This window comes from Polyangiaceae bacterium, from assembly GCA_016715885.1.
Lineage (GTDB): Bacteria > Myxococcota_A > Polyangia > Polyangiales > Polyangiaceae > Polyangium.
The window spans coordinates 473123-523993 of the sequence record JADJXL010000016.1 but is presented as its reverse complement, the minus strand read 5'-3'; the positions used below and the strand labels follow the sequence as shown (position 1 = coordinate 523993).

Here is a 50871-nt window from a genome sequence, read left to right as displayed (position 1 = left end):
CCGATCGCCTGGCTGCAGACCACGGTATCCTGCGCCTACCGCATCAATCTGATGGGCTGTATCCCTTGCTGCATCCGCAATTGCCTCCGCTCGTCGCAGCGTTCCCAGTGCCGGGACAAATGGAAGTATTGCTCCCGCTGCATCAAGCCCCACGTCTTCTGCCGCTGACCACGAGGGCTTTGCACCGAAGATAAAGGCACTTGCGCCTAGCGAGACGTAGTCGCCACCATAAGGAATCGGTGCACCTGCAGCACCCACACCAGTAGCCACAAGTTCAGCCCGATCGGCTGTATCACCCTGTTTCCACGCCGATTTAACAGCCTCAACGATCCCGACGTCCGAACTCGGCCGAAAGTCTCGTGCATCCCATATTTGCCCCTCAACCATGAAGAGAGGACTCTTCGGTCTTGGAGCACCGTCTGGGGTTTCATGACCCCTGATGCCCCTTATGTGCTCGACAGTCGTAACTCCGATGCGAATGGGTTCACTTCCCATACGAATGGGCACAATTCTATTGCCTTCTGTTTGTACATACCAACCAGCACCGTTCGAGCCGCTTTCCGCCCAATATTGATTTCCACCCCAAGTCTTCTCCAACCGCGAGACATACTTCTCTTCTTTGCTTGACCCTAGATACGTCGTTTTGACCTCGGTACCACTTGGGTCCATGAAGTAGACAGGATTGTCCCGCCCATACCGATAAAGATTCACCCCATCCACCATCCCGGCCGGATCCGCGCTCGTCCATCTCCCGAGCCAGCACGCGTAATACCGCGCCCCGTGGTAGTACAGCCCTGTTTCCTCGTCGCGCTCTTTCCCGGTGTATCGATATCGCTTCGCGGATACCTCGATGCTCCCATTTACCGCGCGGTATGCGCTCGTCCCGTACGGATGGTATTCCTCGTACGAAATAACGAGCCCATTCTCGTCCACTTCCAGCGTCGCCGATCCCAGGTGGTTGCTGCATTGGAACCGAGTCCGTGAAACCACCGTCAAGTTTGGCACGTCCGCATCGATTGTCTTCGTCTCGACCATCGCAATGCGGCGCGTGTCGTCCATGATGTGCAGCGTTTCGCGCTCCAAGACGAGGCCGTTTTCGTGACGCCGATACAGCTCGAATCCGCCGAGGTAAATCCGTTCCTCGGTAATTCCGTTATGCACCCACACCTTGCGCACGCGTTGCCCCGACGCGTCGTACGTGAAATACACATCGCCCGCGCCACTCTTGACGACGTGCGCCAATTGATCCTTGAAATCCCATTCCATCGTCGGCAGGTGCGACATGTGCCGCATGTTCCCATGGTCGTCCGGGTCGTACGTGTCGCTGTACGGATCCGCTCCCGCGCCCGACAAACTCATCGCTTGCAAGCGATTGCTCGAAGTCGCCGTCGTATACTGCCGCGTCCAATTCGCCGCTGAATTCAGCGTGGCATGGACCATTTCTACAAAATTACCCACGGCATCGTACGAATACGTTTCCGTATAATTGCGCATCGCTTGCGGATCGTTTGGATTCGGCGCATTCACCAGCGAAAAACCATACACATCATGGTCGACGCTTGCATTTTGCCCCGCATGCTCACGCCCGGTCGCGCTAATCAAGCGGTATATCGCATCATATTCGTACTTCCAAATCGGCTCGATGAGCTCACCGTTGTGGTAAAACGAATTCTGCGCCAGGTCCGCCATTTCGACAATGTTGCCCACCGCATCGTAGAAGTAGCGCAGGTCCTGCAAGATGACCGAATCCGAGGTTCGCGTCGTTTTGATGCGTTTTACCCGGAACGTGAGCTCATCGTATTCGTATTCGGTGACGACGCCGGCCCCTTGGGTCACGTCCCCATACGCTATGCGCTCGCGCTGGCCTTTTGCGTCATAATCGATATCGTCAACAAAAACGGTCGCATTCTGCGCACCGCGAATCTTTGCTTCGACCCTTTCGAGCAGCCCTGCTTCATTGTACGTGGGCGTAACGATGCTTTGATCCGGCGTTTTCATGCTCGTCGGCCGATTCAGCGCATCGTAGGTCGTTTCCTGGACAAACGTTTCCGCCTCGAGCGGCACCGCTTGCGACCAATCGAGCTGCCCGCTGAAAGCCGCTGCGAGCTGCCGGTGTGCCTCCAGCAAATTCCCCTTGAAGTCGTATTCGACGTTCGTTACGGCGCCCGCGCCGTCCTTGATTCGGTACACCTTGCCGCGCAGGTTCGCGACTTCAGGATTCGGCTGGCTCTCGCCGTAGATCGTTTGTTCTGCAAGCTTTTCGGGAGGTGGCTCGGGTGGCGGAGGCTCTTGCGGATCCGGCTCTTCGAGCACCCACAATTCGGTTCGCCGATGCAGCACGTCATACACCGACGTCACGATATGCCGGCGACTGTCCCACCCTCGAATGGGATTGCCCACGGCATTCATCAGCGTCCACCGCTCGCCCGCATCGCAGGACTTCGTGTACAACGTTCTTCCGAGCAGGTCAAACTTGTTTTGAGCCGCAACGTTCCCTCGCGCATCGACGGTTTGTACGGGGTTCCCCTCGATGTCCAGCTCCGCGGTCGTCGCGTACTCGGCACCGGGACCGTTGTTTTCGATGCCGATGGCAGGCCGGCCCAGCGTATCGAAATGCACGATCCCCGGCGTTCCCGCGTGCGCTTGCGTCAATGTCGCGGCGCGTTGATCCTGCGCCGAAGGCGTCGGCGTCGCCGTCGATTGCCGTGCCGCATGCCACGCATTGCCCGCGTCGAGCACCGTGTCGTTGCCGTCCCACGTTGATTGTTTCCACGACGTGAGTTCCACGCGCGAAACCGATCCATCCGGCATTTCCGTGCGAATGAGTCGCCCGAGCGGGTCGTACCGCAGAATGGGCGTCACGCCCCACTGCACCAAATCGTCCTCATCCTCATATTCATGCGTGGACGAGAAAAACGGCTCGTATTGCTTGATTGGATTACCCTTGTTGTCCAATACGACGCGCCCCGTACCCACCCACCGCGGCGACGCGTTTTCCAATACGAGGTTCCCCTCGAGGTCTTTTTCCAGCTCGCCCGTTATTTCGTCCCGCACCGGTGCAAGCCCCGGTTCGGCCTGCACCTTTTTCATCAATTCGCCGCCCAGGCCATCCAAATACGTATAGCTATGCTGCCAAGGCGATCCCTCGTCACCGTGCTCTTCGCGCACCGCGCTATGCACCATGTTCGGTTTGCCATCGTTTTGCCAGCGGTCCAAATCGTATTCGAATGTCGTCGTCGGGTCTTCCAGCGTATCTCCATCGGAGCCACCCACCTTGCCCATGACCGCCGTCGCAATGACCATCCCCAATTCGTCGACCTTCACGGCGCTGCGATTGCCATTCGGATCCGTCACCAGGACCGGCCCGAGCACCCGGTAGTCGTTTTCAACGGTCACGATGTTGCCCAACGCATCTTCGACCGCATTCACCAGCAAGCAATGCGTGTCGTACGTGATCGTCGTCGGCGTACCGAAAACATCCCGTACCTCGACGGCGAGGTAAAACTTCGCCGGATCAAAAATCTCCCGCCCTGTGGGTAGCCAATACAAACCGTTTTCTTCGATGTATCCCGCTTCGTTCGACGTCACGAGCGCAGTGATCGTTGCCAGGGGTATTGGAGGCGTTCGACCCGCAAACGCATCTGCCAACAGGCCCGGCGTAAAAACAAGCGCATACGTTTCGTAGGGCAATGACAACGCATCAATCTCACCAAACGGGAGCGCGGTCGGGTTGGGCCCGCCAACCGTCAAGCTATCGTAATATCGTTGCTTCACGTGCTCGACGAGCCGTTTTTGCAACGTGTTTGCCGTCGGCGCTACCTCATACGAAATCACCGTAGCCGCATTCACGGCCGCTTCCACCGCGGCAAACGATAACAGCGTGCTCTGCGTCGTGGGTAGCCCCGTCAATTCGTACGTTCGCGTTTCAATGGGCATACCAATGCGATACCAATCCGCTTGCGCGGGCTCATTCTTGATCACCGTTTCCGTGACCGTCGCGAGCAAACCTTGCGGCAGATCCGCGGGCGATACCGGAATATTGCGTCGCGCATACGCAATCGACGCCGATTTCGTTACCTGCCCATACGGGTCCACCGCGAGCGCCAGCGTATGCACGACGCGCGGGTCGCTCGCATTGCGCTCGTAATGCACGTCCACGCTCTCGTGCACGTACGCGAAGAACGAGCCGTACCGATTCGGCTTCGACGGCTGCACCGGCAGAATGGCTGGACAAACTTCCGTCACCTTGTACGGATGCGCTTCCAAGGCCGACCCATCCAGCGCATACACCTCTTGCCGAAGCATCTGCCCCTTCAGCGCTCGACAAGCTTCTCGAATGTCTTTGACCGACAAACCTGACGGGACGAACCCATCAGGCAACTCCGACGCTGCCGCATCACCCGCGTAATACTCCTTCGCAAACTGCTTTGTTATGCGCGCCTTGTCCAGAAATGCGCCCGTATGAAACCATGTTTTCGTCAGCACCGGCGGAATGTGAAACTCTTCATCGGCAGGCGGAGCATCCGCGAATAAACCCTTGCCACGGTCAGCGGAAAACGACTCCGCATCGAATTGCTCGACCAGGCCAAACCCGCGGAACTCCCGCTCTGGCGCATCGTAATAGCCGTGGTGATATTTGTACGTGCTGACGAATCGCACTTTGCGCACGGCGTCGTACGTTTCGGTCCGAGCGAGCACGTGCACCGGGAAGGACAAACGGGTCACCCATTTCTTGCCCGCTTTCAGATCGTCCAGGTAAAACCTCGTCGGTGCCTAGGAAAATTAGCCTCGAAATTCCGGCATTGACGCGTCGACAGCGCCCTGCGTCATCTGCGGGGATTTGTGTTCTCGCATGCATCCAGACACGGGGCTTCTTCGCGGGGTGCTTTTCCGTGTTCGTTCGCGTTGATTTTTCTTGACCCGCAGACACTCGTGTGCATCGGCGCTGGCAAATACGAGCGCAATCTCACGCAAGATGCGTCCGCGGTATCACGCGTGACGCGCCTTCGGAAACGGTAACGAGAGCTGCCCGAGCGGTGCTCTGCTGCGCCTCGGTGGCCCTCGCGCAGACAAACCCGCCCGGGCCAAACCTTCACGAATGGCGTCGGCGGTCAGCGCAACTTCGCGCCATTTCATTCGACCTGCGCACTTTGGGCAAACGTTGACGTCGATAGCGAAAACGTGCCTGAGCAACCATGCCCAAGGCTTGCGGCGAGCATGCTTCACGTCGACTTCGGGCTCGTCGAAGAGCTTGCCAAAGAGCGGAAGCTGCACCGAGTTTGGCACGGTATTCTCCTGCAGCGAGACATACGGCTTCGCCGATGCAACAACTTGCTCGCGTAATGCCGAATTCGGCGCCAAGACTCCATGGAACCGGATCATATGAAATCGCGGCGGTGGGACCATGGCACATATCCGCGCCATCAATCCGTACGGATCGAGCGTCACGTAACGCGTGCCATCCTTCCACGCCTTCTTCAATTCATAACGCAATTCATCCCCATCACCTGTTTCAGTCAATCGCTCCGTCGCTATCGGCGGCCTCGCCAAGTATCGGCATATTCGCTCCACACGCTTGCGATCCCGACCATCGATTGCGTCACCCGCATACACATTGAAGCCATCCACGATGACCGCACATGCACCTTTGCCAACGCGCGGACCATCCACGACCTGCTTCTTTGGAGCTCGCGCTGCTACGTCATAACATGCCCCAAGCGCCGGTTCGATTTCGCTCCCCTCCTCGCCACTCGATTCACTATCCGAAGTTCGTCCTCTTTTCTCCAAAATCGCCTTCACCTTTTTCGCCGTCCGCGCGGCAACCTCGTACACCTCGTCTTCGGTCGGACGAGGCAAACGGAAAAAATCGCAACCCTTCGCCGTTGTCGCCTTTCACATACACACCATCGAGCACCAACGTGAAAATGGACATTCAGCCGCAATGCCGAGTCGAATCGCTGAATCACGGTCACCGTGCCCGTATACGCTTGCTCCACACTCGACAAATCCAATACACGTTTCGCTCGCCAGCGATAACTGCGCTGCAATTCCCGAATAAACATGTCCAGGACCAATGCACATATTTCCCGGTCGTACCCCGCTCGAACGCGTAATTCCCACGGAAGCGTCAGCACCCATTGCCGTATTTGCACTCTGGGAATCACGCGCTCCGTCAACCAGACCGCCGTGTCACTCATTCGCCGTCCCAAACACGACGGGCAAAACCCGCGATACTTACACGAAAATGCCACGAGCCTATCGAATCCACATGACTCACAAATCGCCCGAATGAATCCGTATTCCAGAATGCCACAACGCAAATACCCTTCGACCTCATTCACGACAAACTTCGGCAAACTCCCGAATTCCTCCACACGCTCGCGAAATGGCGACCAATACTCCTTCACCACTCGATAGAGGACTGTTTCCTCGGGCCGGTGTCGCTCGTACCGGTATTTCTCTGCGTGTTCGGCATGTGCAAACTCGAGCATGCCCGCGCGTTGTGCGCGAAACATGCCAATTTTTTCCTCACGTTTTCCCGATGGTTTTACATAGCGCTACCTGGCGGCCGCCATGGCGGGACCTGGCGGCCGCCACCCCGCCGCCAACTGAAGCCTTGCGTCGACCCGCGACCGTCAACCGCTCAACTCAAAAACTCCAAAATGATGCCCCTCGAATACTTCGGCACGACCAGCTTGAACTGCCGTGCCGTCACGCGTATCCTGCCCCGACGCACATGCACACAGTACTCGTTCGCGTTTAGATACATAGCCAATTTGCAGTCGCGCAGGTCCTTCTTACGCATGACGTGGTGCACCCGCGCTGCCTTTGGGTCATAGACCTTGGGGTCTATGGGTGGCTCATTGAGAAACTCGGGCTCGGTGCAAATCTCTGGACAGCCCTTCTTGCAAGGATACCTGAAGCCCGCAAGATCGGAGCGAAGCTCGACATCGATGAGCGGCGTCTCCAGCAGCGCGTCCCCGAGTTTGATGTAGATCCTGTTCGCCCCATCATGTCGAGGCCTGTGCTTCGCACGCCACCCTTTCCTCCAGATCCCACGCTCAATGCTCGTTATGGGACCGCGTGATTGAATGGCACATGGCCGCCTGCGCCCTCGCAGTGGCCCTCGCGCCGCCCGCGCTGGCCTCCTGCGCCCCCGCAGCAGCCCTCGAGCATCGCCCGAACCGCACCTGCGAGCGCGCAGGGCAAGCCCCCGCACGCACGATCAGCGACTGCGCACGCGCAATTGCCCTGTCGCGTGACCCGAACGACACCCGCGAGCGCACAGTTGCCGATTTCTTCGAAGGGATCGCATACTGGGCACGGTTCTTGCTGTGCCCAGACGCCAGCTACGCCACCTGCTCCGCCGCTTCGGCGCCAGGTTCTTCGGTGATCGGCACATTGGCCTTGCGCCGAGCGGCATACGCCGGGTCGCGCGCCAATACGTATTGGCTCAAGTCGTTTTCTTTGCCTTCGTCGACGAGCACTCCTTCGATGATGCGCGCATAAGCACGCGCCGCCTTGTCGAATGCCACGCGCGCTGCGCGGAGTGCATTCGTCGCCGCTGCGTCTTCGTCGACTTCGCGATTGAGCGCCTGCGCTGCATTCACCGCAGCCGCATGCGCCTTGCTCATGTCGTCGGCGAATTGAAGCGGCTGGAGGTCCGGCTCTTTTGCCAGCGCTTCGGCCAATGATGACGCTTCGCGGCTCAACCGGTCGCTGCTGACGTCTCCGGCCCGTCGATTCTATTCACCCACACCTGTTTTCCATCGAATACCATGGCGTATTCATGCACGGGTGACGCCCCTGCGGCGATCAATTCGGCCGCATATTTGCGCTCACGCAATTGTTTCGTGGCCTTTTCGAGCGCCACTTCGGGGGTTTCCCTGCCGAGCGGCACTTTGAATTCCATGACGACGCCCGGTTGTCCGACTGTTTTCGGCCGCATGTACACATCCGCTCGACCTCGCCCGGATTCTCGATTGGACCGGACTTCGTATCGCGCCTCCATGTGCACGAGCATCCCCAGCATGAATCCGTGATACAACTTTTCCGGTGCCCGACCTGCTCCATCCTGATACGACATGGCCGTCAAAAGTATTTGTTCGAGGAGCTCTTGGACCTGGGCCGCGTCACCGGCGAGCAGCGCTTGCACGACGTCATTGGTCATGTACCAATCCGGGTCGACTCTGGTGAGCCAATTTTCGAACATCGTGCGATAGACCGAGCGTATTTCGATATTTGGAATGGCGAGTTTGCCGGTGGTCGTGCCCATGTGCATGGTGAACTCGACGACCTTCAGGTAGCCCGAAAAGAGCAAAAAATTCCAGAGCGCTTCGGATCGTTTGTCGATGTCGCGCAAGACGATGTTGTCATCGATGCGGATTTCGATGGTTTCGCCATTCAAGAGCGCGTACGACTTTTCGGACAACCCCAAACCTTGCTTGGCAGCGAGGTGTTCGATGAGGTCGCTGGAACCGGTGTTGACCCAATAGGGCTGAAGCGTACCTTGCTCGATGTAGCTTAGAATCGACCACGGGTTGTAGATGACGTGGCCGCCAAAGATGTATCCATTGTACCACGCGCGTACTTCTGCGACATGTGCAGGTTCGACGATGGCAGCCACTTCGTCTTCCGTGAATCCGAACGACGTGGCGTATTGCGAGCTCATAATGGAATGTACGCGGATGTTGTTGAGCCCGGAGAACATATTATCCCTCAATACATACAGAATGCCCGTGAGCACGCCTTTGAAGAGCGCCACGTTATCCTTGAGCGCCGCCGACAAGAGATTGCGTATGAAGGGCACGATCTCGTCAAAGTAACCGTGCGTGTAGCCCGCTTGAATAGGCGTGTCGTATTCGTCGATGAGAATAAGGACGTATGTTTTGTATTGTTGATATAGAATATGCGACAACCACTCGAGCGAAAAAAGCAATTCGGAGTTACTCACTTCGCCGCTAAGCACGTGCTGGAATTGACGTGCACGGTAAGGATCGAGCTTGTTCTGATCGAGCAGATGACGATGCGCTCGAAATGCTTCGATAATCTGATCACGAATCCCTACGATCGCCCCTTCAAACGTTGCGGCATAGACATCCTTGAACGTCACGGATATCGTCGGATACTTTTGGAAATGCGCCATGGCCTTGGGGTCGCGTGTGACTGCCAGGCCCTCGAACAAATGCGACAAGTCCTCGTCCGTCTTTCGTAGGAAATAGCCGAGCATCGACAGGTTGATGGTCTTGCCGAACCGCCTAGGGCGAGAAAAGAGCAGCCCCGAGCTCATGTCGTCGAGTATTTCACTGATGAAGCTGCTCTTGTCGACGTAGCCAGCCCCGCTTTCGCGCACCTTGCGAAAGTCGCTCTCTCCAATGGCAGGACGAAACTTCACGGTGATGCCTCCGAACCGTACGCACTCTTGACCAGTGAGGACGCGAAGTCAAGCAAGCGGACCAGACGCGTCCAATGCATTCTCGATCGCCGAACCGCCGGCAATGCACCGAGGACCAATGCGGCAAACCCGAGGCCCGCAAAAAGCCACACTCCGCGCGGCTGACCGAAGAACACCTTGTCGTTCGAGCTCGACATGGCGCACATCCTTTGCGCTCGGAAAGAAAAACGCCAGAAGAATTGCGTTCGTCCGGGTTGCGACAGGAATTATTTGCCAGCGTATTTCTCGTTCCGATTACGCACGCCGGCCGCAAGCATCGTAATGGTTTGCTCGACACGCCGCGCGCGCGTCTCCGGCCGCTTCGCGTCCTCAATCCAAAGCACATACTCTTTGATGTGCGACGACGCGAGCGTCTTCCACGTGGCCGTCGCAGCGTCGTTCGTGCCGAGCGCCACCACCAAATCGGCCGGCGGAATGACCCGTTTTTGGGGCGCCGCCTTTTTCGCTGCTCCCGGAGCGATAGCCGATCCTTGTTTTCGTTCGACGGTGGATTCCTGCTTGAATCGAAGAGCCGACCACGTTTCATCGATGGCCGCTTGAGAGACCGGGCCAAACCCAGCGTCTTGGACGACATTCCAACCGACGTCACGCGTCATGTCGGTCTTGATGCCCGAAGTCTTCTTGGGGTAACAAATCCATAAGACGGATTCGTCGCCGAGCGCCGCAGTGGCACGCGGCAAACCTTTTTCGAGCGCTTTGGAATCGGCGACGAAGAGCATCACGACGTCGAATGTTCCGGTCGCGCGCGTCGACAAAATTGCCTTGTCCGGCAGCGGATCGAGCAGCGATGGGAACGAATCGGGGGCGCCGAGGGTCAATACGCGCGCTCCCGGCAGGATGCGAAGCTTCTTGGAGATATCGGTCATGCCAAACTTTACCAAATCGGCACGACAAACACACTACACTTGCGGCTTCTTCAGCATTTTGAGCGATACGCGGCGAATTTGTTCGTCGAGCACGGGGTTGGTGGGCTGAAGCTCACGCGCACGCTCGAAAAGATGCCGCGCACGCCCAGGCTTCTCGGCCTCGTCCTCCCAACGCGCCGCAAATTCGATCATGCGCTCGAATCGGACGGTGGTGCTGTCGATGGTGGCAAGAAGACGCTCTTCGGCGCTCATGACGCCGCGCCAATCCTTCTCCTTCGAGCAAAGGACGATGAGCGCTTCGAGCGCAGGGACATGACCGGGTCGCAATGCAAGGGCCTTTTCGTAATCGCTGATGGCATCCTCGGGCGTGCCGCTCTGCGCCCGCAATTCGCCAATGCGCGTGTACATCTCGGCGCGTAGGTTTGGCTCGCCAGACGGGCCAAGCAATGCAAGGGCTTTGCGAAATAGCGCAATCGCACCGGACATGTCGCCTTGGGACGCGAGCAGCTCGCCTTCGACGGTGTAGCGCGCAAGCGGCGAGATTTCGCGCGTGAGGCGCGAGCTTGGCGCCATGCTCGATGGCGCGACGCTCGATGGCACGCCGCTCATGGGCACGCCACTCACCGGGCCACTCGGAGGCACGCTGTTGCCCGACGAGAAAGCCACGGGCGTGCGCGTAGGCGGCGGAAACGACGAAGAGCTTGGCGGATACATGGATGCGCTCGGCGGCGGAAGTGACGCACCTGGCGGCGCATCGAGCGGGCGACCGAGGAGCAGCACCGGATCGACGGTGGCCCATTCGTCATCGGAATCCGGGCCATCGTCGCCGGGCAAATGCGCCATGCTGATGGATGGAACCGAAGGCGCTGGAAGGGGAATGAACGCGCGGCGCTTCGACGATTCGGGATGCGGGCCGGGCATATCTTCCGAGCTCGAAAGAAGTGCAACCGCCGGGTGCACCGACGAACGGGCATCCGAAGCGAACGGAGGAGGTATCGCGGATGGGTCGCGTCTTCCCTTCGCGAGCGGAAGGAGCTCGAACGTCACGCGAGCACGCGAGTGATGCAAATACGCGACGTCGCCATGAAGCCGCCGGTGCACTCGGTCGAATACCGAGCGCATGGTCAACCCTTGATTTCGATCGACCGCATCCATCTCGCCGATGAGCGCATCGACGAACGGCGAGCTCTCCGCGCCACTGACTTCTTCGGACCTGAGTGACACCACGAGCTCGATATCGCTCGCGGCAAAGTCGATCGCGGCTTCGGCGGCGCGCACGAGCGTCTGAATGCGCGTCGGATCGACATCGAGTCGAGCATCGACGAGGTCGAGGACGATGAGCTTCCAACCAGGAGCCGCATCGCGCAGTGACGCCGCGACGTCGGCGAGCGCATCACCAACGTTGGCTTCTTCCGGATCGAGGCACAAGTAGAGCTCGCCTTCACGGGAGAGCAGCGTTCGAGCCGCGATGTAGAGCATGACGGCATCGCGAGGGCCACACGAACGCCTGGTGAGCACATCGATGACTTGCTCGGCCAAGTCTTCATCAGGGTCGGCGAACACGACGTCGAACCCGGCATCCTCGCGCGCAAAACGGTTGCGCAGATCGAGTCCACCAACCGCGAGAGGCGGAACGCTCCCGGTGGCAGAAAGCCCTGGCGTCGCGGTGATCAAGATTCGCATCAAGCCCGTGTCCTCGAAGTTCGTTTGTCGGTCGGCACCAATTTTACCAGGGATCGGTTCGCATCATTGCCTATAAAGGACGGCTCGTCCGAGCGCGACATCAAAATGCGCACATCGAAGGGCGCAGCATCGAGAGAGAGCATTTTTGGAGCGAAGCTCTGTATGATGCACGAGGTGAGCCAAGCCGCCGAGATATTCGTTTGCAGCGAGCCGTCGGATCGGGCGCTGCGTGACGATCTCTGCGCTCGCATCGCGCCGCTCGTCGAAGCAGGGCTCGTGCGCGAGTTTCCGTCCGAGCCCGCAGATGGTTTACCTACTGCACGAGTGACTTCCGCAGACGTCGTCGTCGCGCTCGTGAGCCCCGAAGCGCTCGCGCCAGGATCGACGGTGAACACCGTGATCACCGAAGCGCTCGCGATGGAACGTCAGCAACGGACGGTGCTCATTCCGGTGCGCGCAAGGGCATGCTCGCTGGATGCCGGACCTCTCGAGGATCGAGTGGTGTACCCACGTGACGCGAGCGCGCTCGATTCGGAGTCTCAGCGTGAATATGCGTTCCGCGACGCGATCGCCGGTGTCCTCACGGGCATTACGCTCTGTCATGTGACGGTGGGCGATCTGCTTTTGCAGAACGAACGGGAAACCGCCGCGGCGAGCGCATTTCGTCATGCGCTGTCGATCGCCGAGAGGCTTTCGTCGGACTTCCCGGACGACGTCGATCATCTGACGCTGCTTTCACTCGTGCGTGATCGGCTTGGCGAAGCGCTGCTTGCCATGGGGGATGGACCAGGCGCGCTGGCGGCATTCCAATCGGCAAAAGCCGCGCATGAGCGGCTCGTGACGGCAGCGGTGGATCGCGCTTCGCGGCGCCGGCTTTTGGCTCGATGTGTGGAGAGCATCGGGGACGTGCTGCGCGCGATGGGCGACAAACCTTTGGCGCTCAAAACATTTCAAGACTGTTTGTCTTTACGAAAAGAGCTTGCGAACGAGACGGGAGACGTGACTTCTCGGCGCGAGGTTGCATCGACGTACGTTCGTATCGGCCATGTATTGCGGGCGCTTGGAGATTCGACGGGAGCGCTCGCGGCGTTCCGCGATGGGATGGCGCTCGCGGACGCGCTCGCTCGAGAGGCGGGTGCGGCGAGTTCCTCGGCGCTCGTGACGCAGGCGGAAGTGGCGGTGTTTCAGGCGGAGCGTGCGCTGTTTTGTTTTCGTACGGCGAGTGTTTTGGCGGAGGGTGGCCAAGACGAACGAGACGAAGCGCGCGGGCTTTTGCTGCAAGCGATCGGCATGTATCACGACCTCGAAACACGCGGCGTGCTGCCGGAATCACACAAGATTTGGCCACCCGCGGCGGAAGCGATGCTCAATACGCTCGACGTGTCTTGACAGCACTCGAGCATGGCGCTCTCTTGGGTCGATGAAACGCGGGCGATTCGAGAACAAAGTCGTTCTCGTGACGGGCGCTGGAAGTGGCATTGGTCGCGCGACGGCGCTGGCGTTTGCTCGTGAAGGTGCAGACGCGGTTCTTTCGGACATCAACGAAGCTGGTCTCGAAGAGACGTCGAGCAGAGTTCGTGAGCTTGGGCGGCGGGCGTTTTCGCGCAAGGTGGACGTCGCGAATGCCGAAGCGATGGAAGGGTTCGCGGAGGAAGTGCATCGCGAACATGGCGCTGTCGACGTTCTGGTGAACAACGCCGGTGTTGCCGTGTCGGGTGGTTTGACCGAGACGACGCTCGACGACTGGAAGTGGATCATGGGAATCAACGTGATGGGAGTCGTTCACGGCTGTCATTACTTTGTGCCCAAAATGGTTGAACGTGGTCGAGGAGGGCACGTGGTGAACATCGCGTCGCTCGCGGGGCTCATGGGGACGCGGATGCTCGTGGCGTACTGCACGACGAAGTTTGCCGTCGTGGGTTTTTCCGAGGCGTTACGGGACGATCTTCACGAGCATGGCATTGGCGTGACGGCGATCTGTCCGTCGTTCATCAAGACGAACATCAACAACGCTGGGCGTCACCGGGGCCGCATGGCGGAAGCGTCGACGCGTAACATGGGCGAGAAATTGATGGATCGTGCTCCGTCGCCGGATCTCGTGGCCGATCGCATCATGCATGCGGTGGAGAAAAACATCGGCACGTTGCCCGTGACGCGCGAGGCGTGGGTGGTGCATACGCTGAAGCGGATTTCTCCGAGCGCGGTCGAACTGATGAAGCAGGCGGCCGAGAAGTACCGACGCTCCCAGCAGTAACTTGGCACGCCGCGTGTAACGGCAGCCTGGGTGCGGACGGACGATCGCTCGATGCGCAGCCGACCGCACCGAGGTTCGTCCGTCATGCGAATTGCCATGATTTCGACGCCCTTCATCCGCATGCCCCCCAGGGGCTACGGCGGAACGGAGCTTTTTTGTTACGAGCTTTCCGAAGAGCTCACGGCACGCGGTCACGACGTCACCGTGTACACGACGGGTGATGCCGTCGTGAGCGGCAAGCAACGTGCGCTGTATCATCGACCCGTCTGGCCTCCGACGGCTGCGGACGAGTTGAATCATGCGGCGTGGGCCATGGCCGACGTCGCTCGCAATGATTTCGACGTCGTCCACCTGAACAGCGCGCTCGGCCTGCCGCTCGGTCAATTCGTGCACGTACCGATTGTGTACACGATTCATCACAAGCGCGAAGAGAGCACTTCGCGCATCTTTGCCACGCATCCCAAACCGTTTTACGTGGCCATCAGCAAGCGCCAGCTCGAATTGGAGACGCCCTTGGCGCGCTCGACGGTCATTTACCACGGTTTGTCCCCGAAACGATACCCTCCAAGTTTTGAAGACGCCGGATATTTGCTGCATTTGGGCCGGTACGCGAGAGAGAAGGGAACGCACACGGCCATCGACATCGCATGTCGAGCTGGTTTGCCGATTCGCCTCGCCGGACGAGTTCATCCGGAAGACCGTATGTATTTCGATGAGCTCGTCGCTCCGCGCATCGCGCTGCCGAACGTGCGCGAGCTCGGGGAAGCGGATCTCGAGCAAAAGATCGCGCTGCTACGTGGTGCACGTGCCGTGGTTTGCCCCATCGACTGGGAGGAACCTTTTGGGCTCGTGGCGGTGGAAGCCATGCTGTGTGGCACGCCGGTGCTCGCATTTGCACGCGGCTCGTTCCCCGAAATCATTGAAGAAAATGTCACTGGGTTCCTTGCTGAGCCCGGCGATGCGGACGCGCTCGTGCGGGCAGCTCAAGCGACCGTGTCGTTCGATCGCGCACGCTGCGCCAAACGTGCCCGTGAGCGGTTCGGGACGGCGACCATGACGAACGCGTACGAGGCCGTCTACGAACGCGCCATCGCGGCCGGTCCGTTTGCCCGCGCGCGCGTCGCCTGATCGACGCGACGTTTTCCCCATGGACGCAGCGGCAAAATTGGCGTCGACTCGCCCCATGCATCTCTCGGGTTTCGCCATGGTTTGTCTTTCCGTAACGTCCTTGTGCATTGGCTGTGGCCCAGAACCAGTCGCCAAACAGCCATCACCCGACGCGAGCGCGAACGGCACGGGGGCCATCGCATCGACCGCACCAGCCTCTTCGAATGAGTCGGCCGCACCGCCATCGATGGCGAGCGCATCACCGTCGGCGAGCGCGGGAACGACGGTTTCCGACACGCAGCCGCTGGTGGGTAGTTTGTCGAGTGCGGAGATTCAAAAAGCCATCAACGACAACATCCAAGCCTTCGATGCGTGTTACACGCTCGGTGCGGACAAGCAGGGCAAGCTCGAAGGAACGGTCACCATCAAAGCGACCGTCGGGCCTCTGGGAACCGTCAAAGATGCTTCGGTTTTGAAGTCGACCATGAAAAACTCGAAGGTCGACGCTTGCGTTGCGACTGCATTCAAAAAGGTCACGTTTCCCCATCCGAAAGGGGGCGTGGCGATCATCACGTACCCCATGACGTTCGGCGGCGAAGTCGTGGTCAAGAAGCCGTAGTGCACAGCGTCTGAATTGCGCGCGTAATCTCTGACGAATACTTTTTACGCGCGCTGGTTCTTGCGGCGTCCGAGCGCGAGGCCGAACGCAGCGATTGCACTGAGAATGCCGACGGCATTGCCGGAGCTCCCCGCGCCAACGCCTTGCGAACAAGAGCAGCCCGCACTTGCCTCGGCGGTGCATCGGCCACCGCTGCATTGCGCGTTGCCTTCGGCATAACCCGTGACTTCGATGTCGAATAGGCTCTTCAAATCCGCCACGCATTTGTCGAGCTGGTCGCCGACGTCGACATATTGGCCATCACAGAAAAGCGCGCCCTCGGGTTTGCTGCACGCGGCTTCGCAACCCCCTTGAAGATCGGTCTGACAGTCGACGTATCCCGTGGATTGACATTGCACCTGACAGGACATGTTGGCATCGGCCTCACACGACCCGTTGCAGCTCGCTTCGCATTTGGAATTGCAATCGGCGCTCGGAGGTGTCGCGTCGCACCGTCCATCGCATCGGGCCGCACATGTCGACTTGCACGATGCCCGGCATTCTGCAGTATCTTCGGCGCCGACACATGTCGCATCGCAACTTCCGTCGCAATCGGCGCGGCAGGAGGCGGCACAATCGAACTTTGCCGGATCCACCGTGCATTCTGCTTCGCAAGTCGCCTGGCAGCTCGTTGTGCATTGGACAGTGGCCGTAGCGGTGCACATGCCCGAACATCCAACATAGAGCTCTGCGGAGCATTGCGCCGTGAAATTCACGGGCTCGCACGATGCCGTGCACCCACCTTCGACGCGCACTTCGCACTCGGAGCTCGCACTCAGTTCGATGCTGCCGCACGACGCGACGATGTCGGCGCTGGCCGGAGTTGCAAAGCCCAAAAGCGCAGTAGAGAGCGCAACGGCAAAGAGGGGAGCAAAAGACGTTCGCATGGTTCGGTTCTCCTGGTACGGACGATAAGCTGTCGAGCTTCGTCGACGTTGAAGGCATATGCGGTTTCTGCCCGATGTGCAAGGACGAAGCCCGACTGGGACGGGACGCAGCGGATCCGCGAAGCCAAATCGACTGGGTTGCTACGACCAGGACGACGCATTTCGACCAGACCTGGTAGGCACATTGACCACGTCTCGTCGTCGACCGGCGCGCCTGCGAGAACATTCGGAATCGCATCCATTGCGGCGTGAATCGGGACAATTTTGGTTCCGGCAACGACGGCGAGAATCGCGGCGCATTCCGTCACGGCATGTGCATGACGCCCTGAACGTGGCGTTGGATGCTCCTGACAAACCATGACGCCCTTCACAAACGCGGCGGTGAACGCCATTTCGACGCAATTTCGATCGGCGTCGCGGTGGGGGGGTCGACGTCTGAACCCTGCCGCCGAAAGTAATGGGCACGGTCGGACATGCTCAGCCGCGAGCGGCCGATCGAGTTGGAAATACCAACAAGTAACAGGGAGAGAATACATCATGTTGCAGAACAATAAGCTCTCGACGCTGCTGGCCGTTGGATTGGTTGCTGTTTTTGCGAGCACCGGATGTGCAACGAGCGTCGAAGACCCCATGGTGATGGGGGAAGATGAAATGACGGATGAAATGACGGCTGAAAGCGCCGACGCGCTCTCCGCTGGTGGCGGCTGGGCAGGATACGGTCGTGGTGCTTACCGGTACGGTGCCGGGAAATACCTCCGCGGTGGTTACCTCGGCTACCCCGGCTACTACGGCGCGTACGGGTACCCCGGATTCGCTGGCGATTGCTTGGGCGGCGGGTGGGGCCTTGCCGGATTCGACTGCTTCGACGGTGGTTGGTGGAATGAGCCCAGCGTCGTCGTCAACGTCATCGACAACAACGTCATCGCTCCGCCCATCGTACCGGGCTTCGCCGATCCGTACCTCTACGACGATTGCGGCATCGGCGGCTTCCCGGGCGCCTGGTGGTGATCCCACGTCGCTAGCCGTTGCCAGCCGCGCGAGCGCTGATCATGCCGTCGTTCATGGCGCCGCCCCCCCCGCGGCTGGCCCCTCCTGCCTCCATTGCAATCAAAGCTCAAACATTCGGCACGCCGAGCAGCTCGGGGAGCACTTCCTCGGCTCGCCCCAGCACCACTTCGTCGAAATACGGATTCGATGGCGTGGGTGCCTCGACGTTCACGAAATACGTCCGTGCCCCGGCATAATCCGCCTCGCGCACATACGATGCTACCGGAAACACCACGCCGCTCGTCCCCACCGCAATGAATACGTCACAATTCCGCAGCGCTTCTTTTGCATGACGTTCGTCACGCGGATCGAGATATTCGTCGAAAAGCACGATATCGTAACGCAAATGCCGTGCGCACTTCGGACAAACGGGAGGTTCGTCACTTGCCGCCTCGGGATTGTCGAACGAAACTCGAATTTCGCAACTTTCATTCGGGCAGCGCAAACGAAAAAGCGAGCCATGGATTTCCACGACGTTCTCGCTTCCGGCGCGATGATGTAGTCCATCGACATTTTGCGTAATCACGACGACGCGCCCTCGCGTGTGCGTTCGGGCAAACGCAGCCATTGCCAGATGTGCCGCATTCGGCTTGGCCTGAGCAACGATTCGCGCGAATTTCCGATGCGCCTCGAAACATGCGCGCGCATCGCGTTCCATCGCCGCCGCCGTCGCCCATGATTCGACGTCCACTTCGTTCCATAATCCTCCCGGACCGCGATAAGGCCGAATGCCCGATGCAACGGACACCCCAGCTCCAGTCAAAAATGTCACGCGCGCATCCGGTGCAATGTCGAGCTTTCGAGTCACGCGGGCATCGTACTCCGAAAATGTGCGAATGTGGAATGGAACGTGGTCGCAAAAGACCGTGCTCATCCATGTAATCACGGGAACGTAGGCCGCACGAAGAAATACGTAGACGCCGGATTGTGTCCACGATATGTTGTTTTTCCTTGGGCCGTGCGCGAGCGTACGTGCGCCAAGGTAGCTTGGAAAGGAAGATTCTTCATGAAATACCCGATCATCATCAGCTTAGTCGCCGCACTTGCCGTCGTCGCAGGATGCGAGGAGGATACGCCCACGACGACCACCTCGAGCAGTTCTTCGGGCAGCGGCGGCTCCGCGGGCGAAGGCGGTTCGGCTGGCAATGGCGGCTCCGCTGGCAATGGCGGCTCCGCTGGCGGCGGCATGGGCGGCGGCGGCATGGGCGGCTCCGGCGGCGGCGGCATGGGTGGCTCCGGCGGCGGTATGGGTGGCGCCGGCGGCGGCAGCAGCGCGGTTTGCGATGACCCGACAGTCGTCGACAAGACGGATGCGGCCATGCGTTGCCAAAACCTGACGGAAGTCGTCAAAGTCGTGATGGCGCCCGCAAACACTGTGTGGGCCGACAAAGTCGACGGCGTATCGACCGAATACGGCCCGGAGAATTATGGCGCCAAACAAGCGCTCGGCGCTCCCAACGTCTACCCCGCCTCGGGCGACGAGCCCAATGCGTGGGCGACGAGCATGGAGGACGCGACGGGCGAATTCATCACAGTGGGCTTTTCGACGCCCGTCGTCGCCCAAGCGGTTTGGGTCTTCGAGACGTACAACCCCGGCGCCATCTCGAAAATCACCGTGACCGCAGCGGACGGCGACCATGTCGTCTACGAAGCATCACCGATGGCGGGAGGCTTTGGCGCATGTGGTCACGTTCTTTCCGCATCGACGAAGACGTGCTCGCCCATTTCCGCCGTCCGCGTCGACCTCGCTTCGGACAAGGTCTTGGGCTTCAACGAAATCGACGCCATCGGCCTGATTCCTGCTGCAATGAAGTGATCGAGCCGCATCTTACCTAGCGCCACGACGCTCGTGCGTGAGTATGTCTTCGACCGTGCTACGAAGCTCGCGCACGTTACCCGGCCATCCTGCGAGTTTTAGTTCTTCCAGAACCGAATCGGAAAGCGACGCACGCTTGCCCGTGCGAAGACGCCAGGCTTTCTCGAAGTAGCGCGCGAGAATCGGTATGTCCTCTGCGCGATCGCGCAACGGAGGAAGCCGAAGACTTCGCATGGCCAAACGCTGATGGAGATCTTCTCGAAACCGATTCTTGTTCATTTCATTCGCAAGGTCACGCGTCGTGGTCGCGATGATTCGCACGTCGAGTCGCCACGCCTTTGCCGTGCCAAGCGGTCGAATGATTTGCCAATCGAGCGCGCCGAGCAGTTTTGATTGCAATTCGATGGGTAATGCATCGACATGCTGGAGAACGAGCGTACCGCCATCCGCTTCATCGAGCCGCCCTCGACGAAGCGCAGATGCGGGTGGAGTCCCGCTCGAGATTCCCCCGAAAAGATCGATTTCTAGCGCATCCTTTGGCATGGTCGAGCAATCGAACATCACGAACGGCTCGTCGCACCGCGCACTGGCAGCATGAATGGCTGCAGCAATGGTCGTTTTACCCGTGCCGGGCGCACCTTCGATGAGAAGCGTTTCCTGTGTCCTCGCAAAGCCATCGATGACTGCGAATATATTGCGCATTGCTATACTGCGGCCGATTACGTTGCCAAAGTGTTCAAAATTGGAGGGCGGAAGCTCGACCACCTCTGCGAGGAGCCGAATGCGAGCCGTCGACGTTCCCATCGTCAATGCGGATCCGGGTTCGATGTATGCATCCCTGATACGTACATTGTCGATATGCGTGCCGTTTTTGCTGTTTGCATCGATGACGCGTAGTGCATCGCCCTCGATTCGCAAAATGGCATGCACATGGCTCACTGTTCGATCGGGGATGATGATATCGCAACTTTCGCCACTTCCCATTCGAACCTCGGGACCCGCCAGCTCGAGCACCTCTCCCGCGCACGGCCCACGAATGAATTGAATATGGATGTGACGATATACAAAGCAGAATCCAAATTGGGATTCCGCAAGCCACATCGACTTCTTGGGCTCGTATTGCATGCACGAAGTTCTATCGATTCGATCGACCACGCGCCATGCAACTTGCGTGGTACGCATGCCGGCCCTCGGAAGAACCCGACGCTCGATTGAATGCAACTCGAGTGGTATTGACGCGTCAATCGCGGCCGTTGACACGTCACCGCATGCGCACTCTACGGTTGCAGCGTTGTGGCCTTTTCGGTACTTTGTGGCGGGCCGCCGATGATGAACGACGAATCCTGGGTTGATCGCACGCTGGATGGCAGGTACAAGGTGCAGCGAATCCTCGGCCGCGGCGGAATGGGACTCGTGCTCGCCGTGAGGGATGTCGAAACCGACGAACGATTCGCGCTCAAGATCATTGCCGAAGACAGGGCGGGACGAACGACGCCCGAACGACGTTTTTTGCGCGAGGCCGAGGTCGCTCGACGAATGCGCTCGCCGCACGTCATGGAAGTGTACCGCGTGGGGCAACTGATTACGGGAGAGCGTTATATTCTCATGGAATATCTCGAGGGTAAGGACCTCGGTGACATGGTCACACGCCGTGGAGCACTGCCATTTTTGGAAGCGGTGCAGTACATCATCGAAGCATGCGCCGGGCTCGGATTGGCGCATAGCTTCGGAATCGTCCATCGCGACATCAAACCCTCGAACCTTTTTCTGGCCCAGCGTCCCAATCAACCTGCCGTCATCAAGCTCATCGATTTTGGAATTTCAAAATACCTGGAGGACGAACAGGACCTCACCAAGACAAACGTTTTTCTGGGATCGCCGCTTTACATGTCTCCAGAGCAGATATCGGCGGCCAAGCGAGTGGATGCCCGAAGCGATTTGTTCTCGCTTGGTGTGGTGCTTTACCAATTGATCACGGGGGTGACGCCCTTTGCTGCGGACAACGTCAATGAAGTCGGGCAACGAATTTTGCACGCGACGCCCGTACCACCGACCGAGATACGACCGGATTTGCCCTGGCAGATCGATGGTATCATAACAAAATGCTTGACCAAACCGCCCGAGGAACGTTTTCAGAATGCGGCCGAATTTTCGCACGCTCTGGAGGCTCTCCGTCCGCCGGCCGCAGCGATTCTCGAACGATATTTGGATTCAGTCGACGACAATGAACACGATCCGGTGCGACCGGAGACGCTGTCGTGTTCGTTCACGTCGAGCACGGAGGCGCTTTCGAAGGAATCGGCGACGTCCATCTTCAATCGAGCGCGCGCCATTGCGGCGCGTGGATATGCTGGACGACCGCTCGTGGCTTCCCCGCGACCTGCCGACCGAATCCAGCCGAGGCAGCCCACGTTCGAGCCGGCCACGGCGATACCTTTTGGTGTCCCCATCCCGGAAAATCCGTACTTCATCGGTCGGGACGCGGCTCTTACGGCATTGCGTGAAGACCTGTGCAAACGAGAAGCCGAGCAAGATAGCGACGAGGGGCACCATTGCAGGGAGCCTGCCGTTGAAGCAGATGTCATGGGGCCTGCGGGTATCGGCAAAACGGAATTCATGGCGGCGTATGCACGACGTTATCGCGACGCCTACCCGGGCGGTATCTTGTGGCTGGATGAATCGGAAGATCTCCAGGAACAAATCACGAAACAACTCGGAGGATGGAAGCCGCCGAGACACGCCGCGGGTGGCTCGACATCGCCCCTTGCTTTGGCGCTTCTGGAGCGCCCGCGTACCTTGGTCGTGATCGAAACCGCTGTAAAGGCTTCGCACCCCTCAGCAAGACGGAGCCGCGGCCACTCTTTCCGATTCGAGTTTGCGACGTCAACGATGAGCGGCGGGCGGGTACTGGCAACGCACCACATCGTTTACATTTCCCGCACGGAACCGCGATCCTGGCACGCTAGGCACGCCCTTGGACCGCTCGACGACGTCAATGCCATGGCCAGTGTGCTGTTATCCATTGGGAATCAGACGCCGCGGAGCTGTGAGCCCACGTTATGGCAATCAGCGAGATCCATTACACGCGCCATGCATGGAAACCCCACGCTGCTGCAAACTTCGGCGACGACGCTTACATTGCAAACGAGTGTATCATTTGAACACACACTGAATGGAATGGCTCGCAGATTGTCGTCCTTCCGCGACAAGATTGCATCGGGCGAGCGAATCCTCATCGCGCTGCTAGGGCTCGTATCGGAGAATCTATCGGCACCTGCGAAAGCATTGCTTTGCCCGCTTGCAGCATTCCCCGAAGCTCGTCTTTCAAGCAGCACACTTGGTTTCCTTGCGGGAATGCCCCTCGCCGACGTTGAAGAGGCAATGATCGAGCTCGGCAAGAACAAGCTCGCAGAACTTCAGGCGACGACCCAGGCAAGCCTTGCTACGGGAATTGCCGAAAGTGCCCCGCGTGCGCTCGGCATCCGTGCGACGTTCCAGCGGGAATGTCTTGGTCGGCTCGCGGACGCGTTATCCAACATGGACGTCCTTTACCGAAGCATTGAATTGCATGGCTGCAAGACGGTGCTCGCGGAATTGGCACACTTGGTTCGGACAGTGCCGACATCCGCGCCAGCATTGCTTACTGATATCAAAAATACGCTCGAAATGGCAGCACCTTGCCTCATGAGTAAGCCTGAAAGGACGTACGACCGCACGCGCCAAGCAATCATCGAAATACCTGCGAAGCTGGCTGCATATTCGCTCTTCCTCGCACAAATGCGCGATGCCGCCTGGGAGCTCGGATGCAAAACGATGCTCGAGCGCACCGAGGCAGCCTTGTTGGAACGAGGCGAAACATGGTTGGCGCGACGAACCTACCATCAGCAGGCTGCTCCGCGGGTGCTCGGCATTCACGACAGCGTCGTGAATGCGGTGGCGATATCGGCGGATGGAAAGCGCGCTGTTTCGGGAGCCGAGGATGGCTCGTTGTTTCTTTATGACGTCGAAACACGAAGCATCCTCGCGGAACATCGAACGTGCACGAAGCCGATTCGGAGTGTTGCCATTTCCGCGGATGGAACCGTGGTCATTTCCGCGGCGGAGGGCAGTGCCCCCGAGGTTTGGAACCTCGAACGGCGCAGTCGCATGGCCATTTTGGAGGGGCACCACGGAAATGTGTACGCAGTGGCTGTCTCCGCCAATGGCCGACGCGCTTTGACCGCGGCCGAAGACGGATTGGTTTGCGCCTGGGATGTCGATCGATGTCGTCCTTTGCGCAGCTTGTGCCCCTATCCGGAATACGCAATCTGGACGATGTTCGTCGCCGCCATTTCGTTCGATTGCGATGGTCTCGCGATCGTCGCATCTCCGCGAGGAACGATATGGTATTTCGATGTCGACACCGGTGTTGTCGTGCGCACAGTTGAACTACCCAAGCCGCCGCTCGGTTTCGACCACACACCGTCACGTATGCTCGTTTACACACAGAAATCGCAAGATACCATACGATTCATGGATGCTCGTACCGGCGAGCTCGTTGGCGATGTTGAATTTGGGGCTCCGGATTATATTGCCATGGCAATGCTCCGTATGGGACAACTCTCCAGTGGTAGCCCTCAATTGAAATCGGTCCCGAAGCATGTGCACGTCGCTACAGGTGGCAACTCGTGTTTCGTTGCGTCGAACGATCGCGTTGGGCGTGCCTACAGCCTAGAAACGGGCGAATTGCTTCATGAATTCGTCCGTCCGTGGTACAGTGCTGGAATCCCTCCGCATAATATGTACGGATTGACGGGGCACACGGGTCGCGTAACGACCGTGGCGTCGGGTTTGGATGGACAAACAGTCGTAACCGGAGGCGCGGACAACATGGTCCTTGCGTGGGACGTCGCGCATGGCCCGTCGCCGCGGTATGACGAGGACGTGTCCGCCATTGCGGTGAGTCCAGACGGCAAACTGGCTATTTCCGTGGGCGGAACGGACCACAAGCTCGTCGTATGGGACGTGGAGACCGCAACGCCGCTGCGATCGCTACCATTGAAAGCCACCTACTTTTCACACATCGTCGTTGCAGGTAGTCTTGTATACATATTTGTGGACAATGGAATCCGCGTGTTGGATTTCATTCACGGTACCACCGTAAAGTCGCTGGAAATGCCGAGCGGTGACGGCACCGCGAGCGTGGAATGCATATCGAGCGATGGGCGACGAGCCGTGCTTCGGCAAGGCAAACGTTTTCCCTCGACGCGCCTTTTTTGGGATATCGCGCGTTCGACCGTCGCTCCTTTCGATGCGGAGCTCGTTCATTGGGCGGTATTTCTCGACAATGACCGCGTGCTGCTACGGCATGGAGATGGGAAATACATCATTGCCGATTTCAATACAGCCTCGATTATTGAGTATATCGACGGCGCGCTCGAAGGCAATGGCCCTGTGGTTGCCACATGTAGCAATGGGCGCATTTGGTGGAGGACGGAGAACGGAATTTCGCTCGTGGATGTCGACCGTAGATCCGTTTTGAAAACCTTACCAATTCCCACAGATTCCGGTCGAGACGGCAGGATTGCCGTCACCCCCGATGGTCGCTTCGTGGCCACGCTCCGTGACACGATTCAGGTTTGGAGTGTCGAATCGAAGCGATTGATCGCAGAGCTAAAACCGCCATTTTCGTGCGGTCGTTCCGTTGCAATGACGCCCGATGGAAGAGCGATCATTTTTGCAGGGGTTCCCAGACAAACAGCGCATCGCCGGAAAGGGCAACCAATACACGCCGACCGTCGTTCGATATAGCCATCCGCGGCGCATCTTCGCGCCGACTCGAGTCGAATTCATACATCCAATGGGATGCGGCATCTCGACCGATGACCGTTAGCGGCGGAGGTGTTACTTGCGCGAAATCATACCGCACGAGCTCGATACTTCCACGATCACCTCGATTCATGCATGCGAGGTACCGACCATTCGGCGCGATGGCTACTTCCGCCTGCTTGTTGACGACCCCAAGGGACGCGCCATCCATCAAGTCGCATAATTCAACGCCATGGTTTGTCGCACCCGCGACAACGAGCCCCACCGGGGCGATCGCTGGTGCATGATGGAAGCGCGTGCCGAGGGATCGCTCTTCGACAACCTCGGCACGGGCAACGTCCCAAATGGCCACGCGACCATCATTGGCGACCGTGATTGCATGACAGTCATCGCCGCAAAATGCTGCGCGGCTCCATGAAACCCGCCGCTCTTCTGGATCGCCCGCTTTTGAACCGAACTTCCATTCAAAATGGGGAGCTCCCTGCTGTTCGAGTTTTCGCTTTGCTAGCGCGACGAGCTCATTGAATTCGTCGCCGCCGTGGCTGATGCGAACATTGCCGGCCGCCAGTTGTTGCAGAAACAGCGTACGATTGCGACTGACATGTTTGCCACGCTCCGCAAGGCATTCCAATAGCTCCATGATGGTTCCAGAGCCTCTACGATGCGTGGAATAAATAGTGTTCTCATGGAGTATATGCTGCAATGCCCTGACGTCGTCGTACACGGCATTCGCTCCTCGGCTGTCGACCTCGTCTTCGAGCCAATCGAGATCACGAAGTCGTTCATCCAGATTCGACTCGCAGCCACGAAGAAATTCTTCGACATTGTCCACGGTGGCAGCGACCAGTTTTGCGATGCGCGGATGCATCGAAACCTTGCCGTCTCCGCACTCTTGGAGAAGCTTTTTGCGGAGAAGGAGGGAAATGTTCGATGCGACGAAACCACTGTCGTCGCGCAGGGGATTCAAAAGATTCACGACCTGCGCCATCGCAATTCCTGTTCGCTTCGGAAACAGCGACACAAGCTGCAAAATGCGTCGTGCGTTTTCGTCCTCGAGCGCCTCCCAGACGAGCCGAAATGCGCGATCGATGGCCGATGAAATGGTCGTGTCGGCATCCGTCGACAAAGACGATACCATGTCGCGAATGCGCCGCTCCTTCGACTCGCTCAGCAGCGCAATGACGAGACGCAGCGCGAGCGGCACGCCGCACGTCAATTCCACGAGGGCTCTCGCCCCTTTCGGATCGCGATCCGCTATCGGGCCGAGCATGGCAAGGGCATCGTGCTGATTGAGCGGGCCGACGTCGACCGTCGGATACTGAATCGACAAATCATAATCGGCCGCAGTGATGATCTGCTTGTCCTCGCTTTTCCCCATTCCTTGAGCGATTCGCGTGCGACCGACGACGACGTGAAGACGCACGGACCGCGATGCAGGTTGCCGCTGCATCGAATGCACGGCCGAAAAGTCCATGCGCCGACGAGCCCACGGTGACTCGTCATCATGCACCTTGCCGACAACTTCATCATAAAGCTTGCGATACCGATGGGCATACTCGATCGCGAGCGCCGTGGTGCCCATACCTTCGCCTGAAGTTCGCAGGACGACCACGTCGCTACGCTGAAGCGCCGCGTGAATCTGTTCCAACTCGACCGTGCGGCCGACAAACCGTTCGTCGCGTACATACGGCAGGGAAAACGACTGACTCATGGCCCCGCCAATGTACCATACGCGGGCTCGTAAAACGACTACGCAAATGTACGCCTCGCACAGCTCGCGCAATCGTCGAACGACTGCCTACGGTCGTAGGCACCTGCCCCCCGATGGGTGTCCACGGCAATAGACACTCCCTGGGCATCGGAACAGATTTCCCTATGATTCAAGCCAATTACATTTTTGGCACGCTTCTTGATATAGCGTCCACACCAGCCCATCCACTGACAGAGGGGGTTCGAGATGCAGCACATTCATTGTCAAATCGCAGATACCCGCAAACAAATCGACGACGCTCTTCGCATTCGTTACACTGTATTCGCCGAAGAATGCGACTACCTCGATCCCACCCGTCGACTCGTCCCGCGCGAGGTCGACCCATTCGACACGCTCGACACGACGTACAACATCGTGGCTTACGTCGACGGTAATGCCGTCGGCACCGTTCGAATGCACCTGCCCAATGCCGAAGTTGCCAATGCCATGGGAAGCCAATTCGGCTTTGACATCGAATCACGCTTCGACATCACGAAGCTTGGCGCGATGGACATGCGACTGGCCGAAACGATGCGTTATTCCGTATTGACCAAGTATCGGCGCACGCACGTTGCATCCGCTTTGCATGCCGCCGTCGTGCAGGCCAGCCGCAATGCGGGAATCACGCATTGGATCGGCTGCGCGAACACCGAAACGGATTCACTCGACGATGCCGCGCTCATTCACTCGATCGGCCAACGCAGCGGCCTCGTGCATGATCAAATCCACATCGAACCTCGCGAGCACGCGGATTACGCACACGAAACCCGGCACCCATTCTTCACCACTGCGGAACGGCACGCCGCGCATACCAATGCATCGCCCCCCCGATTCCCACGCATTCTCTCCATTTACACGCAGCGCATGGGAGCACGACTCATCGGCCCGCCCATCTACGACACCCGTTTCAGAATGTACTCGATACCAGTGCTCATGGCCGTCGACATGCAGCGCGTCCATCCTGCCCATCTGCAGAACACCGTCGAGATTCCGTCACTTGCCGCCTAACGCATCGTTCACGAACCACGGAGCTCCCCATGAAAAATCACCGAAACGCTCGATTCCATCGCCAGTGCACTCATCGACGATATCGATGCGCACCCATTCGGCCGTCGGCTGTCCCTTGGAACCATCACCAAGGACGAATATACCGCATATCTCGTGCAATCGTACCTGTATGTCGTCCACACCCGCCCACTGCTCCGCCGCGCAGGCGAACGACTCGCAAAACAAGGCAGGCGACAGCTCGCCGCGCTCTATCTACGAAAAGCAGACGAGGAAAATGGACACGAACAGTGGGTGCTCGGCGATCTGCGTGCCATTGGAGTCAATCCAGATATCGTTCGCCATGCAAAACCAGCGCCCGGCGTCGCAGCCTATATCGCTTGGAACTCGTTCACCGTGGACCATGGTTCACCCGTAGCTTTCCTCGGAACGGCATACGTGCTCGAATCAGGCGGCGCATCTCGCGCCGGCACCATCGCCAAAAACGTCGTGGCGCATAGCGGTATTCGAGGTATCGAACGTGGCGTGTTTTTTCTCGAAGGTCATGCGGATGCCGACATCGATCACGTCGCGCAGCTAGGCCAGCTCATCGACGCATATGCGTCGTCGGATACGGATTGCCGCGACCTCGTGCTTTCGGCCTGGGTCGCACGCTCGACCTACATCGGCCTGCTCACCGCAGTGGCCGCAGAAGCTGCCGAGCGCCACGACGCAATCGCCACTACTTGCGCTGCCTGAAGCGCGCCATCAAAACCGCACGGTTTTCAATCCCAAGCTTGTTGAAAATCCGATAAAGGTGGGTCTTCACCGTCAGCACGGTATTGCCAAGCTCATCGGCCACCAGCTCGTTGTCCCAACCTTGTGCAACGCGCACCGCGACGTCAATTTCCGACGGCGTGAGTTTTTCTCGCCATTCCTCGGGTATTTCGTCGAGCAGCACCAGCCAGCACGTGCCGAAATCTTTAATGACCGGAACGAACGTGACGACGACGCCCGAACCGCGAGCAGGCGGAATCCATGGAGGCGGCGCGGCCGCCGGTATCAGCCCCTGCGGAAGCCGTCGAAGCCGACGGTACAGCGATTCGGGCAATCCATCGTCGCATTGCCTTTCGCGTGCGAAGCACCGCTCCAAAAGCTGCTCCACACCATTCGAACACGTCATCAGCCTCAACGTCGACGAAAAAACCAGTATCCCTGTACGATAAAGCGACATCGACGTTTCGAGCACGGATGACCATCGCACCAAATCGCCAAACCGTTTGCAATTCGCAACGGTTCTCGACAAATATGGAGTCAAAAATTGCAATATTCGACGCTCGTGCTCGGAAAATGCGACTCGTTTGTCTCGGTACAGCATGAGTCCCCCATGCCAGCTAGGCTCGGTCGCCAACATCACCGCCATTGCATGTTCGATGGGCACTCCATGCGACCGGCAATAATCATACGAAACGTGACGCTCGAGGTCATTTCGAGAAGGCAACATGTCGGCGTCGCATAGTACGATGTTCGGTCTCTTGGCCACGGCTGCGCGCACGAAATCATGCTCTGCAATATCAGCGTACCCTCGGAAAAACCCCTCGGGCATTTCCGCAACGGTCCAATCGTAAAGTGATGGATCGTCCGACCGGCTCACGCAAAGCGCACCATGCTCGGTTGGAATGAGCTTGCGGATGAGCGGATACGCTGCGCTCAGGGCCTTGTGCATGTCCAAAGGCTCCGTCAAAGCCGCAAGCAGCTCGAATACGATGTCCAGCTCCTTTTTCCGCCAGTTTGGGTTCGCGACCATGGTACCGTTCCTTCAGCGAATAGAGAATGATTGGATAATAAGATGAGCACCCAAGTTTTCTCGCGGTCGTCCCGCTCGAAGTCTACCCCTCCCCCGCGTTTCGAAGATCGAGTCTTTTCATGATTTTTTGAAGGAAAGCGCGACTCACGCCCGCAAGCGCAGCCGTCTGAGAAACGTTGCCTTTGGTTTTCTCGAGCGCTGCAGCAAAGTACGCTTTCGTGTGCGATTCGACGAGACGCTCGCACCACGAATGAAAAGGCGTGTCCAAGTCGACATCGAAAGCACCACCGGCCCGGGACGACTCGTATTGCCTAGCGCCCGGCAAGCTCGCAAGCCCCAAAGACAGCATCATGTCCACTTTGTTTCGTAATTCTCGCACGTTTCCTGGCCACGGAAGCTGCTTCATTCGCTCGATGACCGTATCTGGAATGGGCGCCGGCCGATTGGGACGGCTTCGCCAATCATGCTCGAAACGGCGCACCAGCAGCGGAATGTCATCGATGCGCTCTCGCAGGGGCGGCAAACGTACGGGAACGACGGCAATCCGGTAATAGAGATCTTCGCGAAATCGTCCCCGGTCCACCTCGATTGCAAGGTTTCTGTTCGTGGCAGCCAACACCCGCACATCGACGACGTGCTCCTTGTCCGCGCCAAGAGGTCGAATCGTGCGCGCCTCGAGCGCCCGAAGCAGCTTGGGTTGGAGCTCGATCGGCAATTCGCCAATCTCATCCAAAAATAGCGTGCCCCCATTTGCTTCCCGAAACCTTCCTTTACGGTCGCCGAGGGCATTCGTATATGCGCCGCGCACGTGCCCGAATAGCTCGCTTTCGATGAGCTCCGAGGGAACGGCGGAGCAGTCGAAAACCACGAATGGCTGCTGCGCGCGCGGACTCGCCTCGTGAATGGCAGCCGCAACCAGCTCTTTCCCCGTGCCGGTTTCCCCCTCGATGAGCACGGTCGTGTCCGCAATGGCAACGCGCTCCAAAAGCGCATAAACCTTTCGCATCGCAATGCTCCTGCCAATGAGCGCCCCGAAATGATCACGCGTCGAAAGCGGCAGCTCGACGACGTCTCGAATCATCTGCAGGCGCATCACCGACCCACCCATCGAAATCGATGCGTCGGGCCTCGCATAGGCATCCCGAATTCGTACGTTGTCGACGAGCGTTCCATTTCTACTTTTCGAATCAATCACGCGAACGCCGGATTTCTCGACACGCAGCACGGCATGCTGATGGCTGACGGTGCGGTCGGGAATCACGACGTCACAGTCTCTTCCACTGCCCATGCGAATCTCCGGCCCCGGCAACTCGAAAACCTTGCCCTCGAGCGGGCCTCGAAAAAATTCGACACGAAGCTTGCGCGAGCAGAGCGACACGCCCCTGTCCGTTTCAACGGTCCACGTCGTGTCGTCGTCCTTCATCATTCATGCATACAGCGCGCTGAGACAGCTCGTCAACACCTTTGCGCACCAAACGAGTCCAAAGCAGCCGAAGAAACAAGGACGGAGGGCGGATCAATACCACTCGAGTCGTAGGGCCGCGGGCGAAGAGCGACGACGACGACGAATACGCCTCCGGTGGTATTGTTGGTGTCATCTTCGACGGGCAAGATGGCACATCATCGAACCACGCCCGCCTCCATAGCCCAAGTCCAGGCATTTCGAGGACGGAACATCGTATCCGCAGTCCATTGAAAACCCTCGAGCCATGAATCAGCGTGCGCACGTCAATGTGGCTTGGAAAGGAAGCGTTTCATGAAATACCCCATCATCATCGGCTTACTCGTCGCCCTCGCAGCATTTGCTGGCTGCGGGGACGGATCCAACGGCGACACCTCGCGGGCAAGCGGCCAGGCGGCGATGGCGGCACCGGTTGCATCGGCAGCGCACGGGGGAATGAGCAGCAGTACGGGCACTGGCGGCAACCCGCAGGTTTGCGATGATTCCACGGTCGTCGACAATGCCGATGGAAACACGCGCTGCGAAAACCTGACGGAAGTCAAAAATGTCGTCATGGCGCCCGCCAACACCGTATGGGCCGACAAAGTCGACGGTTTCTCGACCGAATATGGCCCCGAGAATTATGGTGCCAAACAAGCGGTCGGCGCGCCCAACGTCTACCCCACTTCGGGCGACCAGCCCAAAGCGTGGGCGCAAAGCATGATGGACGCGGACAACGAATTCATCAAAGTGGGCTTTTCGACCCCCATCGTCGCCGAAGCGGTTTGGGTATTCGAGACTTTCAACCCCGGCGCCATCTCGAAAATCACCGTGACCGCAGAAGACGGTGACCATGTCGTGTACGAGTCCACGCCGATGAAGAATGGCTTTGGCACCTGCGCACACGTCCTCTCCGTGTCGACGAAGACCTGCTCTCCCATTTCAGCCGTCCGCATCGATCTCGATTCGAAGACCGTCGAGGGCTACAACGAAATCGACGCCATCGGCCTGATTCCGGCGAACTAGTCCCGTCCCCTCCCCCATTTCACGACGCTTCCTCCATTGCCTCGACGAGCGCCCAAAAGAGCGCTTCCCCATCGTATTCGCCTGCCAATGTTTTCGTATGCGCGCTGGCCCATTCGAGCACCAGCGGCAGCGGTATGGCCATCTCCTTCGCCTTGGCCACTTCATTGCCCACCTTCGTCAAAACTTCGCCCGATCGAATCGGACGCTCGATCGTTTCAATCCCCGAATCGAACGATTCGCATAACGACGGCGGCGTGACCGCATTGTATTCGCGACACGCCAAAGGACGCTCGTCGTAAATGCGGCACGAATCATCCTCCAGAAACGGGCAATCCATGCGCAAATCGTAATACCTTCGGCTCACGTCGTTCCACGCCGCCGCAGCATCCGTTTCTTTCGATACCATCGCCCGGCGACCACTGGCAGTCTTTCCGCTGACGAGGCCCGCCATTTCGAGCGTTTTGATGGCCTCGACAAAACGTTCCAAAATGGCTGCGCGCTCCTTCGGCGGCATTGCAGCAACGACTTCTGCAAGACGTTTTGCTTCGAGCGGCGCGACGGGCACGAGCTGCCTACAGCAATGCGTACAACCTCGCTGGCAAGAAATGGTTTTGCCTTGTCCCGCCGCGTGCTCCGTGGCAATCGACACGATGCTGGCGGAAATCGACCGAACCAACGGGACGAGCTCGCTAAGGCGCACGCGGCCCAGGCGAACTTTGCACGTTATTTCGTGATCGGCGCCGAGCACGTTCAAATGCAGCTTCGCATCGTCGTAGGTAGCGGCTTTGGTGGGGCGATTTCGTCGATGGCCAGACATCGGCGGCACTCTAGCACGATCGCGTAGCTCGGGTCATTCGGGTTTTGGCGCCTCGGCCGTCACGCCTCTTTCGAAGAAGGGGATCTTGGAAGGTGTGCTTGATCCTATGGGAGCAGCGAGCAGATCGGGGGGACCGACCGCTCCCTAGCCTCGACCCCGACGACGCCACTTCACCTTTTTCGCTCGCGCAAATAAGCCAACATCGCAGCGATATCCGCGTCCTGGTACGAAGGAAGCCCAGGCATTCGACCACGCCCCTTGCGGACCATATTCGCAAAATCCGCCGGACGCTGGAGGATGTGTCGGTCGACGAGCGCGACGCCAATGGCCGCACCTTGGGCATCTGCCCCATGACACGTCGCGCATACCTGTTTGAAAAGCGTTTCACCGCGGCGCGGATCGCCTCCACCAAACGCTCCGTCGGGAGACGCCGAAAACCGCGCCGCCACATCCTCCACGGAAACCCGCGGCACGTCGAATTCCGCCGTGTCCGGTGTATATCGTTGCGACAAGTACGCCACGACCATATCGACGTTTTCGGGAGGAATCTGCGATCCCCAGCTCTGCATTTTCTTCACGACCGCTGCCCATTGCTTCGACGTGAGGCGCTGCTGCTCGAGCATGAGGTTGTCATGACAAGGCAAACAATCGGTCGCCACGAGCATCTCGGCCATCGCAATCCCATTTGCATCGAGCGCCGTGGCCGAAGCATTCGCGCTGGGCGCCGTCGAGACACTCGCGCTGGGCGCTTTTGCGGGCGCCGATGTAGACTGGCCCTTGTTTTCGTTCCGGCAACCCAGGGCGAGCAGGACCATGACGCCGAGAGCAATGGATTTCAAGATTCCACCTCCCAGCGCACATCATGCATACCGTTCCAAGAATAGCCGCTTGGATTCCACGCCGGCACGGGCGGTTGCGTGTTCCCTTTCGCGTCCGTCGCACGCGCTTTCGCGTGATATGCGCCCGGCTTCGATGCGGTGAACGAATATCGAAATACTTGCCAGCGCCCAATGCCCGGCTCCCCTTCGAGCTTCGCTTCAGCGAAATGCGCGCCCCCGTCGACGCTCACTTCGACCCGTGCAATCGCTGCGTCTCCCGAAAATGCGACGCCTACGATTTCTTGCGGACCCACCTTCGTGCGCGCCCCACTGGCCGGACGCGCAATGACGGACTTGACGGGAAATGTCGTCAATGGCGCCATGTTCTCCGGCGCGACGGATGCACCAGGCTCGACCGGCTGCTTGGGCATGCGGTAGGCCGTTTTCATGTAAAACCCATCCGCTTCTTCGCGCTGCAGCTTGATGTCCGCGAGCCATTTTACCCAGTGATCACCGGCCCATCCCGGAACGATCAAACGTAATGGCGCGCCATGCTCGAGCGTCAGCGGCTCGCCGTTCATCCGATATGCAATCAATGTGGTGGGATCGAGCGCTCGGGCAAGCGGAATGCTGCGAATGAATGCGGGCACCGTGGGTTTGGGAGGAAGATCGGCCCCCTCGAGCTGCACATGCGCCGCATCTTTCGATACGCCAGCGCCGCGGAGCACATCGGCAAGACGCACGCCCGTGAACGTTGCTTGTCCCATCCCCCCATGGATCCATTGAACACCTGGAACCCGCGGACGATGAAGGGCCCTCCCATTGCCGGCGCACTGAAGCACCGCCGTTATCGTGACTTCCTTGAATTTGCGCAGGTCGTTCGGCGCCAAATCGAGCGGTCGATCGACCAGGCCACCAATACGCAATCGCCTTGCAGGGTCGAGCGTCGGTGGGCCAAAGTGGCTACGCACGAAAAACATCTTCGTCGGAATGATGAGCCGATCGAAGAGCTCCGTGGGTGTCGCCAGGTTCTGGAGCGAGTGTTGCAGCAGCGTGCTCGTTTCAGCCCGAGCTCGTGCGGGCAAGAGTCCCGCGGCCATCGCCGCGACGCCCGCGTCCAAAAAATCGCGTCTGCGCATTCGTTTATCCCCTTCGGCCCCATCTTACCCCGCTTGGTCGCTCCCGCGCCAGCCCAATGCGGTCGCGAGAAAACTTCGAGGGCAGCCTTGGTGGCGTCGCCGAAGGCTCGGGTCATTCGGGTTTGGGGGACGTTTTCTTCGACGGGCGCCTTGCGGACAGTTCGTCGAAATAGCTGAAGATCTGGGCTTCCAATTCAGCCGGCAGTCCCTTGTCCGTGATCTCCGCTCGCAATGCCGTCCTGAACTTGTAAAGCAATCCCAGAATATCGCTGCGCAAACGAGCAGCCGAGGCGCGTGTTCCATTGCCTACGCCCGCCAATGACCGTTGATTCAATAAATCATCCAGCGCATCGCCACGGTCGAGAAATGCTTCGGCCCAATCATACAGGGTCTTGTTGCCTGGCACGGGAAACAATTGCAAATCGCTCTTGCGTTCCTCGAGCTTCGATCGATTGCGCTTTGCCGCTGCAGCTTCCTCGGCATACGAATCCGCGAGCACGGCGCGCGTGGGAATGAATGCATCGCGAATGCGCTGTGCCGCCGCTCGAAGCTCGGGAGACGACGACGGCACGAGCAGCACGGCTTCGGTATATGCATGAATTCCGCCGCCAAAACCGTCGTGCTCGTCATCCGCGATGGCCATCTCTTCGGCCAATGGTTTGTTACGGCGAAGGGCCTCGGGAAGCGCATCGAGGACACCCTGCTTTTTGGCAATCATCGGCCCGAAGAGCTGCCCCGACATGCAATTCTCGACGTGCACCTTCCGCTCGGTCATCAAGTTTGCGAGGCCCAGACTCAAGTCATCAAGGGTCAAATTGCGCATGGCAGGAGCGATCGTGCCAGTCTTGTGGGACGCGTGTCAAGCATCAAATACGTGTCACCATGACATGGAGCGATGGCTTTCCTGGGTCGACCGTGCGTGCGAATAGCTCGGCATATGCTGCACGACGGGTCGACCGTGCATGCGCGTAGCTCGGCGTATGCTGCATGACGGGTCGACCGTGCGTGCGAGGGGCTCGGCGTATGCTGCACGACGGGTCGACCGTATATGCGAGTGGCTCGGCGTATGCTGCATTACGGGTCGACCGTGTATGCGCGTAGCTCAGCATCAATTGCACACAGCCATTGGCTTACGTTTCGTTCGTCTTGGGAGCGTTCATGGCGCAGCGGAAGCCCAGCCGCACGTTGCTGCGATACGTCGGAGCGTAGTGATGTCGCCAGCTCACGCGTGAATTCCACGGATTGCCACTGCCCCAGCAGCCGCCTTTGCCAATCTTGTGCGACCCCGATGCGGGACCCATCGGATTGCTCGCGGGTTGCGCTCCGAGCTTGTACGTCGGGTCGTACCAATCGGCCGTCCATTCCCACACGTTGCCGACGATATCGTGGACGCCGTAGGGGCTCACGCCTTTCGGCTTGGACCCCACCGGAAATGTCGAATTGACGCCGCAGCCCTTCAGCGTTTGATCATTGGCTTCGTTCGTCACGGCATATTCGCACGTGAGCGGTTCGTCGCCCCATGGATAACGCCGCTGGTCGGTACCTCGAGCTGCCTTCTCCCATTCGGCTTCGGTCGGAAGGCGCTTGCCGGCCCACTTGCAAAACGCGTCGGCTTGATACCACCCCACGCAATTGATTGGATGGTTGCCTTTGTCCTTTTTGCCATAATTGCAATAGGGCGATTCGTCCAAGTTGCCAGCCGAGCCTTCGAAGCCGGACATGTGGCGATCGTCGCAGGCACCTTCTTTCACGCATTGCGTGTACGCGTCCACCGTCGTCTCGTAAATATCGATGTAGTAGTCGTCGAGCGTCACTTGGCGCCACGGCCCTTCGTCCTGACGACACATGGTATCTTTTTCCAAGTCGCAGCCAGTCCAATATGCACCCGCGGGCACGAGCACCATGTCCGGACGCGTTGCCGAGGTGTTATCTTGCGTGGGCGCGGAAGCCAATTGGCTTGGCGACGCCGGCGTCATTTCCACGGGTCGTGCATCGACGACAGCGCTCGAGCGTGCATCCGGTGCCACGGCGATTGCAGATGGCGTCGTCGACGGCGCCGGCGCAGAACCGCCGCACCCCAAAAAGCCCAACGGAAAGTCCTACGGAAAGGAAAACGTTTCTCATCGCGCGACAGTCGCACGATTCGTAAGCGGACTCAAGATGGATCGACACCAAATCGAACATCCCGCACGCAACGGTAAATGGCGCATCGACGGCGAAATTATTTACCGCGACGCGAATGTCTCTCAGGGCGTTGCCAAACGGGATTCAAAACGACCGCAGCGATGCCGACACTCGCCGTAGGCTTCGAAATTGTTCGCATTTCCCCCGCAGCCCCCATAAATGAAGTGCACGCAGCGGCCCGTCTCCGGGTCGAATGCGTAGCGATCGAAATACGCGCGACACGGGCCAGTCTCGATGGGAAGGAAGCACGTGTACGGCGGTCGATCCACGATTTCCTCTGTGGAGACTTCTTCCTGCGAGATCCCTTCGTCCGCGGGCTGAATCATGCACCCATGGAGCGCAACCAGGATCGAGACAACCACCAATACATGCATGAAAAAATTTCTCATGGCACGCCTCCGTTTCGAATGGGAACCATCATGAGGAGCCCATCTCACGGAAACATAATGCGCTCGCCCGCGGTCGTACCAAGCGCATCGCTTTTTTGTTATTCAAACATTTTTCGATTGTCGTATTGCTCGTCCGCTGCGTCGGTTCTTGGAAAATGGTATCGGCGAATTGGGCGCACGTGTCGCACGCAGAGGTGCGATTCGTCACGCTCCTCGTCCACCCATTTCTCGTTCTTCGCCCTCACGCCCGTATCAATGTAACGATTTTGCCCCGCGGCGTCGTCGCGGTGGATGCGCCGAGGCGCTGCGATAGCGGCGGCGCGCTGGGACGGCGGTCGAAGATGACGAGCCAGCCGGTATCGAGCTTCAATCCCGACAAGTATTCCTCTATCTGCACGAGGCCCTCGCCGAGCGGATCGGAGTCTCCGTCGGCACGCCAAACCTTGATTTCGACGGCAAACCGATCCTCGCCTTTGCTGACGTGCAAATCCACACGTCCCCTTCCGATGGCATATTCGCGATCGATCGTGCCGCCACCATTGACGACTCGATGCAGGAAGGACATCAGCACCAGGTGCGGCGCGTATTCGTGATAAGGTGTCGACCCCAAGAGCGGCGCGCCATGCTGTCGCCAAAACGTGAGAAATGCCTGGAGCAATGCATCGAAATCGATGCGACCGTCGGGTTTCAACCAAATGGGTCGCAAGGGAGGAATCGACGCGCGAATGCTTCCGGAGAGCATACGAATGATGATTTCTTCGTAAATCGGATTGGCTATCTGCACACCCCCGTCTGGATTCATCCGCACGAGCCCCAGATCGGTCACGAATTGACGATCGTCCATGGGCACCTCGCCCAAATGGGCGCCGATCATGATGGGCTCGATGACGCTACGCACACGCGGCTCGCGAAGACGCTCGGCCAAGCTGTCGAGATGCGTGTCTTGACGCTCGATGAGGATGTCTTTGGCTTGATCGACATGCGCCGGCGTAATGGGTGTATTGCGGTCGGTGACGACGTCTTCGACGAGTGCTCTTGCGATTGCGTTGGCCAACCACGGCTGGCCTTGGGACATCTCGAAGGCTCGATCCAGTGCTTCCGGCAAAAACACCTGGCCCGTTTCCGTAGTATGCTGCCCATAAAGCTCGACGACTTCATCATGGGTGAAGTTGCGCAAAGTGAGTGCTTTGGAGACAACGTTGAACGGACTGGCCGAATGGGTTCGATCCGCTCCACCCGAAGCGAGCTTGTAATCACGGACGTTGCGCATGCCGATGACCGCCAGCGACCAGGGAAAATGCTCGGGTCGATCAGGATGGCCGTCGCGTAGTTGGCGCAAAATGGCCAGAAGCGTTTCACCCTCGAGCGCATCGATCTCGTCGATGAAAACGACGAGCGGCCTGAGACATGTTTCGGCCCACGCTTGCAATGCGTAGCGGATCCGGCTGCCTACCGGTGCATCGGGCCACGGCGGCGGTTGAAATGCGGCCGGCATGCGAACTCGTGCACTCAACTTCCACGATCCCAAGATGGCGTCTTCCGCCATGCCCACGTTGTCGCGAAACGGCACCGCCGTTTCCACCGACACGAGCACCGCTGCATACGTACCCTCTGCCGTGAGCTCTTGGGCGAGCGTGTGGAGCGCAGTCGTTTTGCCGACTTGCCGCGGCGCATGAACCACGAAGTATTGCTGGCCGTCGATGAGCGCTCGCACGCCCGGCAAGCGCCGCGAGGCTGGCAATGTGTAGTGAATACTCGGCTTGTTGACCCCGGCAACGTTGAATTGGCGCGGCATGTTCGGGACCATCCGGCCAAACGTAAACGATGTCAAGCACGCGGAAAGCATTGCTTCAATCGAGCCTCAATACCTCCACCGTCGTCGCAGACGTGCCCGCAATACGCGCCGGCTGCCTTGCTCGAGCGTTCCACGATACCTGATACACCTCCGTGCCCGGTCGCTTCACGATCCACACCGGATTCACATAGAGAAAACCTTTGCGCCATCGCGAGGGCGGAATCGACAGCGGCTGCCCCACTTCGCGCAATGTCGGATCCGCCATCGTCAGCGACCCCCGCGCACGCTCGATCACCCGCGATCGCACGACCATGGACGATGCCAGAGGCATGGGACCGGGCGCGCGAAACACGATGTCGAGCCGCGGCGAAACCCCCTCGATCATTCGTACACCAACGATCTCCGGCCCACCTTCGAACGCCGCCGAAACAGGGCGCAACTGCTGCTTCATCCGCGCCAAGTTCGCCGCAGCCCCTGCTTCGTCGCCATGCGCCACGGCGATGTTGTGCGTTATGCGCTGCTCGTCGAACGTCGTTGGAAGCCCTTCTGGAACGGTCGCATCTTGCTTCCAGTGCGTGCGAAGCTCCCACGTGAGCCACGGATCGGGGACGATGGTGCGCACGGGTTCCGTCGCCGAAACGAACATCCACTCGAACAGCGATGGCTCGCGCTCCGCAAATGAAAATGCATCGATGGGCGCCGGAGGCTTGCGTGGATCGACGTGCCAAAATTGCCCCACGGCCGTCACGTGAAAGCGGCTCGCGACCGCGGCGAGCTGTTCCTCCGAAGCAAAACGACTGCTCAAGAGGTATGGTTTTTCCTTACCACCCGGCGAAGCAGCCGGCAGCGGTCGGTTCGTCCTGACAACCCGCCCGCCAAGCGCCCAGGTCTGCGACCAATTCGCATGCATGCTGTCGTGGAGCTCGACGACCGCGTCCTGGACAAACGCTGCGCAACGTCCCGGAGAAACGTCGTCTTGTCGCCGTCGGATGCAATGGGTAAGCCCTTCTCGTTGAAGCGACCACCCGTGCGCCGCGCATACACGGCCGCTGGAGCGCCATCGCGAAGGATCGCCGCGAAAACCGGACCGAAAAGCGCGAGCGCGACGAGCCCACTCGCAGCGAAGTTCGTTTCTCTCTCCAAACCACGCGCGCGCCGAATGATCCCCCGGACAAACTCGATGCCCGGCGCGACCGTCGCGACGAGCGCGCCCATCGCAAGCGCAAAATACGCGCCGAACGGTTGCGGCCAAAAGACGTGGATGTCCGCACCTTGTTTGAACACGACGTACTGAAACGTCGCCATGCCCAGATACGCGAGCGGGATGAACTCGACGTCCGCACGCGTCACGACGAGCCGCACGACACTCACGATCGCCGCGATTTTCCCGAGCGCGATCGCGATCGGCGTGAACGACAGCTCGATCCAGTAACGCCTACTCGCAAGCACCGCGGACAGCGGCACGCTGTTCCCGGACGAACGCATCCCGTAACTCGCCAAGAGATCCCCGAGCTTTCCCGACTTCTGGAACACGGCCAGGTAAAACACGCCCGAGAGAACCGACAGCGTGGCCCACGCGATCCACGCTTCGGCGTAGCGTCGCTCGTGCACGGGGCCGAACATCCGGCGCCCGCCCAAGTACCCTCGAAAGAGCCAAAACCCAAGCAAAAGCCCGGATAACACGTACGCCGGCCAGTCCGTGTGCAGCGCCATCACGAGCCCCACGGCGCTTGCAACGAGGTACCTCGAGCGGTTTGTCTGGGACAGTCGCACCCATCCCCAGATGGCCACGAGGGTCCAGAACATCAGGGGCACTTCGAGCACGTTGAAGTTGGCGAAAGCGAGCGTGATGGGCAGAACGACGAAAGCGAGCGCCGCGGCTGCGCCCGATGCAGGACGCCAGATCGCTCGACCGAGCGCATAGAGGATCGCTGGCGTGAGGGTGGACAGGACAATCGCGGGCAAACGACAGACGACGTCGTGTCGGCCGAAGATTTTCATGAAAAATGCCGTCACCCAAAAGATTCCCCAAGGGTGATGGCAATAAAACATCTCGGGGCCGGGCCGAGTTTCCGTGTAATCCCAAACCGGGCCGACGATGCCCCAACGCAGCATGTTCTCCGCGATGATCCCCATGCTCGCGGCTGCGGCCCAATGACCTGCGAGCACTGGGCCGAGCATCTCCCACGATGCGACGAGCGCCATCCATGCGGTCGCGATCGCAGTCGCGATGCGCGAAACGCGCACTTCGAGCGCGCTCGCGATGGGCAAGCCGTCCGAGCCTCGAGACAAGCGAAGCGATGGGCGGGAATTCATGCGGGGCGTGAGGGTAGCGGATCGCATCGAGACGCGCCGTGGTAAGTTGCGCCGAGTGGGTTCAGCCATGGCACACGCAGCTCGAATGGCTCCCGATGCGAGCAGATGGGTGATCCGGCATCGAGGTCGATGCTTGGCCATAACGCGACGTTCTGTAAGTCGATCGGCCAGGTGCCGATTCGTACGACCATCGAAAAACGCATGGATATGCGTTTGGCATGGAGAACGCATGGTGCGTACATGTTCGCGTCCTGAAATGGGTGAACTTTCTATGAATGAGACTTATCGGCCACATCGAGGCTCGTGCTTCACGTCGGATGCGATTGCTCAAGCTGTGGCGGCAGTGATACCCAGCACGACCGAAATCATGTCGCACAGCCTGCGTTCTGCCGCGAGGCTTTCTCCCTCGTCGTTCGTCTCGAAGGCAATCCGAGCACCCAACGTGCTGATCGTCTGCACGGCGACGAGCGCCGAATCGTAGCTCGGCCCCGGCCCCTGTCCGCGTTCGGCGATGTACGCTTGAAGCCACCGGGCCATTTCACGCTCGAATGCATTGATGACCAGCAACTGTCGCGGACCCAGCGCATGCTCGAATGCAGCTTCGAGCACCGTGCGATGCCGTCGCAGTAGCCGTACATACGTGCCGACGACATGCGAGCAGACGTGATGCACGGGTATGTCGAGCGTACATGCAAGGCACTCGACCACTTCGCGCTGCGTCTGTTGGATCAGATGTTCGAGCAGCCCCTGCAGGATTTCGTCTTTGTTCGAGAAGTATTGGTACAGCGAGCCGACGCTCACCCCAGCACGACAAGCAATGCGATTGGTGGTTGCGGAGTCGTACCCGAAGCCAGAAATGATCTGGGAAGCCGCCGAAAGAATGCCGTCAACGAGAGTACGCGAGCGATCTTGGATGGGTCTTCTGCGTCCTAATTTCCGTTCCATCACGAGTCGTCAAACACGAGCAAGCAGGACAAACATTGGGCCAAGGACCTTCCATTGCGCTGATTTTCCCGAAGTTGCGCAACGGTGAAAACGCGAGTTGAACATGCGCGCATCGGCGCGTCAAGCTTGCGCGTGCTCGATGATACCGGGAAATGAGCCCCGACGTCATCGAGAAAAAACTTCAGCGAGGTAACGGAACGTGACGTTTAAATTGACGAACGCAATGGCGATGCTTGCGCTGCTTGCGATGGGCACGGTCGTATCGGCGGGATGCAGTGAACAGTGCGTGGATGGAACGGCTTGCGCATGCGCTGGGGAAACGTGCGAGCTGGCGTGTGAAAGCGCGACCGGCGGCAACTGCTCTCTGGATTGCACGGACGGCGCGACCTGCAAATTCGATTGTCCGGGCGGCAATTGCTCGGTGAATTGCAAAGGGGCCAAATCGTGCGAAGTGACGTGCGCCGGCGGCGGCTGCGGCTTGAATTGCTCGGGCGGCACCGAGGTCTGCAAAATCACGCAATGCACGCAGGCGTGTGGCCTGACGTGCGGTGATGCAACGACGTGCTCGTCGTCCTGCGACGCATTGAGCGCCTGCACGAAGAGCTGAAAAGCCTCCGGTCCACGCGCGGTCTTGGTGTTAAAAACCACGGTTCCAGAGCACGCAGACCGGATAGCTCGACATCCGCAGGCGTCACGACGAGGCAACTTTCCCGAGCACATTCGTGGTAAGTAGCTTCGAGTGGATCACGTCGAACGGATGAAACGCGCTTTGCAGCGCAAGCCTCTCGAAGCAACCCTCGCGCTCGTGGCGCTTGCGGCAACTTTCTATGTGGTCGCGTTTCCGCTGATGGTCACGCGCTGGGCGCCGATGACGGATCTGCCGTTTCACACGGCAAACACCAGCATTCTGCGGCACTACTTCGACGCTGATTTCCACTATCGCGAGCAGTTCGACATCCGCCCGATCGGCATTCCCTACATATCGACGTACGCTATCGGCGCGCTGCTCATGTTCGTCATGCCCTCGTGGATGGCTGCGAAAGTCGCTGCTGCCGTCATGTTGGCGATGCTCCCCGTGGGCCTTGCGGTGATGTTTCACGGCATGAAGAAGAGCCCACTCCTCGGTTTGGCCGGGCTACCTTTCGTCTGGAATTTCTTGACACATTGGGGATTTTTGAATTTCGTCGGAGCCATCGGGTTGTTTTGTTTGGCGATTGGCTTGACTCTGCTTTTACTCAACAAACCCACCTTTCGACGGCAAGTGCATTTGTGTGCGGTGCTCGTCTTGCTCTTCTTTACGCATATTTTCCGCTTTCCTTTTGCGCTCTTCGGGATCGTCGGAACGGCCATCGTGATGTACCCGGCAACGCGCAGGTTTTGGCCCATCGTCCCGCCGCTCGTCCTACCTTTGGCGCTTTTTGGAGCTTGGTTTCAATTTCGACCGGATTCATTGAGTGCTTCTTCGATCAAGCTCGTAAACATCGACAAAACTCGTCTTCGCGAATTCGCTAACTATTTACTCGAAGGTGGGTTTCAGGATCGACACGAAGCGGCTGCGCTTTTGACGAGTTATCGCGCGGTCGGCCTGGTCGCGATCGTGCTCATTTTGCTCGTCATTGCCGATGGGCGTCTCGCGCGTCGTACGAAAAAAGAATGGGCGTGGAGTATTGGCATCCTCTTCGTGGCGCTTGGATGTACGGGAGCGTTTTTCCTGCTTTTCATGAAATTGCCGATGGAGGCGGGGCTATGGTGGTACATTTATCCTCGCGAAGCCATCTCGACAGCATTTTTGGCTCTGGCGTTTTTACCTGACTTGCCCAAATGGGCCGTGCTTCGAGCGCCAATCGTATTGGCTCTCGCCCTCGGGCCGCTTTCCATCGCTCGTTCGGTATCGACGAATTATCGAGCATTCGACCAAGTGACGGAGGATCTTCATCAGATTTCCCGCGCGATCCCGAAATCACCCAAATTGATGTATTTGATCTTCGATCACGGCGGTTCGACCAAGAAAAACACGCCATTCATCCACCTGCCTGCATACATCCAAGCAGAAAAAGGCGGGTGGCTCAGTTTTCACTTTGCCAATCTCGCCACCACGACCGTCGTGTACCGAAATCCGCAAGAGCCCGGCGTCGTCCTCCCGCCGCCCGTGCCCCTTCGCTGGGAATGGACCCGCAACGTTTTCGAGTGCTCGAGCAGGGCCGCTTCTTCGATTGGTTTCTCGTCCGCAGTCGATCATCGCCCGCCGCCTTGTTTCACGCCGATGCAACGATTACACCGGTCGAGCACGTCGGTTCGTGGTGGCTTTACAGGCGAGCGGTGCCAAGCAACCACGCGAATTGACGGCTGCAGCAGTTCCACTACAACGTCGCGCATACCTCGTGGCCATACGCCGCGATGCTACGCTGCGATTGACGATGACGAACCCAGACTCCGAACGATCTCTCGATGAACACCGGGCAATCACGACGGAAGAGCGACTACGTACGCTCATCGAGGCATCGCCCGATCCCATTTTCATGAAGGACGGCAGCGGTAGGTGGCTCGAAGTAAACCGCGCCGGGCTCGAATTGTTTCAATTGGAAAATGTGGATTACCGCGGCAAAGACGAAATGGAGCTCGGTCCATTTACGCCGTACTACCAAGAGGCGCTCCTTTGGTGTCGAACCACGGACGATCATGCGTGGCAGGTGGGAAAGCTATCGCGCGAAGAAGAAAGCGTGGTGCGCCCGGACGGGTCGATCCGTACGTACGATGTATTCAAAATTCCTCTATTTTACAAGGATGGCAGCCGCAAAGGGCTCGTCGTTCTCGGGCGAGACATCACCGAACGTAAACGCGCCGAAGAAGAACGCGACCGATTGCTCGAAAAGGAGCAAACCGCCCGAGCAGCCGCTGAACGCGCCGAACAGCGCTCGTTGTTTTTGGCAGGAGCGAGCCGAACGCTCGCCGGAACACTCGATTACGACGACACGGCGAGCCGCTTGGCGAATTTGTGCGTACCCTTCGCAGGCGATTGGTGCGCCGTTTGGTCGGCCTTCGGCGACGGATCGACTCGGCTTGGAGCCATTGCGCACGTAAGTCCCATCGCCGATCAACTCCTCATGGAAACGCATGGCTTGCGTTTCGATTGCAACGTCACCGAATGCCTGGGTCGAGCCATTCGATATGGCAAATCCACGTTGTGTACCGACCTCGAGAATGCGCCTGCTGCATTGCGCCTCTCCGCGATTGGTTCGAACAATCCGGAAGACCTTCGAATCGTCGATGCCCTCGGCCTCGGCTCGTTCATCGCCGTGCCGCTCGCCATTCATGGTCGTACGCTCGGAGCCCTCACGCTGGGGCGAATGCCCGGTTCGCCGCCGCTGACGGCAACGGACTTGGATCTCGCCGAAAACCTCGCGCGTCACGCGAGTTTGGCGCTGTCCAATGCACGCCTGTACCAACAAGCGCAAGATGCCATCGTCGCGCGCGACGAGTTCTTGTCCATTGCATCGCACGAATTACGAACGCCGTGCACGTCATTGCGTCTTGGAATCGAAGTGCTGCTCCGCCACGTGCGACAAGAATCACTGTCACGCATGTCGCCCGCATTTCTCGAACGATTGCTCGTCACCACGGACCGGCAAAGCAGGCACTTGCTTTATCTGATCGACCGATTGCTCGATGTCTCCCGCTTCGAAACCGGTCAACTCGACCTGAATTTCGATCACGTGGATCTATCGACGATTGCGAACGATGCTGCCAACGAATTGCGTGAAGAGGCCATTCGTGGAGGTTCGGATGTCTCGGTCCATGTCGAGGGACCCGTATGCGGAACTTGGGACCGCACACGTATTTCGCAGGTCATCACGAACCTCCTCACCAATGCGATCAAGTATGGCGAGGGCAAACCAATAAGCATCCGAATCTGGTCCGATGGCGCGAATGCACATTTCAGCGTCGAGGATCGCGGCATTGGGATTCCGCGTGAGCAACAGGAACGCATTTTCCGTAGATTCGAGCGAGCCGTATCCAATCGCCACTATGGCGGATTGGGACTTGGGCTCTACATTTGCCAGCAAATCGTCGAGGCACATGGCGGGAAGATTTGCCTGGTGAGTAGCGACGGGAAAGGTTCGCTGTTCACCGTGACGCTGCCCAAAACATGCGCGATCGTGGCGGCTTGAGCGCGCGCCCCGCCAAGCATTGTAGAGTTTCTACTTCATGCGCATCGCGTGCACGTGCACGGGACTGCGTTCGAGCGCGCATCCAGGCACATTCTTGCTGCACTTCGCCTTGATGCTCGGAATCACGTCCGCCGGACGCACCTTTTGCCATTCCTCCCAAGCGACGGATACTTCCTTTTCCGCAGCGCCGAGCGCCCCGAGCGACAAAGCCTGAATGCGCAGCAAATCGTGATCACGAGGTTGCATGACGAGCCCTCGACGTACGGCTTCGAGCGCCCCGCGTGGATCTCCCGCACTCGCCCGCGCTGTTGCAAACATGACCCAAGATGCGTCGTCGGACGGCGCGCGACCGGTCGCATCACCCAGCAAAGGCGCAGCTTGTTCTGAAGCGCCAAACCTGCGACAAGGCTTCGCCGCGCAAATACGCGATGGCCGGATGATCCGGCACGAGCTTGGAGAGGCCATCGACCCACTTCAATGCTTCATCCACGCGCCCCTGACGACCGGCAAGCATCGCCAAGGCGCCCATGACGACGGCTTTCGGCCGCGGATCGGTCGTACCTTCGAGCGCCTCGAGCGCCGCCAAAAGCTCGGCCCCGCTTCGTCCCGACGCTCTTGCAATGCGCCAACCATTCCAAGGCCGTGATCGTACAGCCTACGCCACATGGGCTTTTTCGGCATTGCCGACGCAATCGGGGGCACGCCCGTACCAATCCATGATTCCGCTTCGGAAACCGTGGTGATCGGTTGGGGCACGCAAGCATCGAGCTTCACGCCGTTTTGCTGAAATGCCTGGCCTCGGGCATTACGCGTGGCTTCGCACGAGACTCGCTGCACGGGCAAATTGCGCGTCCGATGCCGCAACCTCGCAACGACGCGCAATGGGAAAACCACATTGACAGGAACGTCGAGCGCATATTCGACGACCTGCGCCGAACGCGGGGGCATCGTGTGATTGAAAACGGGCGCCCGGAATTGCTCGGTTTCCCGTTCGAGACGCGGTTTGCCGTCCTCGCCGAGCTGCAACGCACGCAATCGGTGAGCCGTGGGATCGTCACCCGTGCGTTCATGCTCGAGCCCCGCCTCGGCAATGAGCGCACCTTTCGCGTCGCGCACTTCCACTTCGATCCACGTATCCTGCGCGTCCATCACGCCGCCCGGAAAACGATGTCCGACGCGTTCATTTCCGCAATGCCACGTCGATGACGATGTGCTCGCCGGGTTTGACCGGTGCACCATCGGCGGGTAGCGATCGCCGTCCGCCCTCGCCAATCACGGCTGCGATATCGATGGACGCGGCACCTTCCAACATCGCCTTTGCGAGCGCCAAATTCTTTTCGTCGCCGCGCATTGCCGCGAGCCATGTGTGTGCTCCGACAAACCTATGCGAAGCAATCGTACCATTTTTCGCAGCGGGATCATTTCGCTCGGCGCGTTCACGTGGCATGTGACAGCCGCGACAATCCTGCATTGGCACTTCTTCGTCGAGAAAATGCACCCTGGAGCCCGCATAGGCCGATTGTTGCCAAGGCGTCACGTCGTCTTGGCCAATCAAGAAGTGGGCATTGCCCGTTCCTTCATGGAGAAACGCTCGATGGCACGATACGCAAAGCGCGTTCGTCCGAAGAACGCTCGATGCAGCACCTTTCTTGTGCACCGCAATGCTATTGGGATCGCCTTGTACGGGAACCGGAATCGGCTCGGCAGAGAGCTCGTAGCTGCCATTGCCGTCGACGCGCGTGGATACGATTCCGTGACACGTTTTGCATCCGATACCCGCATGGGCGCGGACGTCGTCGGGCTCGATGGGAGCGTCCATGGCGCCGTCGACGAGGAGTGCGATATCGTGACAACCGCCGCAAAAACGGCTCGTTTTTTCGCCCGCGTCGGCTCGGAAATCGATCAATGGATCCGCGATAAATGGGGTTGTTGAACGACGCGAGGGCATGGGCGCTCGACTGATAACCCGCCGCGACGTCGGAATGGCATCCTTCGCATTCGCCGCCGTCACCGAGGCTTTTCCGTTCACTTTGCCGCGCGTCGTCGTCTCGGATGGAGCAAACGCGACGCTCCAAACGGGTGTCGTCGCTTCGAGTGGCTCATTGGATCGCGCGTCGTCTCTGGGCGTGGGGACTTGTGCGGGAACGTCGGTTGCTTCCGTGGACGGCCCGCGAGCACACGCAGCCGCAGCGAAAATCGACGCGAAGAGCAGTAGCGGAAGTCGAGCGGATCGAACGGGGCGCATCGGGATACGGGTATCACGCTTCGTGGGTGAACGGCAAGGGCGCTTGATGCGACCCGCGACAATTTGTGTCACACGCCCAGCTACAAACGAGCACCTCGACAAACGACCGAATGCGGTGTTAACGTGTCTCGAAGAGGCGATACTGCATGCTGTGCTGGTGCCCGCGATGCACGTACTATCATTGCATCCGCGTGCGCACTTCAAGCGCCATCCAACGGACTGTTGCCAACCAACATAGACACTCGCCATGAAGTTTCGTTTCCATGTCTTAGGGCTGCCGCATACAGCGACAAACCGCGACTACAATGCGTGCGCGTACACCCAGAAAAACCTCAAGTTCATCCAGATGATGGGGGCGCGTGGACATACGTGCATTCATTACGGGAACGAAGGCTCCGCCGTACCATGTGAACACGTTGAGATTTTCCGCGAAGAAGAACGGGCAGGCTGGTTCGGTGCTCACGACAAGTCGCGGCTCTACGACGTCGACTGGGATCCAAGGATGCCGTATTGGCAGGTATTCAGGGAGAGAGTGATACCGGAGCTTGGAGGGCGTATGCGGCGGGGTGACTTCATCTTGACCCTTGCCGGGAACTGCCATCAATCGATTGGCAATGCGTTTCCAGGAAGCTATTCGGGTACGCCGATTGGACCGATGATGGTGGAGTACGGCATCGGATACTACGGACGTTTTCACGCTATCGCGTGTTCGAGTCACACGCGCACCGCGAGTGGTGGCATGGCCGCCACGACGACACCAATGAGGACAATGACGATGCCGTCGTGCCAAACTACTTCGATCGTCGTGACTCGCCTCCATCGTGCGTCGAGTGGGACAAGCGCGACGAACTGCATTCGAACCTCCCGCAGTCCACGCGCTCCAAGCTTCAGACCGCGTTGGCCCATCCCTACTACTTATTCGTCGGGCGCCTCATTCCATCCAAAGGCTGGAACGTTGCGGTCGACGTCACTGCCGCGATCAATGCACGCCTTGTTCTCGTTGGTCAAGGCGACCCAGGAGGGCTCCCGCCACATGTTCATCACTACGGCCATGCGTCCATCGAGGAACGTGGCACGCTGATGGCTTGAAACCGCAACGTTTGTCCCGACGCACTATCGTGAACCTTTCGGTGGTGTCGCAGTCGAGACGCAGTTGTCTGGTGCACCAGCGATCACGACGGACCACGGTGCATTCGTCGAGACAGTCGAAGCGTCGTGGCGTTGTGCCTCGCATCGCGAGTTCATCGATGCGGCTGAGCGCGCACGACATCTGTCGCCGGAAGCGCGTCTTGCGATCCGCGAGCGGGCACTCGCACGCTATTCGTTCGAAGCCGTAGCTCCGCTGTACGAGCGGTATTTCACGCGCCTGTATGCTCGATGGGGTCGAGGTTGGTACGAAACGCGTGACGTTGATGTGCTCGCGCCACCGCCCGAGGATTCGTTTTGAGTTGTAGCTCGTTGGCGTC

The 50871-nt window shown here is 59.1% G+C and carries 42 protein-coding genes; 15 read left to right on the top strand and 27 right to left on the bottom strand.

Annotation, left to right across the window (positions count from 1 at the left end):
* The 8 genes from IPM54_19610 to IPM54_19575 all read right to left on the bottom strand — a co-directional run.
* Nucleotides 1–4725 (bottom strand): toxin (locus IPM54_19610; protein ID MBK9261999.1); only part of this gene is annotated, 4725 nt, incomplete at its 3' end.
* Between the two features lie 264 nt (nt 4726–4989).
* Nucleotides 4990–5856: a transposase gene (locus IPM54_19605; protein MBK9261998.1), complete on the bottom strand. Its 867-nt coding sequence runs from the start codon at nt 5854–5856 to the stop codon at nt 4990–4992.
* Nucleotides 5796–6515, bottom strand: a complete 720-nt coding sequence (locus IPM54_19600; GenBank protein MBK9261997.1) for a transposase zinc-binding domain-containing protein — start codon at nt 6513–6515, stop codon at nt 5796–5798. The genes IPM54_19605 and IPM54_19600 overlap by 61 nt, the downstream gene beginning before the upstream one ends.
* An 834-nt stretch (nt 6516–7349) precedes the next feature.
* Complete coding sequence (locus tag IPM54_19595; protein ID MBK9261996.1) at nt 7350–7712, bottom strand: hypothetical protein; 363 nt, start codon at nt 7710–7712, stop codon at nt 7350–7352.
* Nucleotides 7709–9394: an AAA family ATPase gene (locus tag IPM54_19590; protein ID MBK9261995.1), complete on the bottom strand. Its 1686-nt coding sequence runs from the start codon at nt 9392–9394 to the stop codon at nt 7709–7711. The genes IPM54_19595 and IPM54_19590 overlap by 4 nt, the downstream gene beginning before the upstream one ends.
* Entirely contained in the window at nt 9391–9591 is a 201-nt protein-coding gene (locus IPM54_19585; GenBank protein MBK9261994.1) for a hypothetical protein, read from the bottom strand. The genes IPM54_19590 and IPM54_19585 overlap by 4 nt, the downstream gene beginning before the upstream one ends.
* Before the next feature lie 69 nt (nt 9592–9660).
* Complete coding sequence (locus tag IPM54_19580; GenBank protein MBK9261993.1) at nt 9661–10320, bottom strand: YdeI/OmpD-associated family protein; 660 nt, start codon at nt 10318–10320, stop codon at nt 9661–9663.
* 33 nt (nt 10321–10353) lie between these two features.
* Nucleotides 10354–12003, bottom strand: coding sequence for a tetratricopeptide repeat protein (locus tag IPM54_19575; protein ID MBK9261992.1), 1650 nt, complete (start codon nt 12001–12003; stop codon nt 10354–10356).
* A gap of 174 nt (nt 12004–12177) precedes the next feature.
* Here IPM54_19575 and IPM54_19570 point away from each other — a divergent pair, with 174 nt between their 5' ends.
* The 4 genes from IPM54_19570 (at nt 12178) to IPM54_19555 (ending at nt 15983) form a co-directional block, all read left to right on the top strand.
* Nucleotides 12178–13392, top strand: a complete 1215-nt coding sequence (locus tag IPM54_19570) for a hypothetical protein (GenBank protein ID MBK9261991.1) — start codon at nt 12178–12180, stop codon at nt 13390–13392.
* A gap of 31 nt (nt 13393–13423) precedes the next feature.
* A complete protein-coding gene (locus IPM54_19565) occupies nt 13424–14257 on the top strand; it encodes an SDR family NAD(P)-dependent oxidoreductase (protein MBK9261990.1) in 834 nt (277 codons plus the stop codon).
* 84 nt (nt 14258–14341) lie between these two features.
* A complete protein-coding gene (locus tag IPM54_19560; protein ID MBK9261989.1) occupies nt 14342–15385 on the top strand; it encodes a glycosyltransferase family 4 protein in 1044 nt (347 codons plus the stop codon).
* A 19-nt stretch (nt 15386–15404) separates the two neighbouring features.
* A complete protein-coding gene (locus IPM54_19555; protein ID MBK9261988.1) occupies nt 15405–15983 on the top strand; it encodes a TonB family protein in 579 nt (192 codons plus the stop codon).
* A gap of 44 nt (nt 15984–16027) precedes the next feature.
* Here the strand turns inward: IPM54_19555 and IPM54_19550 are convergent, their stop codons facing one another.
* Nucleotides 16028–16909, bottom strand: coding sequence for a hypothetical protein (locus tag IPM54_19550; protein ID MBK9261987.1), 882 nt, complete (start codon nt 16907–16909; stop codon nt 16028–16030).
* A 537-nt stretch (nt 16910–17446) separates the two neighbouring features.
* On the opposite strand from IPM54_19550, the gene IPM54_19545 reads away from it, so the two are divergent.
* Complete coding sequence (locus tag IPM54_19545; GenBank protein ID MBK9261986.1) at nt 17447–17917, top strand: hypothetical protein; 471 nt, start codon at nt 17447–17449, stop codon at nt 17915–17917.
* Nucleotides 17918–18023: 106 nt separating this feature from the next.
* Here the strand turns inward: IPM54_19545 and IPM54_19540 are convergent, their stop codons facing one another.
* Complete coding sequence (locus IPM54_19540) at nt 18024–18764, bottom strand: NAD-dependent deacylase (GenBank protein MBK9261985.1); 741 nt, start codon at nt 18762–18764, stop codon at nt 18024–18026.
* Nucleotides 18765–18962: 198 nt separating this feature from the next.
* On the opposite strand from IPM54_19540, the gene IPM54_19535 reads away from it, so the two are divergent.
* Complete coding sequence (locus tag IPM54_19535; protein MBK9261984.1) at nt 18963–19772, top strand: hypothetical protein; 810 nt, start codon at nt 18963–18965, stop codon at nt 19770–19772.
* Nucleotides 19773–19784: 12 nt separating this feature from the next.
* On the opposite strand, the gene IPM54_19530 is transcribed toward IPM54_19535, so the two are convergent.
* Nucleotides 19785–20954: a sigma 54-dependent Fis family transcriptional regulator gene (locus IPM54_19530; GenBank protein MBK9261983.1), complete on the bottom strand. Its 1170-nt coding sequence runs from the start codon at nt 20952–20954 to the stop codon at nt 19785–19787.
* A gap of 111 nt (nt 20955–21065) precedes the next feature.
* On the opposite strand from IPM54_19530, the gene IPM54_19525 reads away from it, so the two are divergent.
* Nucleotides 21066–25562 (top strand): protein kinase, encoded by a 4497-nt coding sequence (locus IPM54_19525; GenBank protein MBK9261982.1) that lies wholly within the window; start codon nt 21066–21068, stop codon nt 25560–25562.
* Here IPM54_19525 and IPM54_19520 read toward each other — a convergent pair.
* A complete protein-coding gene (locus IPM54_19520) occupies nt 25483–27291 on the bottom strand; it encodes a hypothetical protein (protein ID MBK9261981.1) in 1809 nt (602 codons plus the stop codon). The two genes, IPM54_19525 and IPM54_19520, sit on opposite strands and share 80 nt — an antisense overlap.
* A 246-nt stretch (nt 27292–27537) precedes the next feature.
* On the opposite strand from IPM54_19520, the gene IPM54_19515 reads away from it, so the two are divergent.
* Together IPM54_19515 and IPM54_19510 are read left to right on the top strand one after the other, a co-directional pair.
* Entirely contained in the window at nt 27538–28338 is an 801-nt protein-coding gene (locus IPM54_19515) for a GNAT family N-acetyltransferase (protein ID MBK9261980.1), read from the top strand.
* A 153-nt stretch (nt 28339–28491) separates the two neighbouring features.
* On the top strand, nt 28492–29073 hold the full coding sequence (locus IPM54_19510; GenBank protein MBK9261979.1) for an iron-containing redox enzyme family protein: 582 nt from the start codon (nt 28492–28494) through the stop codon (nt 29071–29073).
* On the opposite strand, the gene IPM54_19505 is transcribed toward IPM54_19510, so the two are convergent.
* Complete coding sequence (locus IPM54_19505) at nt 29057–30121, bottom strand: helix-turn-helix transcriptional regulator (protein MBK9261978.1); 1065 nt, start codon at nt 30119–30121, stop codon at nt 29057–29059. The two genes, IPM54_19510 and IPM54_19505, sit on opposite strands and share 17 nt — an antisense overlap.
* An 82-nt stretch (nt 30122–30203) precedes the next feature.
* Nucleotides 30204–31547 (bottom strand): sigma 54-interacting transcriptional regulator, encoded by a 1344-nt coding sequence (locus tag IPM54_19500; protein MBK9261977.1) that lies wholly within the window; start codon nt 31545–31547, stop codon nt 30204–30206.
* Nucleotides 31548–31877: 330 nt separating this feature from the next.
* On the opposite strand from IPM54_19500, the gene IPM54_19495 reads away from it, so the two are divergent.
* Nucleotides 31878–32588: a hypothetical protein gene (locus IPM54_19495; GenBank protein MBK9261976.1), complete on the top strand. Its 711-nt coding sequence runs from the start codon at nt 31878–31880 to the stop codon at nt 32586–32588.
* Nucleotides 32589–32607: 19 nt separating this feature from the next.
* On the opposite strand, the gene IPM54_19490 is transcribed toward IPM54_19495, so the two are convergent.
* From IPM54_19490 to IPM54_19445, 10 genes are all read right to left on the bottom strand, one after another.
* Nucleotides 32608–33405, bottom strand: a complete 798-nt coding sequence (locus tag IPM54_19490) for a YkgJ family cysteine cluster protein (GenBank protein MBK9261975.1) — start codon at nt 33403–33405, stop codon at nt 32608–32610.
* Between the two features lie 170 nt (nt 33406–33575).
* Nucleotides 33576–34244, bottom strand: a complete 669-nt coding sequence (locus IPM54_19485) for a c-type cytochrome (protein ID MBK9261974.1) — start codon at nt 34242–34244, stop codon at nt 33576–33578.
* Nucleotides 34241–35362: a sulfite oxidase gene (locus IPM54_19480; GenBank protein ID MBK9261973.1), complete on the bottom strand. Its 1122-nt coding sequence runs from the start codon at nt 35360–35362 to the stop codon at nt 34241–34243. Before IPM54_19480 ends, IPM54_19485 begins: the two co-directional genes overlap by 4 nt.
* A gap of 112 nt (nt 35363–35474) precedes the next feature.
* Nucleotides 35475–36185: a hypothetical protein gene (locus IPM54_19475; GenBank protein MBK9261972.1), complete on the bottom strand. Its 711-nt coding sequence runs from the start codon at nt 36183–36185 to the stop codon at nt 35475–35477.
* 307 nt (nt 36186–36492) lie between these two features.
* Entirely contained in the window at nt 36493–37452 is a 960-nt protein-coding gene (locus IPM54_19470; protein MBK9261971.1) for an SUMF1/EgtB/PvdO family nonheme iron enzyme, read from the bottom strand.
* A 156-nt stretch (nt 37453–37608) separates the two neighbouring features.
* Nucleotides 37609–37935 (bottom strand): BPTI/Kunitz domain-containing protein, encoded by a 327-nt coding sequence (locus IPM54_19465; protein MBK9261970.1) that lies wholly within the window; start codon nt 37933–37935, stop codon nt 37609–37611.
* A 241-nt stretch (nt 37936–38176) separates the two neighbouring features.
* On the bottom strand, nt 38177–39730 hold the full coding sequence (locus IPM54_19460; GenBank protein ID MBK9261969.1) for an ATP-binding protein: 1554 nt from the start codon (nt 39728–39730) through the stop codon (nt 38177–38179).
* A gap of 55 nt (nt 39731–39785) precedes the next feature.
* Nucleotides 39786–40535, bottom strand: a complete 750-nt coding sequence (locus tag IPM54_19455) for a hypothetical protein (GenBank protein MBK9261968.1) — start codon at nt 40533–40535, stop codon at nt 39786–39788.
* Entirely contained in the window at nt 40532–42046 is a 1515-nt protein-coding gene (locus IPM54_19450) for a glycosyltransferase family 39 protein (GenBank protein ID MBK9261967.1), read from the bottom strand. The genes IPM54_19455 and IPM54_19450 overlap by 4 nt, the downstream gene beginning before the upstream one ends.
* A gap of 327 nt (nt 42047–42373) precedes the next feature.
* Nucleotides 42374–42991 (bottom strand): TetR/AcrR family transcriptional regulator, encoded by a 618-nt coding sequence (locus IPM54_19445; protein ID MBK9261966.1) that lies wholly within the window; start codon nt 42989–42991, stop codon nt 42374–42376.
* Nucleotides 42992–43190: 199 nt separating this feature from the next.
* On the opposite strand from IPM54_19445, the gene IPM54_19440 reads away from it, so the two are divergent.
* The 3 genes from IPM54_19440 (at nt 43191) to IPM54_19430 (ending at nt 47160) form a co-directional block, all read left to right on the top strand.
* Nucleotides 43191–43598, top strand: coding sequence for a hypothetical protein (locus tag IPM54_19440; GenBank protein ID MBK9261965.1), 408 nt, complete (start codon nt 43191–43193; stop codon nt 43596–43598).
* 132 nt (nt 43599–43730) lie between these two features.
* Complete coding sequence (locus IPM54_19435) at nt 43731–45443, top strand: hypothetical protein (protein MBK9261964.1); 1713 nt, start codon at nt 43731–43733, stop codon at nt 45441–45443.
* Nucleotides 45409–47160: a PAS domain S-box protein gene (locus tag IPM54_19430; GenBank protein MBK9261963.1), complete on the top strand. Its 1752-nt coding sequence runs from the start codon at nt 45409–45411 to the stop codon at nt 47158–47160. Before IPM54_19435 ends, IPM54_19430 begins: the two co-directional genes overlap by 35 nt.
* Before the next feature lie 30 nt (nt 47161–47190).
* Here IPM54_19430 and IPM54_19425 read toward each other — a convergent pair whose 3' ends face one another.
* From IPM54_19425 to IPM54_19415, 3 genes are all read right to left on the bottom strand, one after another.
* Complete coding sequence (locus IPM54_19425) at nt 47191–47478, bottom strand: hypothetical protein (protein ID MBK9261962.1); 288 nt, start codon at nt 47476–47478, stop codon at nt 47191–47193.
* Between the two features lie 156 nt (nt 47479–47634).
* Complete coding sequence (locus IPM54_19420) at nt 47635–48312, bottom strand: hypothetical protein (protein ID MBK9261961.1); 678 nt, start codon at nt 48310–48312, stop codon at nt 47635–47637.
* A gap of 28 nt (nt 48313–48340) precedes the next feature.
* The gene (locus IPM54_19415; GenBank protein ID MBK9261960.1) at nt 48341–49405 is read right to left on the bottom strand and encodes a hypothetical protein; all 1065 of its coding nucleotides are present in this window, start codon (nt 49403–49405) and stop codon (nt 48341–48343) included.
* 705 nt (nt 49406–50110) lie between these two features.
* On the opposite strand from IPM54_19415, the gene IPM54_19410 reads away from it, so the two are divergent.
* A complete protein-coding gene (locus IPM54_19410; GenBank protein ID MBK9261959.1) occupies nt 50111–50494 on the top strand; it encodes a hypothetical protein in 384 nt (127 codons plus the stop codon).
* 64 nt (nt 50495–50558) lie between these two features.
* Entirely contained in the window at nt 50559–50852 is a 294-nt protein-coding gene (locus tag IPM54_19405) for a hypothetical protein (protein MBK9261958.1), read from the top strand.
* The last annotated feature ends 19 nt before the right edge of the window (nt 50853–50871 follow it).

What these genes read in the sequence shown, in the direction of transcription:
- IPM54_19565 (MBK9261990.1), top strand. Translation starts at nt 13,424, where the DNA reads ATGAAACGCGGGCGATTCGAGAACAAAGTCGTTCTCGTGACGGGCGCT.
- IPM54_19430 (MBK9261963.1), top strand. Translation starts at nt 45,409, where the DNA reads ATGACGAACCCAGACTCCGAACGATCTCTCGATGAACACCGGGCAATC.
- IPM54_19580 (MBK9261993.1), bottom strand. Translation starts at nt 10,320, where the DNA reads ATGACCGATATCTCCAAGAAGCTTCGCATCCTGCCGGGAGCGCGCGTA.
- IPM54_19445 (MBK9261966.1), bottom strand. Translation starts at nt 42,991, where the DNA reads ATGGAACGGAAATTAGGACGCAGAAGACCCATCCAAGATCGCTCGCGT.
- IPM54_19495 (MBK9261976.1), top strand. Translation starts at nt 31,878, where the DNA reads ATGAAATACCCCATCATCATCGGCTTACTCGTCGCCCTCGCAGCATTT.
- IPM54_19535 (MBK9261984.1), top strand. Translation starts at nt 18,963, where the DNA reads ATGAAATACCCGATCATCATCAGCTTAGTCGCCGCACTTGCCGTCGTC.
- IPM54_19505 (MBK9261978.1), bottom strand. Translation starts at nt 30,121, where the DNA reads ATGGTCGCGAACCCAAACTGGCGGAAAAAGGAGCTGGACATCGTATTC.
- IPM54_19550 (MBK9261987.1), bottom strand. Translation starts at nt 16,909, where the DNA reads ATGCGAACGTCTTTTGCTCCCCTCTTTGCCGTTGCGCTCTCTACTGCG.
- IPM54_19490 (MBK9261975.1), bottom strand. Translation starts at nt 33,405, where the DNA reads ATGTCTGGCCATCGACGAAATCGCCCCACCAAAGCCGCTACCTACGAC.
- IPM54_19460 (MBK9261969.1), bottom strand. Translation starts at nt 39,730, where the DNA reads ATGCCGCGCCAATTCAACGTTGCCGGGGTCAACAAGCCGAGTATTCAC.
- IPM54_19465 (MBK9261970.1), bottom strand. Translation starts at nt 37,935, where the DNA reads ATGAGAAATTTTTTCATGCATGTATTGGTGGTTGTCTCGATCCTGGTT.
- IPM54_19600 (MBK9261997.1), bottom strand. Translation starts at nt 6,515, where the DNA reads ATGTTTCGCGCACAACGCGCGGGCATGCTCGAGTTTGCACATGCCGAA.
- IPM54_19415 (MBK9261960.1), bottom strand. Translation starts at nt 49,405, where the DNA reads ATGCGCCCCGTTCGATCCGCTCGACTTCCGCTACTGCTCTTCGCGTCG.
- IPM54_19585 (MBK9261994.1), bottom strand. Translation starts at nt 9,591, where the DNA reads ATGTCGAGCTCGAACGACAAGGTGTTCTTCGGTCAGCCGCGCGGAGTG.
- IPM54_19520 (MBK9261981.1), bottom strand. Translation starts at nt 27,291, where the DNA reads ATGAGTCAGTCGTTTTCCCTGCCGTATGTACGCGACGAACGGTTTGTC.
- IPM54_19545 (MBK9261986.1), top strand. Translation starts at nt 17,447, where the DNA reads ATGTTGCAGAACAATAAGCTCTCGACGCTGCTGGCCGTTGGATTGGTT.
- IPM54_19555 (MBK9261988.1), top strand. Translation starts at nt 15,405, where the DNA reads ATGGACGCAGCGGCAAAATTGGCGTCGACTCGCCCCATGCATCTCTCG.
- IPM54_19450 (MBK9261967.1), bottom strand. Translation starts at nt 42,046, where the DNA reads ATGAATTCCCGCCCATCGCTTCGCTTGTCTCGAGGCTCGGACGGCTTG.
- IPM54_19425 (MBK9261962.1), bottom strand. Translation starts at nt 47,478, where the DNA reads ATGTTTGCAACAGCGCGGGCGAGTGCGGGAGATCCACGCGGGGCGCTC.
- IPM54_19575 (MBK9261992.1), bottom strand. Translation starts at nt 12,003, where the DNA reads ATGCGAATCTTGATCACCGCGACGCCAGGGCTTTCTGCCACCGGGAGC.
- IPM54_19530 (MBK9261983.1), bottom strand. Translation starts at nt 20,954, where the DNA reads ATGCGTACCACGCAAGTTGCATGGCGCGTGGTCGATCGAATCGATAGA.
- IPM54_19515 (MBK9261980.1), top strand. Translation starts at nt 27,538, where the DNA reads ATGCAGCACATTCATTGTCAAATCGCAGATACCCGCAAACAAATCGAC.
- IPM54_19500 (MBK9261977.1), bottom strand. Translation starts at nt 31,547, where the DNA reads ATGATGAAGGACGACGACACGACGTGGACCGTTGAAACGGACAGGGGC.
- IPM54_19560 (MBK9261989.1), top strand. Translation starts at nt 14,342, where the DNA reads ATGCGAATTGCCATGATTTCGACGCCCTTCATCCGCATGCCCCCCAGG.
- IPM54_19475 (MBK9261972.1), bottom strand. Translation starts at nt 36,185, where the DNA reads ATGCGCAATTTGACCCTTGATGACTTGAGTCTGGGCCTCGCAAACTTG.
- IPM54_19480 (MBK9261973.1), bottom strand. Translation starts at nt 35,362, where the DNA reads ATGCGCAGACGCGATTTTTTGGACGCGGGCGTCGCGGCGATGGCCGCG.